Raw genomic sequence first — 41,615 nt, forward strand, 5'->3', positions numbered from 1 at the left:
ACCACCGTCGACGTACGCATCGGCGAACAGGCCCTGCACGAGACCGAACTGCGTGGCTTCGAGGCCGCCGTCGGCGCCGGCACCGGAGCGGTGATGGGCGCCTACAACAAGGTCGACGGCGTCCACGCGTGCGAGAACCGGGCCCTGCTCACCGGCATCCTGCGCGAGACATGGGGCTTCGACGGCTGGGTGATGAGCGACTGGGACGCCACCCACAGCACCGTCCCGTCCCTCACCGCCGGCCTCGACATGGAGATGCCCGCCGGCCGCTGGTACGGCGACGCCCTCCGGCGCGCCGTACGGGACGGCGCCGTCCCCGAGGCCGCCGTCGACCGCTCCGTACGCCGCATCCTCCACGTCATGGGCCGCTTCGGCCTCCTCGACGGCACCGCCCCCGCCCGCCCCGCCACCCGCGACCGGGAAGCCGGGGCGCGCCTCGCCCACCGCGTCGCCGTCGCGGGCGCCACCCTGCTGCGCAACGAGCACGCCACACTGCCCCTCACCGGGCCCGCCGCCCGCTCCCTCGCCGTGATCGGCCCCACCGCCACCGTCCCGTTCGTCAGCGGCGGCGGCAGCGCCCACGTCGTCCCCGACCGGGCCGCCAGCCCGCTCGACGCCATCACCGCCCGCGCCGGCGACGCCGCCCGCGTCACCCACGCCCTCGGCGAGGACCTCTACGGCAAGCCCCTGCCCGTCCGCGGCGCGTCCCTCGACGGACAGCGCGTACGCCCCGGCAGGACGTACACCTACGAGGGGACCCTCGACGTCGACGACCCCGACGAGTGGACCTTCGTCGTCCACTACGGCGGCGAACGCCCCAAGGTCTCCGTGGACGGCACCGAACTCTTCGCCCTCCAGGACCGGGAGGCCGAACTCTTCGCCGGCTTCGGCCTCGTCTCCACCGCCCCCGACGGCCTCAAGGTCCGCCGCCGCACCCTCGCCCTCACCGCCGGCCGCCACACCCTCCGCGTCACCGCCACCGGCGGCGCCCACGGGCAGCTCTTCCGGCTGCGCCGCATCACCGCCGCCACGCGCGCCGCCGATGTCGCCGAAGCGGTACGCGCGGCCCGCGCCGCGCACAGCGTGGTGCTGTTCGCCTACGAGGACGCCGCCGAGGGCCGCGACCGCACCACGCTCGCCCTGCCGGGCCACCAGGAGGCGCTCATCGGCGCCGTGACCGCCGCCAACCCCCGCACCACGGTCGTCCTCAACACCTCGTCCGCCGTCACCATGCCGTGGCTGGACCGCACGGGCGCCGTGCTCCAGATGTACTACCCGGGTCAGGAAGGCGCCGCCGCGACCACCGCCGTGCTCTTCGGGGACACCGACCCCGGCGGCCGCCTCACCCAGACCTTCCCGGTCTCCGACACCCGCCACCCCATGGCCGGCGACCCGCGCCGCTACCCCGGCACCGGAGGGGTCCAGGAGTACTCCGAGGGCGTCCGCACCGGCTACCGCTGGTACGACGCGGAGGGTGTCGAGCCGCTGTTCCCCTTCGGTCACGGCCTGTCGTACACCACCTTCGCGTACACCGGGCTCGCCGTGACGCCCGCGCCCGGTGGCGGCCTCACGGCGCGGTTCACCGTCCGCAACACCGGACGGCGCACCGGCGTCACCGTCCCCCAGCTCTACGTCGGGCCGTCGCCGGACCTGACGCTGGACCAGCCGGCCCGCGCACTGGCCGGCTACCGGCGCGTCGAACTGCGGCCCGGCCAGTTCCGCCACGTCACCGTGCCCATCGCCGCCCGGACCCTGTCCTCCTGGGACCCGGCCCGCCACGCCTGGGTCCTCGGGACGGGCACCCGCACCGTCCGGCTGGGCACCTCCGCGCGCGACGTGAGGCTCACCGCTCGGGCGACGGTCCTCCCACTCTGACCAGGTAGGCTGCCCGGCGTGCGCGCCGCACACCGGGCAGCACGGAGACGACGACGGAGGAACCGGCTTTGCACGTCCAGGAGTGGCTCGAGACCGTCCCCGCGGTCAGCATCTACATCCTGGTGGGGGTGGTGATCGGGCTGGAGAGCCTCGGCATCCCGCTGCCGGGCGAGATCGTCCTCGTCAGCTCCGCGCTCCTCGCGTCCCAGCACGGTGACATCAACCCATGGGTACTGGGCGCGTGCGCCACGGCGGGCGCGATCGTCGGCGACTCGATCGGCTACGCGATCGGCCGCAAGGGCGGCCGGCCGCTGCTGGCCTGGCTGGGGCAGAAGTTCCCCAAGCACTTCAGCGAGGCCAACATCGCGATGGCGGAGCGGTCCTTCGAGAAGTGGGGCATGTGGGCCGTCTTCTTCGGCCGGTTCGTGGCGCTGCTGCGGATCTTCGCCGGGCCGCTGGCGGGTGTGCTGCGCATGCCGTACTGGAAGTTCGCCATCGCCAACGTCTTCGGCGGCATCCTCTGGGCGGGCGGCACCACGGCCGTCATCTACTCGGTCGGCGTGGTGGCCGAGGCGTGGCTCAAGCGCTTCTCCTGGCTGGGCCTGGTCCTGGCGGTCCTGGTGGGCCTGACGTCGATGCTGATCCTCAAGAACCGCGCGAAGAAGGCGGCGGCCCGGACGTCCGCCGCCCCTGCCCCGTCCCCCGAACCGGTCGGCGCGACGGCGGACTGACCCACAACGGGGGGCACCCCGCGCCGGCCCGCCCAAGCAAACGCGTCAGTCCTTGTGCGCCTCGCCGTGCGCGCGCGCCAGCTCCAGGTACATCGCGGCGTTCAGCTTGATGCCCTCCCGTTCCTCGTCCGTCAGCTCCCGCTTGACCTTGGCGGGTACGCCCGCGACCAGGGAGCCCGGCGGGACGCGCATGCCCTGGGGGACGAGCGCTTGGGCGGCGATCAGCGAGCCGGCGCCGATGTGGGCGCCGTTGAGGACGGTGGCGCCCATGCCGACCAGGACGTCGTCCTCGACCGTGCACCCGTGCAGGACCGCGTTGTGGCCGACCGAGACGCGCTCGCCGACCGTGACCGGGAAGCCCGGATCGACGTGCACGGTGCAGTTGTCCTGCACGTTGGAGCCGGCGCCCAGGACGATGGGCCCGCAGTCGGCGCGCAGCACCGCGTGGTACCAGACGCTCGACCCCGCCGCCATGGTCACCTCGCCGACCACCACGGACGTCGGCGCGGCGAACGCCTCCGGGTGCACGTCCGGCTCCTTGCCGCCCACCCCGGTGATCAACGCCCGGTCTGTCATCGCCTGCTCCTCACGTTCAACACGTCGCGCCAGGGGAACGTTAAGCGACGGCCGCCCGGGCGGCGACGGTGGGGCGAACATCACAGGGCGCGGCGCCGGTCGGTCATGACCAGGACGATTACCGTGTCGGGGTGCCGAAGAACAGAAACACGTTCTCATCCCTGGCCGCGTGGCGCCGCCGGGTGCTCAGCCGTGCCGTGCACGGCGGCTGGCGCTGGGTGCAGGAGACCGGTGCCGTCACCGCCGAGCGACCCGGACGGCTGCGGTTCCGACGGCTCGGCCCCGGCACTCGGCTGGCGTTCCCGCAGGGCACCGTGTTCGGCGAGGAGTGGATCGAGCTGGGCGACCACTGCATCATCGCCGAGCAGGTGACGCTGACCGCCGGGATGATGCCCGGGCTCGACCTGGGTCCCGAGCCGATCCTGACCCTCGGCAACGGCGTCGTCCTCGGGCGCGGCAGTCATGTCATCGCCGACGCGGCGGTGACCATCGGCGCGGACACCTTCTGCGGCCCGTACGTCTACATCACCTCGACCAACCACAGTTACGACGACCCCCACGAGCCGGTCGGCCGGCAGTGGCCGCGCTCCGAACCGGTGGAGATAGGCCCCGGCTGCTGGCTCGGCACCGGCGCGGTGATCCTGCCCGGCGCCCGACTGGGGCGGAACGTGGTGGTCGCCGCGGGCGCCGTCGTACGCGGCGAGGTCCCCGACCACGCGGTGGTGGCCGGGGCGCCGGCCCGGGTCGTACGCCGCTGGGACGCCGAGAGCGGCTGGCAGCCGCCGCTGCGCACGCCCGCCCCCGTACCCGTACCGGAAGGCGTGACGCCCCAGCAGCTCATCGCGCTGGGCGAGCTGGACAAGGCCTGATCAACCGGCCGCCAACAGCACCGTCCCGACCAGCGCCAGCCCCGCGCCCGCGGCCTGCACCGCCCGCAGCCGCTCCTTGAGCACGCCCCGCGCGGCGAGCGCCGTCACCACCGGGTAGAGGCTGGCGAGCACGGCGGCCACGGTGACCGGGCCGTTCTGCGCGGCGATCGAGTACGTGCCGTTGGCGGCGACGTCCGCGAGGCCGACGAACGCCAGAGCGGGCAGGGCCGCCCATACGACCCGCGGCCCGCCGTCCGACGGCAGGGCGCGCCCGCCGCGCTTGACCGAGACCCACAGCGCCGCGCCGCCCACCGCGACGTTGGTGACGCGCTGGACGAACAGTGCCAGGAACAGCCCGGTGAGGGTGGTGGACGCCTCGGAGATCAGGGCCATCACCGAGCCGAACCCGAACGCCGCGACCAGCGTGAGCACCACCGCCTGCCGCTGCACGGGCGCCCCGCGCAGCTCAGGACCGCCCGCCAGTACCACGCCCACGATCGCCACGCCGATCCCCGCGAACTGGAGCACCCCCGGCCGGTCGCCGACCAGCAGGCCGACCGACACGGGGACGACCACGCCGAGCGAGCCGAGCGGCGAGACCACGCCCATCGGGCCGAGGGCGAGCGCCTTGTAGAAGGCGAGCATGGCCGCCGGTCCGACGACCCCGGCCGCCACCGCGTACCAGAGCTCCCCTCCCGCCTCGCTCCAGCCACCGGTCGCGATGACGACGGCGCCGAGCACGAGGACCGCGAGCGTCTGGGACACCACGACGACCGTCAGTGCGGGCATGCGCCGGGTGAGCAGCCCGCCGCCGAAGTCGGCCAGCCCCCACAGGAGGCTGGTGGCCAGGGCGAACAGTGCTGTCATGGCATCCTCGCAGTACAGTGCGGTGAACATGTGGGTGCACCACACCGTAGTGCAGTCCATTGAACTCTGTCATCCAGAATATTGGACGGAATGTGACGGACCTCGACCAGCTCACGCAGTCCCTCGCCCGCAACCTCAAGCGCTGGCGCGGCGAACGCGGCTTCACGCTCGACGCGCTCGCCGCCCGCGCGGGCGTCAGCCGCGGCATGATCATCCAGATCGAGCAGGCCCGTACGAACCCCAGCGTCGGCACCACCGTCAAGCTCGCCGACGCGCTGGGCATCTCCATCACGACGCTCCTCGACTACGAGCAGGGCCCCCACGTGCGGCTCGTGCCCGGGGAACAGGCGGTACGGATGTGGTCCACCGACAAGGGCAGCCACACCACCCTGCTGGTCGGCACCGAGGCGCGCGGCCCCCTGGAGCTGTGGTCCTGGACGCTGATGCCGGGCGACGCCAGCGTCTCCGACCCCCACCCCGACGGCACCACCGAACTGCTCCACGTCACGGCCGGAGAGCTCACCCTGGTCGTCGACGGCGTCAACCACCAGGTGCCGGCCGGAACCTCCGCCGTCTTCGAGTCCAACGTCCCGCACGCCTACCGCAACGACGGCGAGGAACCGGTCGAGATGACCATGGCGGTCTCCATCCCGCCCGTACGCTGAGACGGCCAACCGGCCCTGCGGGCGGCGCTGTTAGCGTGACGCGCATGCGCGCACCCATCGGAGACTTCGACCACGCCCGCCCCGTCCCCGACTGCCTCGACCAGCTCACCGCACCCGTCGCCGACGCCGTGCGGGCATGGCGGGGGGCCGTGCCGGCCGACCAACTGCTGTACGTCGACACCGACCCCGCCATCGCCGACACCGCCGTCTTCGTCGAGCACCACGGCCGCGACCTGCTGGACGCCTCCGCCAACTGCGTCGTCGTGGCCGGCAAGCGCGGCGGCGAGAGCACGCTCGCGGCATGCCTCGTCCTCTCCAGCACCCGGGTCGACGTCAACGGCGCCGTGCGCCGGCAACTCGGTGCCCGCAAGGCGTCCTTCGCGCCCATGGACACGGCGACCGGCGAGACCGGCATGGAGTACGGGGGCATCACCCCGATCGGGTTGCCCGCGGACTGGCCGCTGCTCGTCGACTCGGCCGTCGTCGACACCGAGTGGGTCCTGATCGGCAGCGGCCGGCGCCGGGGCAAGCTGATCGTGCCCGGCAAGACCTTCGCGGAACTGCCGGGCGCGGTCGTCCTCGACGGCCTCGGCGTCAGCGCGGGCTGAGCAGCGGGATCTCGATCGCCGGGCAGCGGTCCATCACCATGTCCACACCGGCCGCCCGCGTCCGCTCGTACGCCGCCTCGTCGATCACGCCGAGCTGGAACCACACCGCCTTGGCGCCCTTCGCCACCGCCTCGTCGGCGATGGCCCCCGCCAGATGGCTGTTGACGAACACGTCCACGACGTCCACGGGGAAGGGGATGTCCGCGAGGGTGGCGTACCCCTGCTCCCCGTGGACCGTCTCGGCCTTGGGGTGCACGGGCACGACGCGCTTGCCGAAGCGCTGGAGGACGGCGGCCACACCGTAGGCGGCACGGGCCCGGTTGCCGGACAGCCCCACCACCGCCCACGTGTCCCCGGACTCGGTCAGGATCTTCTCGATGGTCTCCGTCTCGCTGGGCACGCTGCCTCCTGTGCGTAAGGTCGTCGTCTCCCTGCGCCAACGGCCACCCTCCACCGGAGATTCCCGCGCACGTGTGCGCATAGGGTGGCGGGATGCAGGAGCAGTACCGGACGGTCGCCCGCGAGGGCGTGCACGAGACCGAGATCAACCGATCGCGCTTCATCTGCGCCCTCGCGCCCGCCGCGACCGAGCAGGAGGCGCAGGACTTCGTCGCACGCGTCCGCAAGGAGCACCCGACCGCCACCCACAACTGCTTCGCGTACGTGATCGGCGCCGACGCCGCCGTACAGAAGGCCAGCGACGACGGCGAACCGGGCGGCACGGCCGGCGTGCCCATGCTCCAGATGCTGATGCGCCGCGAGGTGCGGTACGTGGCCGCCGTCGTCACGCGCTACTACGGCGGCGTGAAACTCGGCGCGGGCGGGCTCATCCGGGCGTACGGCGGCGTGGTGGGGGAGGCGCTCGACGCGCTCGGCACCCTCACGCGGCAGCGGTTCCGGCTCGCCACCGTCACGGTCGACCACCAGCGGGCCGGCAAGCTGGAGAACGACCTGCGGGCGACCGGCCGGACCGTGCGGGACGTCCGGTACGCCGAGGCCGTCACCATCGAGGTCGGCCTGCCCGACGCCGACGTCGGCGCCTTTGGCGCCTGGCTCGCGGACGCGACGGCCGGGACCGCCCGACTGGAGCTCGGCGGCGAGGCGTACGGGGACGCATAACACTCCAAACCGGGGCGGCTTGACACGCGCCTGACGACGTTCTATGCACATTTGGAGGACGTCAGTGAGGTGAGAACCGTGGCGGGCCCGGACCACTACGCGGTACTCGGGGTGGAGCCGAAGGCGTCGGCCGAACAGATCGCCTCCGCCTACCGGAGGCGCGTGCGCGCCCTGCACCCCGACGCCCACCCGGACCGCGGCGACGCGGAGCGCTCGGCCGCCCGTGAGCAACTGGACGACGTGGTGGCGGCCTACGGCACTCTGCGCGACCCGGCCCGACGGGCCGCGTACGACGACGCCCGGCGCGCGCGCCGGGGCGCCACCCGGCGCGTTCCCGTCGACGGGCTGCTGCGGGCCGGGCCGACCCGCGTGGAACCCGCGGAGCCACGGGCGGGCCGCCGCACGGTCCTGGACCTGCTGTGGGAGTGGACGGTGAGCTGAGGAGACGGCGATGGCACGCGCGGTGGGTATCGACCTCGGTACGACGAACTCGGTGGTCAGCGTCCTGGAGGGCGGCGAGCCGACGGTGATCACCAACACGGAGGGCGCCCGCACCACGCCCTCCGTGGTCGGCTTCGCGAAGAACGGGGACGTCCTGGTCGGTGAGGTCGCCAAGCGGCAGGCCGTGACCAACGTCGACCGCACGGTGCGGTCCGTGAAACGGCACATGGGCGAGGCGGACTGGCGCTTCCCCGAGCAGGGCGACATCGACGGCAAGCGGTACACGGCCCAGGAGATCTCCGCACGCGTGCTCCAGAAGCTCAAGCGGGACGCGGAGGGCTACCTCGGGGAGGACGTGAAGGACGCCGTGATCACCGTGCCGGCGTACTTCAACGACTCCCAGCGCACGGCCACCAAGGAGGCCGGCGAGATCGCGGGCCTCAACGTCCTGCGCATCATCAACGAGCCGACCGCCGCCGCGCTCGCGTACGGCCTCGACAAGGAGAACGACCAGACCATCCTCGTCTTCGACCTCGGCGGCGGCACCTTCGACGTCTCGCTGCTGGAGATCGGCGACGGCGTCGTCGAGGTCAAGGCCACCAACGGCGACACGCACCTGGGCGGCGACGACTGGGACCAGCGGGTCGTCGACCACCTGGCGCAGCGGTTCAAGAACGCGTACGGCATCGACCTGTCCAAGGACAAGATGGCCACGCAGCGCCTCCGCGAGGCCGCCGAGAAGGCGAAGATCGAACTGTCGGCGACCACGGAGACCACCATCAGCCTGCCGTACCTGAGCGCCTCGGCCGAGGGCCCGCTGCACCTGGACGAGAAGCTCACCCGCGCCCAGTTCCAGCAGCTGACCGCCGACCTGCTGGAGCGGTGCAAGAAGCCGTTCCACAACGCGGTCAAGGACGCCGGGATCAAGGTGTCCGACATCAACCACGTCATCCTGGTCGGCGGCTCCACCCGGATGCCGGCGGTCACGGAGCTGGTGCGGGAACTGACCGGCAAGGACCCGCACAAGGGCGTCAACCCGGACGAGGTCGTCGCCATCGGCGCCTCGCTCCAGGCCGGTGTCCTCAAGGGCGAGGTCAAGGACGTCCTGCTCCTCGACGTCACCCCGCTGTCCCTCGGCATCGAGACCAAGGGCGGCATCATGACCAAGCTGATCGAGCGCAACACCACGATCCCGACGAAGCGCTCGGAGATCTTCACGACGGCGGAGGACAACCAGCCGTCGGTGCAGATCCAGGTCTACCAGGGCGAGCGCGAGATCGCGGCGTACAACAAGAAGCTCGGCATGTTCGAGCTGACCGGTCTGCCGCCGGCCCCGCGCGGCGTCCCGCAGATCGAGGTCTCCTTCGACATCGACGCCAACGGCATCATGCACGTCACCGCCAAGGACCTCGGCACCGGCCGGGAGCAGAAGATGACCGTCACCGGCGGCTCCGCCCTGCCGAAGGACGACATCGACCGCATGGTGCGGGACGCCGAACACCACGCGGAGGAGGACCGCCGCCGGCGCGAGGCCGCCGAGACCCGCAACCAGGGCGAGCAGCTCGTCTACCAGACGGAGAAGTTCCTCAAGGACAACGAGGACAAGGTGCCGGGCGATGTGAAGAGCGAGGTCGAGGGCGCGCTCTCCGAACTGAAGGAGAAGCTCAAGGGCGAGGACACCGCACAGATCCGCACCGCCACGGAGAAGGTCGCGGCCGTCTCGCAGAAGCTCGGCCAGGCCATGTACGCGCAGTCGCAGGCCGCCCCGGGCGCGGCCGGCGGTGCCGGTGCGGCCGCCGGAGAGGGCCCGAAGGGCGCCGACGCCGAGGAGGACGTCGTCGACGCCGAGATCGTCGACGACGACCGGCAGCAGCAGGGAGGCGGGGGATGAGGCCGGGCACGCGCCGCGGGCTGACCACGGTGACCGGCCGCCCCGAGCCGCCGCCGATGATCGCCCCGCCCGCCCCCGCCGGCCACCGCCCCGAGCCGGCCGGCCCCGGGGACACCGCGCCGCGCCCCGACGAGCGCCCCGGCCCCGCCGGCCCCACCCAGCGGGCCGACCGGGCCGAGGGCCAGGACCCCGCTCGTGGCGCCGACCGCGCGGAGCGCGCCGAGCGGCCCGGCGCGGCCGGTCCCGGGCGGTGGGACCCGAAGGCGGCGCGGGTGTCGGCACCACCGCCACCCGGCGTGGCCGCGCTGGCCGTGGCGCTGGCCGAGCGGACCGCCGACCTCCAGCGGCTGAAGGCCGAGTACGACAACTACCGCAGCCGGGTCCACCGCGACCGCCTCGCGGTGCGTGAGGCGGCCGTGGCCAACGTGCTGCGCCGGTTCCTGCCCGTGCTGGACGCCATCGGCGAGGCGGCCGGGCAGGGCGAGCTCACCGGAGGCTTCCAGCGCGTCGCCCTGGCCCTGGACAGCGAGCTCGCGGCCCTGGGCCTCGGGGCCTTCGGAGCGGTGGGCGACCCGTTCGACCCGCGCGTCCACCAGGCCGTCACCTACCGCCGCTCCTTCCTGGTCGAGCGGCCGGTGTGCAGCGAGATCCTCCGCCCCGGCTACCGGGTCGGCGACCACCTCCTCCGCCCCGCCGACGTCAGGGTCACCGGTCCCGCCCACCGGTGAAGCCCCCGAGGGGTGAAAAAGGAGGTCCGTGACGGATCGGGTGCCGGGCACCGTTAGCGTGTACGGGGTTCACAACGGTGCCCGTGCGGGTCCGGGGGCGGAGGAGCGGTACACATGCGGCCATCGCGGGTCGGAGCGGCGTCGTGAGGATGCTGCACACATCGGACTGGCACCTGGGGCGGTCGTTCCACCGCGTGAGCCTGCTCGACGCCCAGGCCGCGTTCCTCGACCACCTCGTGGCGACGGTACGCGAGCACGACGTGGACGTGGTGCTCGTCTCCGGCGACATCTACGACCGCGCGGTGCCGCCGCTGCCCGCCGTGGAGCTGTTCGACACTGCCCTGCACCGGCTCGCCGACGCCGGCGTACCCACCGTGATGATCTCCGGCAACCACGACTCGGGCCGCCGGCTCGGCGTGGGCGCCGGGCTCATCGAGCGGGCCGGCATCCACCTGCGGACCGACCCCACGGGCGTCGGCACCCCCGTCCTGCTCGCCGACACCCACGGCGACGTTGCCCTCTACGGGCTGCCGTACCTCGAACCCGCCCTCGTACGCGACCGGTTCGGAGCCCCCAAGGCCGGGCACGAGGCCGTCCTGACCGCCGCCATGGAACGCGTCCGCGCCGACCTCGCCGGGCGCGCGCCCGGCACCCGCTCCGTCGTCCTCGCCCACGCCTTCGTCGCGGGCGGCGAACCCAGCGACAGCGAACGCGACATCACCGTCGGCGGCGTGGCCGCCGTCCCGGCAGGGGTCTTCGACGGCGTCGACTACGTCGCCCTCGGGCACCTGCACGGCAGCCAGGCCCTCACCGAGCGGGTCCGCTACTCCGGCTCGCCGCTCGCGTACTCCTTCTCCGAGGCCGACCACCGCAAGACGATGTGGCTCGTCGACCTCGACGGCGACGGGACGGTCCGCGCCGAGCGCGTCGACTGCCCGGTGCCGCGCCCGCTGGCCCGCCTCCGGGGCCGCCTCGACGACCTGCTCGCCGACCCCGCGCTCGCCCGCCACGAGGACGCCTGGGTGGAGGCCACCCTCACCGACCCCGTACGGCCCCCCGAACCCATGGCCCGCCTCGCCGAACGCTTCCCCCACGTCCTCAGCCTGCTCTTCGCCCCCGAGCGGCCCGACGACGACCACCTCGCCTCGTACGGGCAGCGCCTGCGCGACCGCGACGACCAGCAGATCGCCGAGGACTTCGTCGCCCACGTGCGCGGCGGGACCGGCCCCGACGACCGGGAGCGCGCGGCGCTCCTCGCCGCCTTCGACGACGTACGGGTGGACATGGCACAGCGCGAGGTGGCCGGGTGAGGCTCCACCGGCTCGGCATCACCGGCTTCGGCCCGTTCGGCACCACGCAGACCGTCGACTTCGACGCCCTGTCCCGGGCGGGCCTGTTCCTGCTGCACGGGCCGACCGGCGCGGGCAAGACCTCCGTCCTCGACGCCGTCTGCTACGCCCTGTACGGGGCGGTGCCCGGCGCCCGGCAGAGCCCCGGGACGTCACTGCGCAGCGACCACGCCCCGGTGGGCACGTACACCGAGGTCGTGCTCGACCTCACCGTGGCCGGCCGGCGGCTGGAGATCACCCGGCGTCCCGCCCAGCCGCGCCCCAAGAAGCGGGGCGGCGGCTTCACGACCGAGAAGGCCCAGTCGTGGCTGCGGGAGTACGACGCGGAGAGCGGCGAGTGGAAGGCGCTGAGCCGCTCCCACCAGGAGATCGGTGAGGAGATCACCCAGCTCCTCGGCATGAGCCGCGAACAGTTCTGCCAGGTCGTGCTGTTGCCGCAGGGCGACTTCGCGCGGTTCCTGCGCGCCGACGCGGAGGCACGCGGCCGGCTCCTCGGCCGGCTCTTCGACACCAGGCGCTTCGCCGCCGTCGAGGAGCGCCTCGCCGAGCTGCGGCGCGCCGCCGAACAGCAGGTCAAGGACGGCGACGAACGGCTGCTCGCGCTCGCCCACCGGATGGCCCAGGCGGCGGGCGACGCGGCCGCGGGCTGGCCCGCCCCGGAGGGCAGGCCGGGCGACCCGGGCCTCGCCGGATCGGTCCTGTCGTGGGCGGCCGTGGCCAGGTCGGGCGCGCGCGAGGCGCTGGACGTCGCCGAATCGGCGCTCGCCGCCGCCGAGAGCCGGCAGGCCGCCGCGCGGCGCGCCCTCGACGACGAGCGGGAGCTGGCCGCGCGGCAGCAGCGGTACGAGGACGCCCGGCGGCGCGCCGCGGAACTGGACGCCCGGCGGGCCGAACGCGACGGGTGGCAGGCCCTGCTGGACCGGGCCCGCAAGGCCGAGCGGGTGGCCGGCCCGCTGGGCCTGCGCGACGACGCCGAGCGGGAGCACCGCGCGGCGCGGGCCGCCCAGGAGCGGGCCGCCGCCGGTCTGCCGCCGGACCTCGCCGACGCGGGCGCCGAGCGGCTGGCCGCGCTGGCGGGGCGGCTCAGGGAGGAGCTCGGCGGCCTGGAGACCGCCCGCCGGGCCGAGCGGCGCGGTGCGGAGCTCACCCGCGAGCGCGACGAGCTGGACCGGCAGGCCCGCGCCGACGAGGAGACCCTCCAGGAGGCCGCCGCGTGGCTGGCCGACTGGGAGTCCACCCGACGCGCCCTCCAGGACCGGGTCGACGCCGCCCAGGAGGCCGCCACCCGCGCCGAACACCTCGCGGGCCGCCTGGAACCCGCCCGCCGACGGCTGGCCGCCGCCCGCCGCCGCGACGCGCTGGCGCGGGACGTGGCGGCCGCCTCGGCGCGCCTCGCCGCTGCGCGGGAGCACGCCAACACCGCCCACGAGACGTGGCTGGACCTGCGTGAACGCCGCCTGCGCGGCATCGCCGCCGAGCTCGCGGCGGGCCTCGCGGACGGCGAACCGTGCGCCGTCTGCGGTTCCGCCGACCACCCGGCCCCGGCCCGCGCCGACGCCGACCACGTCGACCGCACGACGGAGGACGCGGCCTACGCCGCCCACGAACGCGCCGAGGCCGCCCGCTCGGCCGCCGAACGCGAACTCGCGGTCGCGGAGGAAGCACTGACGGCCGCCCACGCGGAGGTCGCCGCCGCCCCGCAGCGCGGTGATGGCGTGGCCGGGGGTGCCGCCCCGGGCGGTGACGGGGTGCCGGAGGGTGCCCCGCAGTGCACCCGGGGCGGTGACCAGCCCTCGGTCGCCGAACTCGCGGATCACGTCGCGTCGTTGGAGCGGGCTCACGCCCGGGCGCGCGAGGTGGCGGGAGACGTGCACGCGGCGCGGGAGGCGCTCGGGCGGGCCGAGCGGGAGCATCAGCGGCGGCTCGACGTGCGGCGGGAGGTGGAGCGGCGGGCCGCCGCGCGGACGTCGCAGCGGGAGGCGCTCGACCGGGAGCAGGCGGCCATCGACGCCGAGCTGGCCCGGGTGCCGGGCGGCGCCGTGGCCGAGCACGCCGCGCTGCTGGAGCACCGGATCGCCCGCCTGATCGAGGCCGCCGAGGCCGTGCGTACCGTCGAGGACACGGCCCGCCGCCTCAAGGAGGCCGACGACCGGCTCGCCGACGCCGCGTTCCGCGCCGGGTTCGACACCCCGCGCGCCGCGGCCGCCGCGCTGCTCGACGACGTACAGCACCGTGACCTCCAGCGGCGGCTGGACGCCTGGCAGGCGGAGGCCGCGGCGGTCGCCGACCGGCTCGCCGAGCCGGAGACGCGCGCCGCCGCCGAGTGCCCGCCCGCCGACCCGGACGGCGCCCGGGCCGCCCACGCCGCCGCCGACCGGGCCGCCCGCGACGCGGACTCCGCCCTGGCCGCCCAGCGGGAGCGGTGCGCCGAGCTGGCCCGGTTGTCCCGGCAGGTTGCCGCCGAGGTGCGGCGCCTGGGCCCGCTGCGCGAGGAGTACGAGCGGGTGGCGCGGCTGGCCGGGCTGACCGCCGGCACGTCCGCGGACAACGAGCGCAAGATGCGGCTGGAGTCCTACGTGCTCGCGGCCCGGCTCGAACAGGTGGCGGCCGCCGCGACGGTGCGCCTCCAGCGGATGTCGTCCGGCCGGTACACGCTCGTGCACTCCGACGCCCGCGCCGGCGGCAAACGGGCGGGCCTCGGCCTGCACGTCGTGGACGCCTGGACGGGCAGCGAGCGCGACACCGCGACCCTCTCCGGCGGGGAGACCTTCTTCGCGTCGCTCGCCCTGGCGCTGGGCCTCGCCGACGTCGTCACCGACGAGGCCGGCGGCGTACGGCTCGACACCCTCTTCATCGACGAGGGCTTCGGCAGCCTCGACGACCAGACCCTCGACGAGGTGCTGGACGTCCTGGACTCGCTGCGGGAACGGGACCGCAGCGTCGGCATCGTCAGCCACGTCGCCGACCTGCGCCGCCGCATCCCCACCCAACTGGAGGTCGTCAAGGAGCGCGGCGGTTCGGCGGTGCGGCTGCGCACCCAGGGAGCGCTCAGCGGCTGATCGCGCGGCGCGGCAGCGGCGACGAGTAGACGACGCTCGTGGTCACCGAGCCCAGCACGGCGACCCTCCCGGAGATCTCCTCCAGGTGCCGCATCGAACGGGCGGCGACCTTCAGGACGAAGCAGTCGTCGCCCGTCACGTGGTGCGCCTCCAGGATCTCCGGAGTCGTCTCCAGCATGTCGTGGAAGGGCTTGTAGTTGCCGTTGGGGTAGCGGAGCCGTACGAAGGCGAGGATCGGCAGCCCGAGCCGTTCCTGGTCGACGACCGCGGTGTACCCGGTGATCACCCCGGCCTCCTCCAGCCGGCGCACCCGCTCGGTGACGGCGCTCGCCGACATGGAGACGGTGCGCGCCAGTTCGGCGAAGGAGGCCCGGCCCTGCTCCTGGAGGGCCGCGAGGATGCGCCAGTCGGTGGCGTCCGGTGAATATCCCGTCATGAACGAGGAATAGCAGGGGATTCCCCGGCCGGACAAGGCTGTCTCCGGGGATTGTCACTTCACCGAGATGATCAACGGCCGTAGATTTCTGGGCATGACGACGACACCGATCACCAGCGCCCCTGCCGCCGCCAACCCCGTCCTCCGTGTGCCGCCCGCCTCCCCGGCCGCTGCCGCCGCGTACTTCTCGGCGAGCCTCGCCTTCCACGCGGACGTCTCCGACGTCGCCTCCGCGCTCGCCGCCGGCGGTGACCCGGGGTTCGTCGTCCTCGACTCCCGGTCGACGGAGTCCTGGGACCAGGGCCACATCCCGGGCGCCGTCCACCTGCCGACCGCGCTCATCCCCGCACAGGCGGAGCAGCTCCTGGACAGGTCCGTGCCGGTCGTCACGTACTGCTGGGGCCCCGGCTGCAACGGCGCCACCCGCGCGGCCCTCGCCCTCGCCGAACTCGGTTACCAGGTCAAGGAGATGCTCGGCGGCTTCGAGTACTGGGCCCGCGAGGGCTTCCCGTACGAGACGTGGGAGGGGCAGCGGAAGCGTGACGCCGATCCGCTGACCGCCCCCGTCGACGCGGCCGACTGCGGCTGCTGACGCCCGCCCGGGACGCGCCCCGGCACCGTCACAACCGCGCCAGTTCGTCCACCAGGTCGTCCAGGCCCAGCGAGCCCTGGGACAGCGCGGCCATGTGCCACCTCTTCGCGTCGAACGCGTCACCGTGCGCCCGGCGGGCCTTCTCCCGGCCCAGCAGCCAGGCACGCTCTCCCAGCTTGTAGCCGATCGCCTGGCCCGGCATCGACAGGTAGCGGGTCAACTCGCTCTCGACGAACGCCGGCGGGCGGCTGGTGTGCCGCTGGAAGAACTCCTGCGCGAGCTCCGGAGTCCACCGCTCGCCCGGGTGGAACGGCGAATCCGCCGGGATCCGAAGCCCCAGGTGCATGCCGATGTCCACGATCACCCGGCAGGCGCGCATCATCTGGCAGTCCAGGTAGCCCAGGCGCCGCTCGGGGTCCGGCAGGAAGCCCAGCTCGTCCATGAGCCGCTCCGCGTACAGCGCCCAGCCCTCCGCGTTGGCGCTCACCAGCCCGATGGTCGCCTGGTAACGGGACAGTTGGTCGGCGACGTGCGCCCACTGGGCGATCTGGAGGTGGTGGCCGGGCACGCCCTCGTGGTACCAGGTCGACACCAGGTCGTACACCGGGAACCGGGTCTCGCCGTCGACCGGAAGCCAGGTACGGCCCGGGCGCGAGAAGTCCTCGGACGGGCCGGTGTAGTACGGGGCGGCCGCGCCGCCCGGCGGGGCGATCCGCGACTCCACCTTCCGTACCCGCTCGGCCAGTTCGAAGTGCGTGCCGTCCAGCGCCTCGATCGCCTCGTCCATGAGCGACTGGAGCCAGACCCGTACCTCCTCCACCCCCTGGATGTGGGTGCCGTGCTCGTCGAGGTGGGCGAGCGCCTCCCAGGGACCGGCGCCCGGCAGGATCTTCTCCGCCTCGGCCTTCATCTCGGCCAGGAGCCGGTGGTACTCGCCCCACCCGTACGCGTACGCCTCGTCCAGGTCGCAGTCGCTGCCGTTGAAGTACCGCGACCAGCGGGCGTACCGCTCGCGGCCCACCGTGTCGGGCGCCCCCTGCACGGCCGGGGCGTACACCTCCCGCATCCAGTCCCGCAGCTTCGCCAGCGCCCGGGTGGCCCCGCCCGCCGCCGCGTCCAGCTCGGGGCGCAGCCCGGCCGGGGCGGGCGCCACGAACTCCTCGAACCAGCCGCGTCGTCCCGCCCCGTCGTCGCCCGTCCACTCGGTGAGCTGCCCCATGAACGTGGCCGTCGCGCGCGGGCCGCCCGGCAGGCCCCGTTCCAGGCCCAGTTCGAGGGACTCGCGGTATCCGGCGATCGCGGCCGGTACGGCCCGCAGCCGCTCGGCGACCGCCGCCCAGTCGTCGTCGGTCTCGGTGGGCATCACGGTGAAGACGATGCGGACGCTGTGCGCGGGTGAGCGCATGTTGCTGACGGTGCGCAGCCCCTCGCCGGCGTCGTGGACGGCCAGTTCGGCGGTGAGGCGCTCGCGCAGGAGGCGTCCGCAACGCCGCTCGGCGTCGCCGCGGGCGCCGGGCAGCCGCTCGGCCTCGTCGAGCCGGGCGAGGGTCTCACGGGCCAGGGCGGCGACCTCTTCCCGACCGGCGGGCGAGAAGTCCGGAAGGAGCCCGGCGCTCTTCTGGACACCCAGGTAGGTACCGGTGATCGGGTCGAGTTCGATGAGCGCGTCGACATAGGCGTCGGCGACCACGCGGGGGAGCGCGCTGCTGGAGGTCTCTGGCATGGGGCCATCCTGGTATGCCACCGGCGCCGTCGTCATCCTCATCCGTCTCGGTCGGCTGACAAATGAGCGGCCGCGCCGGGCGGCAGGAGCGGCCCGCACTCCCACTGCTGGAAGATCAGCCGGGTCTCCACCCGGGCGACCTCCCGCTGCGAGGTGAACTCGTCCAGCACGAGTCGTTGCAGGTCGGAGGGGTCCGACACGGCCACGTGCACCAGGTAGTCATCAGGTCCGGTCAGATGGAACAGGGCCCGGGACTCCGGCAGGGCCCGGATCCGTTCGACGAAGGGGCCGATCAGCTCCCGGCGGTGCGGGCGTACCTGGACCAGGAGCAGCGCCTCCAGGCCGCGGCCGATTTTGGCCGGATCGAGTCGTAGCCGGTTGCCCAGGATGATCCCTGTCCGGCGCAGCCGTGCCACCCGGTCCAGGCAGGTGGAGGGCGCCACCCCGACCTCGGCGGCCAGCTCCCGGTACGTGGTCCGGGCGTCGTTCTGCAAAAGGCGAAGTATGTGCAGATCGACCGTGTCGAGGACGACAGAATCGTTCATTCGCCGAACGTAGCACGGCGATTTTCGGCTACTGCCGGGTATCCGTTCACAGTGCCGTCCATGGATGCCCTGTCCCACGACGCCACCGCCTCCCTCCCCACCCCGGGAGCCCCGAGGGCACTGGCCACCGAAGCCGTGCACGCCGGGCGCGACGACCTCGCCGCCCTGGGCCTGCACGCCGTGCCGATCGACCTGTCCACCACGTACCCGTCCCATGACGCGCGGGCCGAGGCGGAGCGGATCGACGCGTTCGCCACCACCGGCGCCCGCCCGGACGGCCCGCCCGTCTACTCGCGGCTCGACAACCCCACCACCGCCCGCTTCGAGACCGCGCTCGCCCGCCTGGAGGGCACCCAGAGCGCCGTCGCGTTCGCCAGCGGCATGGCCGCGCTCACCGCCGTCCTGCTCGTCCGCGCGAGCATGGGCCTCCGGCACGTGGTGGCGGTCCGGCCCCTGTACGGGTGCAGCGACCACCTCCTGACGGCAGGGCTGCTCGGTACGGAGGTGACCTGGACCGACGTGGCGGGCATCGCCGACGCCATCCGGCCCGACACCGGCCTGGTGATGGTCGAGACCCCCGCCAACCCGACCCTCGCCGAGGTCGACATCCGGGCTGTCGCTCATGCCTGCGGCTCCGTGCCCCTCCTGGTCGACTCCACCTTCGCCACCCCCGTGCTCCAGCGCCCCGTGGAGCACGGCGCCCGGATCGTGCTGCACAGCGCCACCAAGTACCTGGGCGGGCACGGCGACGTGCTGGCGGGTGTGGTGGCGTGCGACGAGGAGTTCGCCGGGAAGCTGCGCCAGGTGCGCTTCGCCACCGGTGGCGTGCTGCACCCGCTGGCGAGCTACCTGCTGCTGCGCGGGCTGTCCACGCTGCCGGTGCGGATGCGGGCCGCCTCGACGACCGCCGCCGACCTGGCGCGTCGGCTGGCGGCCGATCCGCGGGTCGCCCGGGTGCACTACCCCGAGATCGGCGGCGCGATGGTCTCCTTCGAGGTGTACGGGGACCCGCACGACGTGATCGCCGGGGTACGGCTGATCACGCCGGCGGTGAGCCTCGGCAGCGTCGACACGCTGATCCAGCACCCGGCCTCCATCAGCCACCGCATCGTGGACCAGGACGACCGGCGCTCGGCGGGCGTCAGCGACCGGCTGCTGCGGATGTCGGTCGGCCTGGAGGACGTCGAGGACCTGTGGCGGGACCTGACGGAGGCGCTCAGTGCCGGCCCCGCCCGGCCCGCTGCTGAGGCTGGGGTACGGGAACCCCGTTCAGCCGTGCGGTGATCACCAGGGTGCCCTCCTCGATCTGGTAGTCCAGCGGCAGGTTCAGCCCCCGCATCGCCGCGACCATGCCCGTGTTGGACGACTGCGTCACGGCGTACACGCTCTCGCAGCCGGCCTCGCGGGCCAGCGACACCAGACGGCGCAGCAGCTCCGAGCCGATGCCGCGGCGCTGCCAGTCGTCCTCGACGATCAGGGCCACCTCGGTCTCGTCGCCGTCCCACAGCAGGTGGCCGAGGGCGACGAGCCGGCCGGACGCCGTCTCGACGGCGAGCGTCCGGCCGAACCGGGGGCTCAGGAGGTGGTTCAGGTAGCGCCCGGTGTCCCCGACCGGGCCGTGGTAGCGCAGCCCCAGGGTGCGCTCGGAGCACCGCTCGTGCATGGCTCGGGCGGCGTCGACGTCGCCCTGGTCGGCGCGGCGCACCGTGATCTCGTTGCCCTCCGGGAGGGTCAGCACGTCCTGGCTGCGCGGGATGCGCGGGCCGAGGCGGGCGTCGAGCTCCACGAGGGCCCGGGCACGGGCGAACTCGGTGGGCGTGAACGGCAGGTAGGGCCGTTCGACGGTGATGGCGCCCCCGTTCGGGTCGCGCAGCCGCATCACGGTCTCCCCGTCCTCCAGGACGCCCTCGACCGGGGCTGTCGCGCCGGTCGGGCGGCCGGTCGGCGAGACGGCGGGCAGTGAGTGGATGGTGCACCGGCCGAGCAGTTGGCGCAGCGCGAGCGGCAGTTCGGCGGCGTCCAGCGCGGTCCGGGTCGCCAGGCCCAGCATCCGGGTCGGGGTGTCCACCAGGTCGTGGGCGTCGGCGCGCTCGGTCCAGGTGCCGGTGCCGCCGGCCGCGGCGACCTCCCGGGTCAGCGCCGCCGCCTGGAGCGAGGCGGGCGCCCGCAGCAGGAACTCGTCGACCGTTCCGTCGGCCAGCGGATGGGTCTGGAGGGTCAGGATGTCGACGCGCAGGTGGGCGAGCGCCGTGCACAGCGCGGCCAGGCTGCCCGGCTCGTCGCGCACGGTGGTCCGCATGCGCCACAGCACCGTCTCGCCCGTCGCCTCCCGGCCGCCGCCGGCGTCGGCGGCGGCGCCGGTATGCGAGGCGACGGGCGGGGCATGGCTGTGGCGGCGCGCCCACCAGGTGTGGAACGCCGCCGTCGCGATGAGGACCACCGCCGAGACGGCGAGGAGGTAGGGGCCGTCCGGGCCGTGCACGACGGTGTTCGCCACCGCGTCGGCGACGGCCACGGCGGTGAACAGGGCGGCCAGTTCGACGAGATCCCGCCGCCAGTGGTGTGGGCGGCGGGCGCTCTTCGCGGAAGTCACATCAGTCATGCCACCACTGTGACCCGGCGTTGTTGCGTGATCACGAACGCTTTGTGACTGATGGGTTAAGCGTGCATCTGGCCCGATTAGGTCCGGTTTTCAATAGTTCGCCGTCTTCTTACTGGCCCACCCGCCCCGGCCGGAGCGTCCTGGAGAAGAGCACCGCCCCACCGGTCGCCCGGAGCCGCACGGTCAGTTCGCCGCTGTCGCCGTCGATGTCCACCTCGCCGAAGTGCTGCGGCGACTCCATCGGCGAGACGTTCGCCCGCTTGGGCGCCCGGACGAACACCCGGTCCGGGCCGAACGTACCGTCCAGGGCGTTCGCGGGGAACCCGCCCGCCGCGAGCGGCCCGGAGACGAACTCCCAGAACGGCGCGAAGTCCTTGAACACCGCCCGCTCCGGCGCGTAGTGCTGGGCCGACGTGTAGTGCACGTCCGCCGTGAGCCACAGGGTGCCGGTGATCCCCCGGTGCTTGATGAACCGGAGCAGTTCGGCGATCTGGAGCTCACGGCCCAGCGGCGCGCCCGGGTCGCCCTGCGCGACCGCCTCGATGTCGGTGGCGCCGTCCGGGACCACCAGCCCGAGCGGCATGTCGGCGGCGAGCACCTTCCACACCGCCCGGGAACGGCTCAGCTCCCGCTTCAGCCACGCGAGTTGCTCCGCGCCCAGGATGCCGGTCGTGTCGTCGGTCTGGCGGCCGGGCGAGTTGGCGTTGCGGTACGTCCGCATGTCGAGGACGAAGACGTCCAGGAGGGGCCCGTACCGCACCACCCGGTGCATCCGGCCCGCGTGGAGGGTGGACACCGGGAAGTACTCGCCGAACGCCCGCAGCGAGCGGGCGGCCAGGACGTCGACGTCCTTCTCGGTGTAGCGCGGGTCGTCCAGGATCTGGCCCGGGTACCAGTTGTTGCGCACCTCGTGGTCGTCCCACTGCACGATGGAGGGCACCTGGGCGTTGAAGGCCCGGACGCCCGGGTCCAGCAGGTTGTACCGGAAATTGCCCCGGTACTCGGCGAGCGTCTCGGCGACCTTCGCCTTCTCCTCGGTCATGACGTTGCGCCAGACCCGCCCGTCCGGCAGCGTCACACTGTCCCGGAGCGGCCCGTCGGCGTAGACGGTGTCGCCGCTGCACAGGAAGAAGTCCGGGTCCAGCCGCCGCATCTCGTCGTACGCGTAGAACCCGCCGATGTCCGGGTTGATGCCCCAGCCCTGCCCGGCGATGTCGCCCGACCACAGGAACCGCACCCCGTCCCGGCGCCGCGCGGGCGCGGTGCGGAAGGTGCCGAGCACCGGCTCGCCGGCCCGCCGGGGATCGTCGGGGTCGGTGAGCGTGACCCGGTAGTGGACCTGCTCGCCCGGCGGCAGGCCGCGCAGCGCGGTGGTTCCGGTGAAGTCGGTGTCCGGGCCGAGCAGCGGGCCGACGTGGCGGCGGGCGTGCCGGAACGATTCGGTGGCCGAGGTCTCCACGACCATGCGGGCCGGGCGGTCCGACCGTACCCACACCAGGCCGGACGACGCCGTGACGTCACCCGTCTGCACGCCCCATGCGGCACGCGGCCGACCGGACCGGGCGAACGCGGGCGCTGCGGCGCCCAGGGACAGGGCCGCCGAGGCGGCCAGCGAACCGCGCAGCACGGTACGGCGGGCGGGGGACGGGCTCGGACGGTGCGACGGGCGGTGCGACATCGGTACGCCTCCGGGGGCGGACGGGACGGGACTTCCGCGCCATGCCTAACGCCCGGTGGCGGCGCGCACGCGAACCCCGCGTGAACAACCGCCTTCAGGCCCGCGCCCTCAGGCTCCCGCCAGCAGCCGCACCCCCCGCGCGATGTCGGACGGCGTCAGATGGGCGTACCCCAGGACCAGCCGGACGTCCCCGTCGTCCGGCCGCGCCGTCCCGTAGTCGGCGAGCGGACGGAGGATCACCCCGGCGGCGGCCGCCCGGCGCAGGAACCCCGCCTCCGTCCCTCCGGGGGCGTAACGCCCCGGCACGCGCGCGATGACGTGGAGCCCGGCCGCGATGCCGCTGACCTCCGTGCCCGGGAAGTGCTCCGCCAGGGCGGCGATGAGCGCGTCCCGCCGCTCCCGGTAGGCGCGGCCGCAGCGGCGCAACTGGCGGTCATAGCCGCCGCTCGTGACGAAGTGGGCGAGCACCGCCTGGTCGAGCGACGGGTTGCCCAGGTCCATCGTGCGCTTGCGCTCGACGACCTCGCCGGCGAGCGACTCCGGGACGAGCATCCAGCCGAGCCGCAGCCCGGGCGCGAGGGACTTGCTGACCGAGCCGGTGTACACGACGCGCTCCGGGTCGAGGCCCTGGAGGGCGCCCACGGGGGAGCGGTCGTAGCGGAAGTCGCCGTCGTAGTCGTCCTCGATCAGGTAGCCGTCCACCGTGCGGGCCCAGTCGAGCAGTTCGGCGCGGCGCCGCGCGGAGCAGGCGATCCCGGAGGGGAACTGGTGGGCGGGCGTGGTGACCACGGCCCGCAGGCCGGACGCGGTGAGGGGCCCGACGGCCAGCCCCTCCGTGTCGAGCGGCAGGGGCACGGTCCGCAGTCCGGCCGACGCGAAGAGGGCCGTGGGTTCCGGAGCGCCCGGGTCCTCGACGCCCAGGGCGCGCAGCCCCCGCGCCCCCAGGACGAAACCGAGCAGCGTCATCGCCTGCGCCACCCCGGAGCACACCACCAGCCGCTCGGGGTCGGCCACCACGCCCCGCCGCCGCGTCAGCAGCGCGGCCAGGGCCGTACGCAACTCGGGCAGCCCGCGCGGGTCGGGATAGCCGAGCGCCCGGTGCGGCAACCGGGACAGGACCGCCTTGTACGCGGCCGCCCACGCGGTACGGGGGAAGAGCGACAGGTCCGGCGAGCCGGGGCGGAAGTCCACCCGGGCGCCCACCGCACTCGGGGCCAGGTCCCGTGTGGCGGGCGTGGCCTGCCGTACCGCCTCGCCCACCCACGTTCCGGCGCCCCGCCCGCTGCGCAGGTACCCCTCGGCCGTGAGCTGTTCGTACGCCTCGGTCACCAGCCCCCGCGACACCCCGAGGTCGGCCGCCAGCTCCCGGCTGGACGGCAGCCGCGTCCCGGCCGCGAGCCGGCCGGACCTGACCGCGTCCCGCAGCGCCGACTGGAGCGTCCGGCCGCGTCGCCGGGGCGGCGCGGCGACCGCCGGCAACAGCAATTCCCAGGCGCCCCCGCCCCGTTCGTCCGTCATGATCCCGACCTTAAGCGGTCCGGGAAGTGGCCCTCGAACGGGAGGCGGAAGTGGACCCCGACGCGGACCACCGCCGCGCCTAGCGTCGGGGACATGAACGCGACCCAACTGCGCGGGGCGCTGGTCGCCGCCCTCGCCTGCGTCCTCGTCGGCGCCTCCTTCACGGCCAACAGCGTGCTCGGCGACTACCCGTACGCGGGCGGCCAGGCCCTCCGCTACGGCCTGGCCCTCCTGCTGCTGCTGCCGCTGGCCGGGCGGGGCGCGGCCACCGCCCTGCGCGGGCTGACGGCGCGCCAGTGGGCGCGGGTGGCGGTGCTGGCGGCGGTGGGAATGGTCGGGTTCAACCTGGCCGTGCTGGCCGCCGAACGCACCGCGGAGCCCGCCGTCCCGGGCGTGTTCGTGGGCTGCGCCCCCGTGGTGGTCGCCGTGCTCGTGCCCGCCCTGGACGGGCGCCGGCCCGCGCGGCCGGTGCTGTACGGGGCGCTGCTCGTCGCCGCCGGGGCGTTCACCGTGCAGGGGTGGGGGCGTACGGACGCGGCCGGCATCGCCTGGTCGGTGGGGGCCCTGGTGGGCGAGGTGGGGTTCGCGGTGCTGGCCGTGCCGGTACTGAAGCCGCTCGGTCCGAGGCTGCTGTCGGCCACCGTGTGCGGCGTCGCCGCCCTCGAATCGGCGCTCGCGGGGCTGTGGATGGACGGCACGGCCATGCTGCGCGTGCCGACCGGGCAGGAGGCGGTGGCGCTGCTGTGGCAGGCCGCCGTCGTCACGGTCGTCGGGTTCGTCTGCTGGTACGTGGGCGTGCAGCGGATCGGGGCCGAGCGCGCCACCCTGTTCTCCGGGCTCATCCCGGTGTCGGCGGCGATGACCGCGCCGCTGGTCGCCACCGGTTCCTACGGTGTCGCCCAGGGCGTCGGCAGTGCGCTGGTCGGCGCGGGCGTCGCGCTCGGCTCGGGTGTCCTGGGGCGGCGTACCGCCGGTTCCTCAGCGGCTGCCGTCCAGGAGCACGCGCGCGACGAGGGCGGGGTCGTCGTTCATCGGCACGTGGCCGCATCCGGGCAGCCGTACCAGCCGCGCCCCGGGAACCGCCCGTTTGGCGCGGACGCCCTGGCGGCGCAGCAGCAGCCGGTCGCGGGTGCCCCACGCGACGGTGACGGGCAGCCCGGGCACGTCGTCCGTGAACAGCACGTGGCGCCCGGCGACCAGCGTCTGGCGGAAGCCGGTCGCCCCGCGCAGCGCGAGCGTCTCGGCGACGACCGCCTCCGGTGAACGCCGCCCGGGCCGGGCGTAGATGGTGCTGGTCAGCGCGGCCCGCCCGGCGGGCGACCGGGACAGCCACTCGATCATCGGCAGCGGCAACGACTCGGCCCCCTGACGCATGGCGAGCAGGGTGCCGAAGGCGTACCGGCGCTCGCTCTCCGTCCAGAAGCCGGCGGGCGACAGCGCGGTCACCGACCGGACGAGCTTGTCGCGGCCCAGTGCGAGGGCCAGCAGCCCGCCCAGCGAGTTGCCCGCCACGTGCGGACGGTCGAGGTCCAGGGCCTCGCACAGCCCGCCGAGCACCGGCACGACCGTGGTCAGGTCGTACGCGAACCCGTCGGGCAGCGCCGGGGAGGCGCCGAAGCCGGGCAGGTCGACGGCGATCACCTCGCGCTCGGCGGCCAGGATCTCCAGCACCGGCTGCCAGGCCTGCCAGTGGTGCCCTATGCCGTGGAGCAGCAGCAGCGGCTCCCCGTCGCCCATCCGCTCGTACTCCACCGTCACCGTGCCGGACCCGCGCGGGGACTCGACCGGGAAGGACACCTGTGCGGCCATGCTGCTGCTCCTGTCCCTGACTGGGCACGCCCTGTCTTAGACGCTTCGTCAGCAACAATTACCGCCCGGTAGGGCCGAGTTCAAGGGGCCGGGCCGTCCCGCGTGTGCCGCGTATCGCATGATGGGACGGTGGCAACCGACACAGACACAGAAGCCGGACAGGACGCCGACGACATCACCGGTCTCTTCGAGGCGCACCGGTCCGTCCTGACCGGAGTGGCCTACCGGATGCTCGGCCGGGTCGCCGACGCCGAGGACGTGGTCCAGGAGGCCTGGCTGCGCTGGTCCGCCGCCGACCGCTCGCAGGTCCGCGAGCCCCGCTCCTATCTCGTCCGCGTCACCACCCGGCTCGCCATCGACCGGCTCCGCCAGGTGCAGGCGCGCCGCGAGGCGTACGTCGGCCCCTGGCTGCCCGAACCGGTCGTCACCGACTTCGGCCCGACCGTCCCCGACACCGCCGAACGCGCGGTGCTCGCCGACTCCGTGTCGCTCGCCGTCCTGGTCGTCCTCGAATCCCTCTCGCCGCTGGAGCGGGCGGTGTTCGTCCTGCGCGAGGCGTTCGGCTTCCCGTACGCCGAGATCGCGGCCACCCTCGACCGGTCGGAGGCGGCCGTGAGGCAGCTCGCCGGCCGGGCCCGCCGCCATGTCGACGAGGGCAGGCCACGGTACGACGTCGACCCCGCCGAACGCCGCGACCTCACCGAGCGCTTCCTCGCCGCGGCGGCCGACGGAGACCTGGACGGGCTGCTCGCCCTGCTCGCGCCCGACGTGCGGCTCATCGGCGACAGCGGCGGCAAGGCCAGGGCGCCCCGGCGCGTCATGGAGACCGCCGACAAGATCGGCCGGTTCCTGTGCGCGATCGCCGGGGATCCGGCCGTGTACGCCGACTTCCGGGCCGTCGAGGTCAACGGCGGGCCGGCGCTGCTCGTACTCGCCGACGGAAAGCCCGACTCGGTGATCCAGGTGGACGTCGTGGACGGCCGCATCCAATGCATCTATATCGTGAGAAACCCGGACAAACTCGCCGCGCTGGCGTCCTGACCGTCGCCCACGCGTACGTGGCGAAAGGCCCCGCGGCCTCGACAGGCGCGGGGCCTTCCGCATGCCCGCGCGTGCCCGCCCCCGGTACGCGAACAGCCTGTGAACGCTCTGCGACAGGGCTCGACCCCGCTGCGTAACCGGCCGACGATTGGTCTTGACCAAGGGTGGGTGCCGCCTTATGGTCGCAGGGATAGTGCAGGAACCTTTAATAAACAAGGCACGGAAAGCCGCCGGGAGTCCGGCGATTGCGGAGGATCAGGGTGGGGACCACGCAACTGGAATCGGTGCCGGAGCCCAAGTACTGGCACTTGAAGACCGTGATCGGCGAAGCACTGGACACCGAATTCTCGGTGGGGGAGATCCTGCCCAACGAACGTGAACTGGCCGCCCGTTTCGGCGTCGCCCGTGCCACGCTCCGTCAGGCGCTCGAACAGCTCGAACTGGAGGGCCGCCTCCAGCGCCGCCGTGGCGTCGGCACCACCGTCGCACCGCCCCGCATGGGAGTGGACGTCTCGACCGCCCAGGCACAGTGGCCCGGCGCCGGCGAGGAGACCTGGCAGCCCGTCGACTGCGCCCTCACCGCCCCGCCCGCCGCCGTCGCCCGCCTCCTCGACCTCGACCACGGCGCCGACGAGCCGGTGCACACCGTGCGCCGCCTCCGTATGACGCACGATCAGGCCGTCGCCGCCGAGCAGCTCTACGTCCCCGCCGCCTCCGTACCGGAACTCACCGGCATCGACGCCCCGTCCGGCCCGGCCCGCGCCCGCGCCGTCCTCCGCGAACTCCAGCGGCTCGCCCTGGAGGGCCAGGACCGCGCCGTGGAGCTCGGCTCCGCCCGCGCGGACGACGCCAAGGAGCTCGACCGGCTGCCCGGCGCCCCCGTCCTCGTCGTCACCACCCGGTACCTGTCCGACGGGCGCACCGCCGCCGTCTCCGTCGCCACCTACCGCGCCGACACCTGCCGGCTCACCTTCGGCGACGCGGGAGACTTCGGCATCGCGTCCTGAACCACGCGTGCCACGGCCCGTCGCTCAGCGGCGGGCCGTCACCGTTCCCTCCACCGCGAACAACTGCTCCTCCACATGGTCGAGCGCCAGCCGCAGCGCACCCGTCGCCACCGCCGCCTCACCCAGCAGCGACAGCGCCACCCGGGGCGGCCGCAGACAGAACCGCGCCAGCTCCTCCCGCAGCGGCTGGAGCACGCCATCCAGGCCGGCCGCCCAGCCGCCGACCACCACCAGCTCCGGATCGAGCGCCAGCACCAGCGCCGCCACGTCGTGCACCAGCCGCTGGATGAACCGGTCCACCGCCGCCCGCGCCCGCGCGTCGCCCTCCCGGGCCAGCGCGAACACCTCCGCCACCGCCTGCTCGTCCAGCGGGTGCAACGGCTCGTCCGTGGTCGACAGCAGCGTCTCCGGCGTCGCCCCCTGCCCCAGCAGGTGCAGCGCGCCGATCTCCCCGGCCGCCCCGCCGAACCCCCGGTGCAGCCGCCCGCCGATCAGCGACCCGGCACCCGGACTCAAGCCCGCCAGGACGAAGACGATGTCGTCCGAATCGGTCGCCGCGCCCTTCCACTGCTCGGCCACGGCCGCCGCGTTCGCGTCGTTCTCGACCAGCACCGGACACCGGAACGACCGCCGCAGCCGCTCGCCCAGCGCCAGACCCGTCCAGCCCGGCAGCGCCGTACCCAGCCGGATCGTCCCGTCCGCCTCCACGATCCCCGGCGTCCCGACGCCCACCGCCCGCAGACTGCCGCGCGCCACACCGGTGCGCCGCAGCACGTCGGCGACCACCGCCCGCACCCGCTCCAGCCGCTCGTCCGCCGACGCCGTCTCCGACACCTCCCGGGACCCGGCGCCGATGATCCGCCCGTCCAGCCCCGACAGCAGCGCCGCCACCCGGTGCGGCCCGATCTCGACACCCAGCAGGTGCCCCGCCTCCGCCCGGAACCGGAACCGCCGCGCCGGCCGCCCCTGGCGCCGGGCCTCGCCCTCCTCGGGCGCCGCCTCGACCACCAGGCCGTTGCCGATGAGCCCCTCGACCACACCCTCGACGGTCGGCCGGGACAGCCCCGTGATCCGGGTCAGGTCGGTGAGCGTGCGCGCGTCGGCGTCGCGCAGCGCATGGAGTACCACCGCGGAATTGATCCGCCGCAGCAGCGACGGGTCCCCGCCGGTCAGCCGGCCCACCGTGTGTCCTCCCAGCTAGAACGCGTGTCTGCCGGATGGTACTCAATGACCCGGCCGACCTGTCAGACCCCTCGGCCGGACGCCTCGCCCGGGTGCCCCGGCCCCAGGGCGCTCACGCGGGCGCGACGAACCCCGACTCGTACGCCGCGATCACCGCCTGCGTACGGTCACGCGCACCCAGCTTCGCCAGCACGGCGCTGACGTGGGACTTGACCGTCTCGGTGCCCACGATCAGCTCGGCGGCGATCTCCGCGTTCGACATGCCGCGCGCCATCAGCCGCAGCACCGCCGACTCCCGCTCCGTCAGCGCCGCCCGCTCCAGCGCGGCCCGCGCGGTGCCGTTGCCGTACGTCGCCGCCAGCGATCGCACCGCCGAGGGGAACAGCAGCGACTCGCCCTCCGCCACCAGCCGTACCGCGTGGACGATCTCCGTCGGCCGGGCCCGCTTCAGCAGGAACCCGTCCGCACCGGCGCGCAGCGCCCCGTACACGTACTCGTCGTTCTCGAAGGTCGTCACCACCAGGATCTTCGGCGGCTCGGGCACCGCGCGCAGCACCAGCCGGGTCGCCTCGATGCCGTCCAGCAGCGGCATCCGCACGTCCATCGCCACCACGTCCGGGCGCAGCCGCCGCACCAGGGGCAGGACCGCCGCCCCGTCGGCGGCCTCCCCAACCACCTCGATGTCGGGCTGCGCGCCCAGGACGGCGCGCAGGCCCTCACGCACCAGGGGCTCGTCGTCGACCAGCAGGACCGTGATGGGCATCGGGCCAGCCTAGGCCGTTCCGCGTGGACCGTGCGCCCCGCCCGGGCCGCCCGTACCGTGCGGCGGGAGGCTCACGCACACCCGCCACTCGCCCTCGAACGGTCCCGTGAACGCCTTCCCGCCCAGCAGCGCCGCCCGTTCCCGGATGCCGCGCAGACCACTGCCGCCCTCCCGACGGGCCGAGCCCGCGAACGGATTGGCCACCTCGATGTCGAGCCACCCCTCCGACACCGCGATCCGCACTCTCACCGGCACCTGCCCCGCGTGCCGCAGCACATTGGTCAGCGCCTCCTGGACAATGCGGTAGCCCTCCCGGGAGACCGGCCCCGGGACCTGCGCCAGCGGCCCGGACAACTCCGCCGTCACCTCCGCGCCCGAGGCGCGCGCCGACTCCAGCAGCCGGTCCGCCTCCGCCAGCGACGGGCGTGCGCCCGGCGCGTGCCCGGGCTCGCGCAGCGCCTTCAGGACCCGCTCCAGGTCCTCCAGCGCGCCTCGGCCCGTCTCCTCGACGGCCGCAAGGGCCCGTTCCGTGAACGCGGGATCGTTCGCCGCCCGCGCCGCGCCCGCCTGCACCACGGCCACCGTCAGCGCATGGCCGATCGAGTCGTGCAGCTCACGCGCGATGCGGTTGCCCTCCAACAGCCGTTCGGTGCGCTCCTCCAGGGCGGCCAGCCGCTCCGCCGCCGACGGCCCCAGCAGACGGCCCGCGACCCAGGTGATCGACTCGCCCAGACCGACCACCACCGCGGGCAGCACCACCAGGGGCAGCACCGCGAGCGGCCCGTACACCCAGTCCCCGGGACCACCATTGACCGCCACCGCCAACAGGTCGTACGTCAGCATCAGCAGACGGGCCGTCGCCCCCAACGCCACCACGGCGGCGAGCAGCCGCACGGCCAGCCAGAGCACCGTCCGCCACCGCTGCTGCCAGGTCGCGGACGGCGCTGCCGCCACGCGCGCGTCCGGACCCAGCAGCAACTGCGCCTGCACGGCCTCCGCCAGCCGCACCCACGGAACCAGCCCCATGGGCAGCACCAGCAGCACCGGCACCCACGGCATGTCCACGCTGATGTACATCCACACGGCGTAGACCAGCGACGGCACGCACAGGTGCAGCCAGCGCGTATAGGTGACCCGTCGGGTCAAGGGGTGGAGGACTCGGCGCATGACGGCCATCGTGCCAGCGTGACCGCGCGGACGGCTCCCCCGCACGGGGGAGACGCGAGCCCCCCGAGGGGGAGGCCGCGCCCCCGGTCGGACGGCCAGGCTCGACGGCATGACCGACATCGACGTCCACGCACTCACCAAGCACTACGGCGGCCGCCGCGCCGTCGACGGCCTCACCTTCAGCGTCCTGCCCGGCCGCGTCACCGGCTTCCTGGGCCCCAACGGCGCCGGGAAGTCCACGACTCTGCGCCTTGTGCTGGGCCTGGCCCGCCCCACCTCCGGCACCGCACTCGTCGGCGGCCGCCCCTACCGCACCCTCACCGACCCGCTGCGCCGGGTCGGCGCCCTGCTCGACCCGCAGGCCGCCCACGGCTCCCGCACCGCCCGGGGCCACCTGCGGACGATCGCCGCCGGCAACCGCATCCCGGCGCACCGGGCCGACGAGGTCCTGGAGGAGGCGGGCCTCGGCGCGGTCGCCGGCCGCCGCGTCAGGACGTACTCGCTCGGCATGCGCCAGCGCCTCGGCATCGCCGCCGCCCTGCTGGGCGATCCGGACGTGCTGATCCTTGACGAGCCGTCCAACGGCCTCGACCCGGAAGGGATCGTGTGGATCCGCGAGACGATGTGCCGCCTCGCCCGCGAGGGCCGCACGGTCCTGGTCTCCAGCCACCTCATGAACGAGACCGCCACCTTCGCCGACCACCTCGTCGTGCTGGGGCGGGGCAGGTTGCTGGCCGACACCCCCATGAAGGACTTCCTCGACGAACGCAGCAGGCCGCGCGCCCGGGTGCGCACCCCCGAACCGGACCGCCTGCGCACCGCACTCGCCGCCGCCGGACTCGGTGCCGCGACCCCGTCGGACGACGGCCGGCTGACCGTCGACGGGGCGAAGGCCGAGGACATCGGGGCGCTCGCCGCCCGCGAGGGCATCCCCGTCCAGGAACTGTCCGACGAACGCGTCTCGCTGGAGCAGGCGTACCTCGCCCTGACCTCCACCGAGGCCGACTTCACGACCGCCCGCCGGGAGGCCTGACCATGCCCACCACCGCCGTCCTCCACTCCGAGTGGCTCAAGATCCGCACCATGCGCTCGCTCATGGCGGCCCTGACCGCCGTGTTCGCGGTCACCGCCGGGATCACCGTCCTCGTCAACGCCCTCACGGGGGCCGACGAAGCGGGACAGACCGGCGACGACCCGCTCTTCGCCGCCTTCTTCGGCCTCAACTTCGGCCAGGTCGCCGCCATCGCCTTCGGCACGCTGGCGGTCTCCTCCGAGTACGTGAACGGCGCCCTGCGGGTCTCCCTCACCGCCGTCCCCGACCGGACACGCTTCTACGTCGCCAAAGCGGCCGTCGTCGGCTCCCTGACCCTGCTGGTGGGCGTGGTGACCGGCTTCGTCACCTTCCTGGGCGGGCAGGCGTTCCTGGGGGAGCGGGCCCTCGGGCTCGGCGACCCCGGTGCGCTGCGCGCCTGTGTCGGCAGCGGCGTCTACCTGGCGCTGATGGCCCTGTTCGCGGCGGGCCTCGCGGCCGTGCTGCGCAGCGGCACCGCCGTCCTGAGCGTCCTGGTCCCGTTCGTCCTGATCGTGTCGTTCGTGGTCGGGGACATCGCCTCGGGTGCGGCGGACTACCTGCCGGACCGGGCGGGGCAGTTGGTGGTCCACCAGGACACACCCGGCATCGGCCCCTGGACCGGGCTCGCCGTGACGGCCTGCTGGGCGGCGGCCGCACTGCTGGCGGGCTGGTTCGCCGTACGCCGCAGGGACGCCTGACGGCATGCCGGGCGGGGGGCCTGACGGAGCGCCAATTGTCAGTGGTGGCCGCTTTACTGGAGCCATGACCACCGCACGGCATCTGGCGACCATCGATCGGCTGCGCTCCCGCCCCTTCCCCGGGGAGTTCGGCAGAACGGACGTGGGCTACAGCGGAGTCGGTTACCACATCGCCGAGCTGGCGACGAGCGAGGACTTCTGGGAGGACGACGGGACACGGCGCGAGATCGTCGAGGACCAGTACGACGCGGAGCGCGACGCGCTCGCGATGCTGCTCACCGCCCGGTGGGGCGAACCGCAGGTGTTCAGCCTCTGGTCGGTGTTCGACCGGGGCATGGCGGGCGAGGAGATACCCGACCCCTGGGACGCCCTCAGCCAGTCCGTGCCCGACGTCCACCTCTGGCGGGTGGACGGGCGGTGGATAGCCCTGGGCGTCTCGCACTGGGACAAGGAGCTGCCGTTCCAGCTCGTCACCGCCGTCACGGAGACGGACCCGCCCTAGGGCCCGCCCCTACGCCTCCTCCGCGGCGGCGCGCAGCCGGGCGAACTCCTCCGCCATCGTCTCCAGCGTCCAGTGCGCGTTCAGGCCGCTGGGGTTGGGCAGCGCCCAGATCCGGGTGTCGCCGATCGTCCGCTCCTGCGGGCCTATCCGTGCCTTCGGGTCGTGGAAGGCCGTGCGGTACGCGGTGACACCCGCCACCGCCAGCCAGCGCGGCCGCAGCCGCGCCACCTTGAGGGCGAGCAGCCGGCCGCCCTCGCGGAACTCCTCGGCGCTCAGCTCGTCGGCGCGCGCGCTGGCCCGTGCGACGACGTTGGTGATGCCGAGCCCGTACGTCAGCAGCTCGTCCTGCTCGGACGGCTTCAACTGCCGCGGGGTGAAACCGGAACGGTGCAGCACGGGCCAGAAGCGGTTGCCGGGGCGGGCGAAGTGGTGGCCCGTCGCGGCCGACATCAGGCCCGGGTTGATGCCGCAGAACAGCACGGACAGGCCGCCCGCGATCACATCGGGCACGATGCGGTCGCGAGCGGCCTGGAGTTCCTGGGGAGTCATACGGGTCGGGTGCCCCGGATCAGAGGATCGCACCGGGGACGTAACCGGCGGCCTCCGGGTGCTGCTTGGCGATCTCCTCGATGCGGGCGACCACCGCACCGACCTGGTCGGCGGCGGCACCCGTGAACGAGAGCTTGTCCGCCATCGCCGCGTCCAACTGCTCGCGGTCCAGCGGGATGCGGTCGTCGGCGGCGAGCTTGTCGAGGAGCTCGTTGCGCTCGGCGCCCTGCTCGCGCATGGCCAGCGCCGACGCCACCGCGTTCTCCTTGATGGCCTCGTGCGCGACCTCGCGGCCCACCCCGGCGCGCACCGACGCCATCAGCACCTTGGTGGTCGCCAGGAACGGCAGGTAGCGGTCCAGCTCGCGGGCGACGACCGCCGGGAACGCGCCGAACTCGTCGAGCACCGTCAGGAACGTCTCCAGCAGCCCGTCGAGCGCGAAGAACGCGTCGGGCAGCGCCACCCGGCGGACCACGGAGCAGGACACGTCGCCCTCGTTCCACTGGTCGCCCGCCAGCTCGCCGGTCATCGACGCGTAGCCGCGCAGGATGACCATCAGGCCGTTGACGCGCTCGCAGGAGCGGGTGTTCATCTTGTGCGGCATGGCGGAGGAGCCGACCTGGCCGGGCTTGAAGCCCTCGGTGACCAGCTCGTGCCCGGCCATCAGCCGGACCGTCTTGGCCAGCGACGACGGCGCGGCGGCGAGCTGAACCAGCGCGGTGACCACCTCGTAGTCGAGGGAGCGCGGGTAGACCTGGCCGACCGAGGTGAAGGCGTGCGCGAAGCCCAGGTGCGCGGCGATCCGCTGCTCCAGCTCCGCCAGCTTCGCCGCGTCCCCGCCCAGCAGGTCCAGCATGTCCTGCGCCGTGCCGACCGGGCCCTTGATGCCGCGCAGCGGGTAGCGGCCCAGCAGCTCCTCCAGCCGCGCGTACGCCACCAGCAGCTCGTCCGCCGCGGTCGCGAACCGCTTGCCGAGCGTCGTGGCCTGGGCGGCGACATTGTGCGAGCGCCCCGCCATCACCAGCTCGCCGTACTCGCCCGCCAGGTGGCCCAGCCGGGCCAGCACCGCCACCGTGCGGTCGCGCATCAGCTCCAGGGAGAGCCGGATCTGGAGCTGCTCGACGTTCTCGGTGAGGTCGCGGGACGTCATGCCCTTGTGGACCTGCTCGTGGCCCGCGAGCGCGTTGAACTCCTCGATCCGCGCCTTCACGTCATGGCGCGTGACCTTCTCGCGCTCGGCGATCGACGCCAGGTCGACCTGGTCGAGCACCCGCTCGTAGTCGGCGAGCGCGGCGTCCGGCACCTCGATCCCGAGGTCCTTCTGGGCGCGCAGCACGGCGAGCCACAGCCGGCGCTCCAGCTTCACCTTCTGCTCGGGGGACCAGAGGACGGCGAGCTCCGCGGAGGCGTAGCGGCCGGCCAGAACGTTCGGGATGCGGGGCTTCGCAGTCTGAGCAGTCACGTGACCTGATTCTACTGGCGGTTTGTGCAGGCCAGCGCCACGGTCCGGATTGTGGCTTGCTACGAACGCGGCTCAGTGGACCGAGGACCCGTCGTCGAGGAGGTACGGCAGCAGCTCCGGCCGCTTGGCCGGCCGTCCGTCGCCGGAGGACCGGCCGGTCAGCCGCCGCCCGATCCACGGCCCCAGGTGCTGCCGCGCGAAGCGTACGTCACCGATCCGCCGGGCCAGCCAGGCGGGCGGCACCGCGGGCGGCAGCGGCGCCCGCCAGTCCTCCTCCGGCGCCAGGCCGAGCGTCTGCCACACGGCCTCGGCCACCCGCCGGTGCCCCTCCGTGGTCAGGTGCAGCCGGTCCAGGTCCCACAGCCGCGGGTCGCCCAGTACCGCCGCGCCGTACAGGTCGACCACCAGGGCACCGTGCCGGGCGGCCAGTTCGTCGACGTAACCGAACAGCTCCTCCATGCGCGGCCGGAACCGCTCCATGACGGGACCGTTGCGGCCGGGGCTGCGCATCAGCACCAACCGCCCGCACGACGGGGCCAGCCGCTCCACCGCCTCCTCCAGCAGCCCGCGCACCCGGCCCATGTCGCACTTCGGGCGCAAGGTGTCGTTGAGCCCGCCGACCAGGGTGACGACGTCCGCCTTCATGGCCGCCGCGAGGTCCACCTGTTCGTCGACGATCTGGCCGATCAGCTTGCCGCGCACGGCGAGGTTCGCGTACCGGAACCCCGGCGTGCGGGCGGCGAGGCGGGCCGCCAGCAGATCGGCCCAGCCCCGGTAGGAGCCGTCGGGCAGCAGGTCCGACATGCCCTCGGTGAAGCTGTCGCCCACCGCGACGAAACTGTTGTAGGTGGCATTCATCTCCATGGCGGAGTGATCGTACCGCCCGGTACGGGACCTTTACGAGCCCTGGTACCGGACCTGGCGCTAGACCGCCGGGCGGCCCACCAACTCCCGCAGGACGTCCTCCATCGTGACCATGCCGGCCAGCCTGCCGTCGTCGTCCAGCACGGCCGCCAGGTGCGTACGGCTGCGGCGCATCGCCGTCAGGACGTCGTCCAGCGGGGTGGCCGCCCGCACCCGGGCGATCGGCCGCATCGCCGACACCGGGAACGGCAGGTCGCGCGGCGTCACGTCCAGGGCGTCCTTGACGTGCAGGTAGCCGAGGATGCGGCGGGTCGAGTCGACCACCGGGAAGCGGGAGAACCCCGACTCGGCGGCCAGCGCCTCCAGCTCCTCCGGCGTGGTGCCCACCCGGGCGTACACCACCCGCTCCACCGGCATCACCACGTCACGCACCGGACGGCGTCCCAGCTCCAGGGCGTCGTGCAGCCGCTCGGCCGCCCGGTCGTCCAGGAGCCCCGCGTCACCGGCGTCCGTCACCATCCGTGCCAGCTCGTCGTCCGAGAACGTCGCCGCCACCTCGTCCCGCGTCTGGACCCGCAGCAGTCTCAGCAGGGCGTTGGCGAACGCGTTGATCGTGAAGATCACCGGCTTCAGCGCCCGCGCCAGCGTCACCAGCGGCGGGCCCAGCAGCAGCGCGGTGCGGGTCGGCTCGGCCAGCGCGATGTTCTTCGGCACCATCTCGCCGAGCAGCATGTGCAGGTACGTGGCCAGCGACAGCGCGATCACGAACGAGATCGGGTGCACCAGCCCGTGCGGCACGCCGACGGCGTCGAACACCGGCTCCAGCAGGTGGGCGATGGCCGGCTCGGCGACGACACCGAGCACCAGGGTGGACAGCGTGATACCGAGCTGCGCCGCCGCGAGCAGCGCCGAGACGTGCTCCAGGCCCCAGATGACGCTGCGCGCCCGCCGGTTCCCGGCCTCCGCCTCCGGCTCGATCTGGCTGCGGCGTACGGAGATCATGGCGAACTCCGCGCCGACGAAGAAGGCGTTCACCACCAGCGTCAGGAAACCGATCAGCAGTTGGATCGCGATCATCGGCCCGCCTCCCCGCCCTCACGGGCCCCCGGCTCCCCGGACCCGCCGTCCGGCCCGCCCACCGGGGCGTGCAGCAGGACGCGCGCGGCGCGGCGCCCGGAGGCGTCCACCACGTCGAGCAGCCAACCGCCGAGGGTGACGCTGTCGCCGACGGCCGGGATGCGGCCCAGCTCGGTGGCGACCAGCCCGGCGAGGGTCTCGTACGGGCCGTCCGGCACGCGCAGGCCGATCGTCTCCAGTTGGTCGGTGCGGGCGGCGCCGTCCGCGGACCACAGGGCCCGCCCGTCGGCGTCCTCGCCCGCCGGTGCCAGGTCCGGCGTCTCGTGCGGGTCGTGCTCGTCACGCACCTCGCCGACGACCTCCTCGACGATGTCCTCCAGCGTCACGACCCCGGCCGTGCCGCCGTACTCGTCTATGACGACGGCCATCGTGGTCTTCCCGGACAGCCGGTCCAGCAGCCGGTCCACGGTCAGCGACTCCGGGACGAGCAGCGGCTCGCGGAGGATCTCGGTCACCGGCTTGCGGTGCCGCTGCCCGGCCGGAACGGTCAGGACGTCCTTGATGTGCGCGATGCCGATCACCGAGTCCAGGCCGCCCCGGTAGACGGGGAAGCGGGACAGTCCGGTCGCGCGGGTCGCGTTGGCGACGTCCTCGGCGGTGGCCGCCGCCTCCAGGGCGGTGACCTGGACGCGCGGGGTCATGACGTTCTCGGCGGTCAGCTCGGCCAGGTTCAGGGTGCGGACGAACAGCTCGGCGGTGTCCGCCTCCAGGGCGCCCTCGCGCGCGGAGTGGCGGGCCAGGGCGACCAGCTCCTGCGGGCTGCGCGCGGAGGCCAGCTCCTCGGCCGGCTCCATGCCGAGCCGGCGCACGATGTGGTTGGCGGTGTTGTTGAGGTGGCTGATCAGCGGCCTGAACGCGGCGGTGAAGACCCGCTGCGGGGTGGCGACCACCTTGGCGACGCCCAGCGGGGACGAGATGGCCCAGTTCTTCGGGACGAGCTCGCCGACGACCATCAGGACGACCGTCGACAGGGCCGTACCGATGACCAGGGCCACCGAGGACGCCACGGAGGCCGACAGGCCGATGTCCTGGATCGGTCCGCGGATGAGCTTGGCGATGGACGGCTCGGCCAGCATGCCCACGACCAGGTTGGTGACGGTGATGCCGAGCTGGGCGCCGGAGAGCTGGAAGGTGAGGGAGCGTACGGCCTTCAGGGCACCGGGAGCGCCGCGCTCACCCCGCTCGACGGCCCGTTCCAGGTCCCCGCGCTCGACGGTCGTCAGGGAGAACTCGGCCGCGACGAACGCGCCGCAGGCCAGCGAGAGCAGCAGCGCCACGAGGAGCAGGAGCACTTCGGTCATCGGTTCACCTCCGTCCCATGGTCGGCCACGGAGGAGAGGGATGCGCGATGTCGGTGAGGGGTGCTACTGGGAGGCTCGCCCATGGGCGGACGCTCACACCTTTCGATCGATGGTGACTGGTCCACCCATGGTAAAGGATCAGCAAAACGATCAGTCTTCGAGGGGCTTGACCCACCGGCTCCACTGGGGCTGCGGCGCGTAGCCCGCCGCCCGCCAGGCGTGGTGCGCCGGCTCGTTGCGGTCCAGGACCATGGCGTCGGCGCGCCGCCCGCCGAGCCGTACGAACCGCTCCTCGGCGGCCGTGAGCAGTGCCGTGCCGACGCCCCGGCGCCGGTGGTCCGGGTGGACCGCGAGCCGGTAGAGGTGACAGCGCCACCCGTCGAACCCGGCGATCACGGTTCCGGCGAGCTCGCCGCCCCGCTCCGCCAGGATCAGCGCCTCCGGGTCGCGGGCGACCAGCCGCTCGACGCCGTCCCGGTCGTCGCTGATGCTCGTGCCCTCGGCGGCGACCTTCCAGAAGGCGAGGACGGCGTCGAGGTCGGCCGGCGCGGCGGTGCGTATACGAAGATCGTTCATGGCCCCATCATCCGCGAGCCGGCCCTTCGTCCGCCCAGGAATTCCTCCATCACCGGCCCGGATGCTTCTTGCCGGTGCTAGCGGTTTCGCGCTAGCTTGATGGTGTGGCGAAGACCCAGTTGAACGTTCGCGTCGACGAGACCACCGCCGAGGCCGCCCGCCGCAGGGCGCAGCAGCGGGGCGTCAGTGTGAACCGGTACATCGAGGAGCTCGTCCAGCAGGACGCGGGCGAGGCGGGCCGCACCTTCGTGGAGGCCGCGGCCGACTTCATGAAGCAGTACGAGTCGGTCTTCACCGAGGAGTTCGGCGCCCCCGAGCGCCGTACGCCCGACGGGCGGGCATGAACCTCTCGATCGACCTCGCCTGGCTGCTCATGGTCGCCGAGCAGAAGACGCCGGGCGACCCCCAGGTCACCGACTGGGGCGCCCTCGTCGCCGCCGTCAGCCGGCACGACGCCGAGATCTTCGGCATACCCGTCTACGACGACCCGCACATCCGGGCGGCCGCGCTGCTGCAACTGCTGCTGCACGTCCCCGCGCTGGAGCACTCCAACGCCCTGTACGGCTGCGCCGTCGCGTACGGCTACCTGGTCGCCTCCGGGCTGGACGTGGCGCCCTCGCCCGAGAAGGTCAGGGACCTGGCCCGGCTGGTGAAGGCCGCCGGGGCGGACGTCCGCGCCATCGCCGCCGAACTGCGCCGGTGGACCCCCTGACCGCCCGTCGACGGACCGCCCCCGCCCCCGCCGCTACTCCCCGCCGGCCGCCGCGTCCGTGCCCTTGATGTGGCGGGCCGGGTTGTGGCCCTCGTCCAGCAGCCGCACGGCCCACATCAGGGACTGCGTGCCCTCGTGCTTGACCATGCCCGGCGAGACGCCCAGCCGGAAACCGCCCGGGAGCGGTGCGCCGTCGGGGGTGCGCGGCAGGAAGTCCAGCGGACTCGGGCCGTCGGAGAGGTAGACGGCGCAGTCGGACAGGACGGCGATGGGGAACAGCCCCGCCCCCTCGGCGAGACGGCGCATCTTGCGGTGCATGTTGACCCGCGCGGTGGAGATGACCGCCGCACGGATGTCCGGCCGCCAGGTCGGACGCTCCAGCGCCGGCCAGCGTTCCCCGGGACGGTACCCGGCACCCTGCGGACGCTCCCGGAGCTTGCCGATACCGCCCTTGACGGTCGACTTGACGGCCGACAGGACGGCGGCCCGTCCCGGGTCGTCCGCCTTGAGCCGGTCGACCGCCTCCATGGCGGCGAGGTACTCGTCCTCCGGCATCCCGGCGCGTACGCCCAGCTCCTGCATGGTCGTCAGGTAGGCGTCGCGCAGCCGCTGGTACCAGGCGTCCAGGTACGGACCGCTGTCCGGGCGCAGGTACGCCTCGGCCGGCCGCACCTCATGGCCCAGCTCCACCGCGTACGCCACGGTCGGCGTCGCGTACCAGGCCGGTCCCTCGGGCCGGGCGCCGTGCGGCGTGAACGGGTTCGGCAGCCGCGGGTCGACCTCGACGGCGGAGAGGTCCACCAGCCACGAGCCCGGCGTCTTCTTGTCGAAGACCGGGGACGTCACGTGAACGGGCCCGCCCAGCCCGACCGTCAGCCGGTTCGCGGCCGCCGCGAACGCCATGTTGACGTCGATGCCGACCGCGTACGGCCGCGCGCACTCGGCGTCGGTGAGCAGCTCCGGGTCGCGGATCCAGTCGTACGCCTCCTCGTCGAGGACCTCGTCGGGCGTACGCCGGTGCCCGCGCGGGTAGAGCTGCGCGACCACCGGGTGCTCGTCCGGGGCCTCGGGCGGCGCCGGGTCCACGGGCTCGATGAGCGACCCCGGGCTGGGCGCGGACACCCACGCCCCCGCGGCCTCGTCGTACACGGCACGGGTCGGCGGGCGCAGCGCGCTCATCAGCTCCAGCCCGCACACGGCGGTGGTGCCGCGCGGAGTGATCACGCGGGAGGCGTACGTGGCGAGCACGTCGGCCAGCTCGGCCGGGGGCAGCCCGGCGGCGTCGCCCCACGCGCGGCTGTCCAGCGCGCCCCACGGCAGGACGGCGAACTGCACGCAGACGCGCCTGCTGCCCTGCGCCGGCCGGTACACCCAGGCCCACGGCCCGAATCCCCGGCGCGTCATCTTCCACTTGGCCTTGGTGATCTGGCGCACGACCTTGTGGTCCTCGGGCAGCCGCAGCCCGCGCCGGTCGGCCAGCTCGGTCGGCAGCCCCAGCCGCACGGCCGCCGACTCGGTGAGGACCACGAGGGGGTCGGCGTCCTTGCCGTTGCGGTGCAGCCGGGGCGCGCCCAACCGGGCCTCGCCGAGCGCCCAGTCGACGAGCGCGGGGACGTCCCGGGCGGGGCAGTCGAGGACCAGGCCCCCGGCGCAGTACGCGTTCCCGTCCCCGTCCAGCACGGCGACGGGCCCGTTGATGAACCGCGCGTCGACCGCGCCGCGCTGTGCCGGGGCGGCCTGTGCCCGGCGGGGCGACGGCGCGGCGGCCGTGCCGACGGCCGGGCGCGCGACCACTCCCGTCGGCCCGGCGCCCGGCCGTTCGGCGGCGGCCGGGTGTGCGACCGCTCCCGTCGGCTCGGCGCCCGGCCGTTCGGCGGCGGCCGGGTGTGCGACCGCTCCCG

At 74.0% G+C, this 41,615-nt stretch carries 40 protein-coding genes and 1 pseudogene (1 of these 41 cut by a window edge); 21 read left to right on the plus strand and 20 right to left on the minus strand.

Annotated features, from left to right (window positions below; genetic code table 11):
* Positions 1 to 1,875, plus strand: partial view of a beta-glucosidase gene (locus tag ACZ46W_RS33225; protein ID WP_468345707.1) — the 3' portion only. The gene continues 606 nt to the left of window position 1, outside the view; the window shows 1,875 of its 2,481 coding nt (coding positions 607–2,481); the start codon falls outside the window, past its left edge; the stop codon is at positions 1,873 to 1,875.
* A 68-nt stretch (positions 1,876 to 1,943) separates the two neighbouring features.
* The gene (locus ACZ46W_RS33230; RefSeq protein ID WP_468345709.1) at positions 1,944 to 2,606 is read left to right on the plus strand and encodes a DedA family protein; all 663 of its coding nucleotides are present in this window, start codon (positions 1,944 to 1,946) and stop codon (positions 2,604 to 2,606) included.
* Between the two features lie 45 nt (positions 2,607 to 2,651).
* Here ACZ46W_RS33230 and ACZ46W_RS33235 read toward each other — a convergent pair whose 3' ends face one another.
* On the minus strand, positions 2,652 to 3,182 hold the full coding sequence (locus ACZ46W_RS33235; protein ID WP_468345711.1) for a gamma carbonic anhydrase family protein: 531 nt from the start codon (positions 3,180 to 3,182) through the stop codon (positions 2,652 to 2,654).
* 131 nt (positions 3,183 to 3,313) lie between these two features.
* Here ACZ46W_RS33235 and ACZ46W_RS33240 point away from each other — a divergent pair, with 131 nt between their 5' ends.
* A complete protein-coding gene (locus tag ACZ46W_RS33240) occupies positions 3,314 to 4,051 on the plus strand; it encodes an acyltransferase (protein ID WP_468345713.1) in 738 nt (245 codons plus the stop codon).
* Here ACZ46W_RS33240 and ACZ46W_RS33245 read toward each other — a convergent pair whose 3' ends face one another.
* A complete protein-coding gene (locus ACZ46W_RS33245; RefSeq protein WP_468346002.1) occupies positions 4,052 to 4,918 on the minus strand; it encodes an EamA family transporter in 867 nt (288 codons plus the stop codon).
* A 92-nt stretch (positions 4,919 to 5,010) separates the two neighbouring features.
* Between ACZ46W_RS33245 and ACZ46W_RS33250 the strand changes: the two genes are divergently transcribed.
* Positions 5,011 to 5,583, plus strand: coding sequence for a helix-turn-helix domain-containing protein (locus ACZ46W_RS33250; protein WP_468345715.1), 573 nt, complete (start codon positions 5,011 to 5,013; stop codon positions 5,581 to 5,583).
* 44 nt (positions 5,584 to 5,627) lie between these two features.
* Positions 5,628 to 6,191 carry a YbaK/EbsC family protein gene (locus ACZ46W_RS33255; RefSeq protein ID WP_468345717.1) on the plus strand — a complete coding sequence of 188 codons (564 nt, stop codon included), beginning with the start codon at positions 5,628 to 5,630 and terminating at the stop codon, positions 6,189 to 6,191.
* On the opposite strand, the gene ACZ46W_RS33260 is transcribed toward ACZ46W_RS33255, so the two are convergent.
* The gene (locus ACZ46W_RS33260) at positions 6,178 to 6,591 is read right to left on the minus strand and encodes a CoA-binding protein (protein WP_468345719.1); all 414 of its coding nucleotides are present in this window, start codon (positions 6,589 to 6,591) and stop codon (positions 6,178 to 6,180) included. The genes ACZ46W_RS33255 and ACZ46W_RS33260 overlap by 14 nt on opposite strands.
* A gap of 92 nt (positions 6,592 to 6,683) precedes the next feature.
* On the opposite strand from ACZ46W_RS33260, the gene ACZ46W_RS33265 reads away from it, so the two are divergent.
* The 6 genes from ACZ46W_RS33265 to ACZ46W_RS33290 all read left to right on the plus strand — a co-directional run bounded on the left by ACZ46W_RS33265 (position 6,684) and on the right by ACZ46W_RS33290 (position 14,778).
* Positions 6,684 to 7,310 (plus strand): YigZ family protein, encoded by a 627-nt coding sequence (locus ACZ46W_RS33265; protein WP_468345721.1) that lies wholly within the window; start codon positions 6,684 to 6,686, stop codon positions 7,308 to 7,310.
* A 78-nt stretch (positions 7,311 to 7,388) separates the two neighbouring features.
* Positions 7,389 to 7,751, plus strand: coding sequence for a J domain-containing protein (locus tag ACZ46W_RS33270; protein ID WP_468345723.1), 363 nt, complete (start codon positions 7,389 to 7,391; stop codon positions 7,749 to 7,751).
* Between the two features lie 10 nt (positions 7,752 to 7,761).
* On the plus strand, positions 7,762 to 9,642 hold the full coding sequence (dnaK, locus tag ACZ46W_RS33275; protein ID WP_468345725.1) for a molecular chaperone DnaK: 1,881 nt from the start codon (positions 7,762 to 7,764) through the stop codon (positions 9,640 to 9,642).
* A complete protein-coding gene (grpE, locus tag ACZ46W_RS33280; RefSeq protein WP_468345727.1) occupies positions 9,639 to 10,370 on the plus strand; it encodes a nucleotide exchange factor GrpE in 732 nt (243 codons plus the stop codon). The genes dnaK and grpE overlap by 4 nt, the downstream gene beginning before the upstream one ends.
* Before the next feature lie 143 nt (positions 10,371 to 10,513).
* On the plus strand, positions 10,514 to 11,680 hold the full coding sequence (locus ACZ46W_RS33285) for an exonuclease SbcCD subunit D (RefSeq protein WP_468345729.1): 1,167 nt from the start codon (positions 10,514 to 10,516) through the stop codon (positions 11,678 to 11,680).
* A complete protein-coding gene (locus ACZ46W_RS33290) occupies positions 11,677 to 14,778 on the plus strand; it encodes an AAA family ATPase (RefSeq protein WP_468345731.1) in 3,102 nt (1,033 codons plus the stop codon). Before ACZ46W_RS33285 ends, ACZ46W_RS33290 begins: the two co-directional genes overlap by 4 nt.
* Here the strand turns inward: ACZ46W_RS33290 and ACZ46W_RS33295 are convergent.
* A complete protein-coding gene (locus ACZ46W_RS33295; protein WP_468345733.1) occupies positions 14,768 to 15,214 on the minus strand; it encodes an Lrp/AsnC family transcriptional regulator in 447 nt (148 codons plus the stop codon). The two genes, ACZ46W_RS33290 and ACZ46W_RS33295, sit on opposite strands and share 11 nt — an antisense overlap.
* A gap of 94 nt (positions 15,215 to 15,308) precedes the next feature.
* Between ACZ46W_RS33295 and ACZ46W_RS33300 the strand changes: the two genes are divergently transcribed.
* Positions 15,309 to 15,806, plus strand: coding sequence for a rhodanese-like domain-containing protein (locus ACZ46W_RS33300; RefSeq protein WP_468345735.1), 498 nt, complete (start codon positions 15,309 to 15,311; stop codon positions 15,804 to 15,806).
* Between the two features lie 28 nt (positions 15,807 to 15,834).
* Here the strand turns inward: ACZ46W_RS33300 and ACZ46W_RS33305 are convergent, their stop codons facing one another.
* A complete protein-coding gene (locus ACZ46W_RS33305; protein ID WP_468345737.1) occupies positions 15,835 to 17,529 on the minus strand; it encodes a DUF885 domain-containing protein in 1,695 nt (564 codons plus the stop codon).
* Between the two features lie 38 nt (positions 17,530 to 17,567).
* Positions 17,568 to 18,074, minus strand: coding sequence for an Lrp/AsnC family transcriptional regulator (locus ACZ46W_RS33310; RefSeq protein ID WP_468345739.1), 507 nt, complete (start codon positions 18,072 to 18,074; stop codon positions 17,568 to 17,570).
* Between the two features lie 60 nt (positions 18,075 to 18,134).
* Here ACZ46W_RS33310 and ACZ46W_RS33315 point away from each other — a divergent pair, with 60 nt between their 5' ends.
* Entirely contained in the window at positions 18,135 to 19,358 is a 1,224-nt protein-coding gene (locus tag ACZ46W_RS33315) for a trans-sulfuration enzyme family protein (protein ID WP_468345741.1), read from the plus strand.
* Here ACZ46W_RS33315 and ACZ46W_RS33320 read toward each other — a convergent pair.
* The 3 genes from ACZ46W_RS33320 to pdxR form a co-directional block, all read right to left on the minus strand.
* On the minus strand, positions 19,291 to 20,676 hold the full coding sequence (locus tag ACZ46W_RS33320) for a GNAT family N-acetyltransferase (protein ID WP_468345743.1): 1,386 nt from the start codon (positions 20,674 to 20,676) through the stop codon (positions 19,291 to 19,293). The two genes, ACZ46W_RS33315 and ACZ46W_RS33320, sit on opposite strands and share 68 nt — an antisense overlap.
* A 109-nt stretch (positions 20,677 to 20,785) precedes the next feature.
* Positions 20,786 to 22,354 (minus strand): alkaline phosphatase D family protein, encoded by a 1,569-nt coding sequence (locus ACZ46W_RS33325; RefSeq protein WP_468345745.1) that lies wholly within the window; start codon positions 22,352 to 22,354, stop codon positions 20,786 to 20,788.
* A 108-nt stretch (positions 22,355 to 22,462) separates the two neighbouring features.
* Positions 22,463 to 23,872 (minus strand): MocR-like pyridoxine biosynthesis transcription factor PdxR, encoded by a 1,410-nt coding sequence (pdxR, locus tag ACZ46W_RS33330; RefSeq protein ID WP_468345747.1) that lies wholly within the window; start codon positions 23,870 to 23,872, stop codon positions 22,463 to 22,465.
* 93 nt (positions 23,873 to 23,965) lie between these two features.
* Here pdxR and ACZ46W_RS33335 point away from each other — a divergent pair.
* Positions 23,966 to 24,370: pseudogene (locus ACZ46W_RS33335) on the plus strand (EamA family transporter); the annotation flags it as partial.
* A gap of 480 nt (positions 24,371 to 24,850) precedes the next feature.
* Here ACZ46W_RS33335 and ACZ46W_RS33340 read toward each other — a convergent pair.
* Positions 24,851 to 25,681 carry an alpha/beta fold hydrolase gene (locus ACZ46W_RS33340; protein ID WP_468345749.1) on the minus strand — a complete coding sequence of 277 codons (831 nt, stop codon included), beginning with the start codon at positions 25,679 to 25,681 and terminating at the stop codon, positions 24,851 to 24,853.
* A gap of 129 nt (positions 25,682 to 25,810) precedes the next feature.
* Here ACZ46W_RS33340 and ACZ46W_RS33345 point away from each other — a divergent pair, with 129 nt between their 5' ends.
* Positions 25,811 to 26,722: an RNA polymerase sigma-70 factor gene (locus ACZ46W_RS33345; RefSeq protein ID WP_468345751.1), complete on the plus strand. Its 912-nt coding sequence runs from the start codon at positions 25,811 to 25,813 to the stop codon at positions 26,720 to 26,722.
* 260 nt (positions 26,723 to 26,982) lie between these two features.
* Positions 26,983 to 27,729 carry a GntR family transcriptional regulator gene (locus tag ACZ46W_RS33350; RefSeq protein WP_468345753.1) on the plus strand — a complete coding sequence of 249 codons (747 nt, stop codon included), beginning with the start codon at positions 26,983 to 26,985 and terminating at the stop codon, positions 27,727 to 27,729.
* A gap of 24 nt (positions 27,730 to 27,753) precedes the next feature.
* Here the strand turns inward: ACZ46W_RS33350 and ACZ46W_RS33355 are convergent, their stop codons facing one another.
* The 3 genes from ACZ46W_RS33355 to ACZ46W_RS33365 all read right to left on the minus strand — a co-directional run bounded on the left by ACZ46W_RS33355 (position 27,754) and on the right by ACZ46W_RS33365 (position 30,841).
* On the minus strand, positions 27,754 to 28,911 hold the full coding sequence (locus ACZ46W_RS33355; RefSeq protein WP_366126554.1) for an ROK family transcriptional regulator: 1,158 nt from the start codon (positions 28,909 to 28,911) through the stop codon (positions 27,754 to 27,756).
* 112 nt (positions 28,912 to 29,023) lie between these two features.
* Positions 29,024 to 29,674 (minus strand): response regulator transcription factor, encoded by a 651-nt coding sequence (locus tag ACZ46W_RS33360; protein WP_468345756.1) that lies wholly within the window; start codon positions 29,672 to 29,674, stop codon positions 29,024 to 29,026.
* Between the two features lie 9 nt (positions 29,675 to 29,683).
* Positions 29,684 to 30,841 (minus strand): sensor histidine kinase, encoded by a 1,158-nt coding sequence (locus tag ACZ46W_RS33365; RefSeq protein ID WP_468345758.1) that lies wholly within the window; start codon positions 30,839 to 30,841, stop codon positions 29,684 to 29,686.
* Between the two features lie 109 nt (positions 30,842 to 30,950).
* Between ACZ46W_RS33365 and ACZ46W_RS33370 the strand changes: the two genes are divergently transcribed.
* The 3 genes from ACZ46W_RS33370 to ACZ46W_RS33380 all read left to right on the plus strand — a co-directional run bounded on the left by ACZ46W_RS33370 (position 30,951) and on the right by ACZ46W_RS33380 (position 33,113).
* Positions 30,951 to 31,874 (plus strand): ABC transporter ATP-binding protein, encoded by a 924-nt coding sequence (locus ACZ46W_RS33370; protein WP_468345760.1) that lies wholly within the window; start codon positions 30,951 to 30,953, stop codon positions 31,872 to 31,874.
* A gap of 2 nt (positions 31,875 to 31,876) precedes the next feature.
* A complete protein-coding gene (locus ACZ46W_RS33375) occupies positions 31,877 to 32,611 on the plus strand; it encodes an ABC transporter permease (protein WP_468345762.1) in 735 nt (244 codons plus the stop codon).
* Positions 32,612 to 32,675: 64 nt separating this feature from the next.
* A complete protein-coding gene (locus ACZ46W_RS33380) occupies positions 32,676 to 33,113 on the plus strand; it encodes a hypothetical protein (RefSeq protein WP_468345764.1) in 438 nt (145 codons plus the stop codon).
* 9 nt (positions 33,114 to 33,122) lie between these two features.
* Here ACZ46W_RS33380 and mug read toward each other — a convergent pair whose 3' ends face one another.
* The 6 genes from mug to ACZ46W_RS33410 form a co-directional block, all read right to left on the minus strand.
* Positions 33,123 to 33,662, minus strand: a complete 540-nt coding sequence (gene mug, locus ACZ46W_RS33385) for a G/U mismatch-specific DNA glycosylase (RefSeq protein ID WP_468345766.1) — start codon at positions 33,660 to 33,662, stop codon at positions 33,123 to 33,125.
* 19 nt (positions 33,663 to 33,681) lie between these two features.
* Positions 33,682 to 35,124: an adenylosuccinate lyase gene (gene purB, locus ACZ46W_RS33390; protein WP_468345768.1), complete on the minus strand. Its 1,443-nt coding sequence runs from the start codon at positions 35,122 to 35,124 to the stop codon at positions 33,682 to 33,684.
* Positions 35,125 to 35,196: 72 nt separating this feature from the next.
* On the minus strand, positions 35,197 to 35,988 hold the full coding sequence (locus tag ACZ46W_RS33395; RefSeq protein WP_468345770.1) for an SGNH/GDSL hydrolase family protein: 792 nt from the start codon (positions 35,986 to 35,988) through the stop codon (positions 35,197 to 35,199).
* Positions 35,989 to 36,048: 60 nt separating this feature from the next.
* Complete coding sequence (locus tag ACZ46W_RS33400) at positions 36,049 to 37,065, minus strand: hemolysin family protein (protein WP_468345772.1); 1,017 nt, start codon at positions 37,063 to 37,065, stop codon at positions 36,049 to 36,051.
* Positions 37,062 to 38,426, minus strand: coding sequence for a hemolysin family protein (locus ACZ46W_RS33405; RefSeq protein ID WP_468345774.1), 1,365 nt, complete (start codon positions 38,424 to 38,426; stop codon positions 37,062 to 37,064). The genes ACZ46W_RS33400 and ACZ46W_RS33405 overlap by 4 nt, the downstream gene beginning before the upstream one ends.
* Before the next feature lie 150 nt (positions 38,427 to 38,576).
* A complete protein-coding gene (locus tag ACZ46W_RS33410; RefSeq protein ID WP_468345776.1) occupies positions 38,577 to 39,002 on the minus strand; it encodes a GNAT family N-acetyltransferase in 426 nt (141 codons plus the stop codon).
* A gap of 104 nt (positions 39,003 to 39,106) precedes the next feature.
* Here ACZ46W_RS33410 and ACZ46W_RS33415 point away from each other — a divergent pair, with 104 nt between their 5' ends.
* Both ACZ46W_RS33415 and ACZ46W_RS33420 read left to right on the plus strand, forming a co-directional pair.
* Complete coding sequence (locus tag ACZ46W_RS33415; RefSeq protein ID WP_468345778.1) at positions 39,107 to 39,346, plus strand: toxin-antitoxin system HicB family antitoxin; 240 nt, start codon at positions 39,107 to 39,109, stop codon at positions 39,344 to 39,346.
* Positions 39,343 to 39,714, plus strand: coding sequence for a fic family toxin-antitoxin system, toxin component (locus ACZ46W_RS33420; RefSeq protein WP_468345780.1), 372 nt, complete (start codon positions 39,343 to 39,345; stop codon positions 39,712 to 39,714). The genes ACZ46W_RS33415 and ACZ46W_RS33420 overlap by 4 nt, the downstream gene beginning before the upstream one ends.
* Positions 39,715 to 39,747: 33 nt before the next feature.
* Here ACZ46W_RS33420 and tap read toward each other — a convergent pair.
* The coding region (gene tap / locus ACZ46W_RS33425; RefSeq protein ID WP_468345782.1) for a telomere-associated protein Tap at positions 39,748 to 41,615 on the minus strand (1,868 nt) is incomplete at its 5' end.

This window comes from Streptomyces sp. NPDC031064, assembly GCF_055570965.1.

What these genes read in the sequence shown, in the direction of transcription:
- ACZ46W_RS33375 (WP_468345762.1), top strand. Translation starts at nt 31,877, where the DNA reads ATGCCCACCACCGCCGTCCTCCACTCCGAGTGGCTCAAGATCCGCACC.
- ACZ46W_RS33340 (WP_468345749.1), bottom strand. Translation starts at nt 25,681, where the DNA reads ATGGCCGCACAGGTGTCCTTCCCGGTCGAGTCCCCGCGCGGGTCCGGC.
- ACZ46W_RS33265 (WP_468345721.1), top strand. Translation starts at nt 6,684, where the DNA reads ATGCAGGAGCAGTACCGGACGGTCGCCCGCGAGGGCGTGCACGAGACC.
- ACZ46W_RS33370 (WP_468345760.1), top strand. Translation starts at nt 30,951, where the DNA reads ATGACCGACATCGACGTCCACGCACTCACCAAGCACTACGGCGGCCGC.
- ACZ46W_RS33235 (WP_468345711.1), bottom strand. Translation starts at nt 3,182, where the DNA reads ATGACAGACCGGGCGTTGATCACCGGGGTGGGCGGCAAGGAGCCGGAC.
- pdxR (WP_468345747.1), bottom strand. Translation starts at nt 23,872, where the DNA reads ATGACGGACGAACGGGGCGGGGGCGCCTGGGAATTGCTGTTGCCGGCG.
- ACZ46W_RS33395 (WP_468345770.1), bottom strand. Translation starts at nt 35,988, where the DNA reads ATGGAGATGAATGCCACCTACAACAGTTTCGTCGCGGTGGGCGACAGC.
- ACZ46W_RS33360 (WP_468345756.1), bottom strand. Translation starts at nt 29,674, where the DNA reads ATGCCCATCACGGTCCTGCTGGTCGACGACGAGCCCCTGGTGCGTGAG.
- ACZ46W_RS33300 (WP_468345735.1), top strand. Translation starts at nt 15,309, where the DNA reads ATGACGACGACACCGATCACCAGCGCCCCTGCCGCCGCCAACCCCGTC.
- ACZ46W_RS33320 (WP_468345743.1), bottom strand. Translation starts at nt 20,676, where the DNA reads ATGACTGATGTGACTTCCGCGAAGAGCGCCCGCCGCCCACACCACTGG.
- ACZ46W_RS33310 (WP_468345739.1), bottom strand. Translation starts at nt 18,074, where the DNA reads ATGAACGATTCTGTCGTCCTCGACACGGTCGATCTGCACATACTTCGC.
- ACZ46W_RS33315 (WP_468345741.1), top strand. Translation starts at nt 18,135, where the DNA reads ATGGATGCCCTGTCCCACGACGCCACCGCCTCCCTCCCCACCCCGGGA.
- ACZ46W_RS33245 (WP_468346002.1), bottom strand. Translation starts at nt 4,918, where the DNA reads ATGACAGCACTGTTCGCCCTGGCCACCAGCCTCCTGTGGGGGCTGGCC.
- ACZ46W_RS33325 (WP_468345745.1), bottom strand. Translation starts at nt 22,354, where the DNA reads ATGTCGCACCGCCCGTCGCACCGTCCGAGCCCGTCCCCCGCCCGCCGT.
- ACZ46W_RS33420 (WP_468345780.1), top strand. Translation starts at nt 39,343, where the DNA reads ATGAACCTCTCGATCGACCTCGCCTGGCTGCTCATGGTCGCCGAGCAG.
- dnaK (WP_468345725.1), top strand. Translation starts at nt 7,762, where the DNA reads ATGGCACGCGCGGTGGGTATCGACCTCGGTACGACGAACTCGGTGGTC.
- ACZ46W_RS33405 (WP_468345774.1), bottom strand. Translation starts at nt 38,426, where the DNA reads ATGACCGAAGTGCTCCTGCTCCTCGTGGCGCTGCTGCTCTCGCTGGCC.
- ACZ46W_RS33305 (WP_468345737.1), bottom strand. Translation starts at nt 17,529, where the DNA reads ATGCCAGAGACCTCCAGCAGCGCGCTCCCCCGCGTGGTCGCCGACGCC.
- ACZ46W_RS33400 (WP_468345772.1), bottom strand. Translation starts at nt 37,065, where the DNA reads ATGATCGCGATCCAACTGCTGATCGGTTTCCTGACGCTGGTGGTGAAC.
- mug (WP_468345766.1), bottom strand. Translation starts at nt 33,662, where the DNA reads ATGACTCCCCAGGAACTCCAGGCCGCTCGCGACCGCATCGTGCCCGAT.
- ACZ46W_RS33295 (WP_468345733.1), bottom strand. Translation starts at nt 15,214, where the DNA reads ATGACGGGATATTCACCGGACGCCACCGACTGGCGCATCCTCGCGGCC.
- grpE (WP_468345727.1), top strand. Translation starts at nt 9,639, where the DNA reads ATGAGGCCGGGCACGCGCCGCGGGCTGACCACGGTGACCGGCCGCCCC.
- ACZ46W_RS33365 (WP_468345758.1), bottom strand. Translation starts at nt 30,841, where the DNA reads ATGCGCCGAGTCCTCCACCCCTTGACCCGACGGGTCACCTATACGCGC.
- ACZ46W_RS33410 (WP_468345776.1), bottom strand. Translation starts at nt 39,002, where the DNA reads ATGAACGATCTTCGTATACGCACCGCCGCGCCGGCCGACCTCGACGCC.
- ACZ46W_RS33380 (WP_468345764.1), top strand. Translation starts at nt 32,676, where the DNA reads ATGACCACCGCACGGCATCTGGCGACCATCGATCGGCTGCGCTCCCGC.
- ACZ46W_RS33255 (WP_468345717.1), top strand. Translation starts at nt 5,628, where the DNA reads ATGCGCGCACCCATCGGAGACTTCGACCACGCCCGCCCCGTCCCCGAC.